Genomic DNA, 57671 nt, shown 5'->3' on the forward strand with positions numbered 1-57671 from the left:
CCCCCCCCCCCCCCCCCCCCCCCCCCCCCCCCCCCCCCCCCCCCCCCCCCCCCCCCCCCCCCCCCCCCCCCCCCCCCCCCCCCCCCCCCCCCCCCGGGCCCGGCTGACCCGGCTGGGCATCGAGTCCAACGGGGAGTTCTGCCGGAGCTTCCTCAGGACCCGCTACGCGGGCGCCGGCACGGGCTGAGTCGGTGCACCCGGCAGTTCCCCGGTGGTGCGGGCGACGAGCACCCGGAACAGGTTGCACAGCCGGTAGCCGCCGTCGGGGGTCCGGTACGGCTCCAGCCGTCGCAGCACGGCCGCGCGCACGGCGGCCGGCCCCGCCCGGCGTGCCGCCGCACGCCCCAGGGACGAGTGCAGCAGCGGCCCCAGCAGCTCGCCGTCGTCCCGGTAGTCGAACGGGCACACCACCTCGAGCACCCGCTCGACCGTCAGGCCCGCCTCCACCGCCACCGCCCGCAACCGGGCAGGGTCGGTGACCGGCGTGCCACCGGGAGCGAGCCGGTGGGGGCCCAGCCACGGGTGGAGCGCCTCGCCGAGGACCCGGACGTCGCACTCGTGCTCGCGGCCCCAGACGGTCGCGGCCACCACGTCGCCCACCCGCCGCGCCCCGCTGAGCACCGCGACCGGGTCGGCGACGTGGCCGAGCACCTGCACCGCGGTCACCACGTCGAACGGCCCGGCCGGCGGCTGCTCGGCGTCCCCCACGGCGAAGGCCGCGCCCGGCACCTCCGCCGCCGCCCGCGCGACCGCCGCCGGGTCGGTGTCGATCCCGGTCACGCGCGCGCCGCGTCCGGCGGCGGCGCGGGCGAAGAGTCCCGCGCCGCACCCGAGGTCGAGCAGGCGGGTACCGGGCCCGACCCCGGTCGCGTCGAGCACGGCGGTGTACAGGGGTGCCCCCCACCCGCGCGGGCCCGCGCCGCTCACCCCGCCGACCCTAGCCACGCCGGTCCCGGGGACGGGGTGAGACGACGGTGCTGGAGAAGGAGGCCGCGGTCCGGGCCACGCGCCGACGCCGGCTCGCGCTGTTCGGCCCGGCGTTCGTCGCCGCCATCGCCTACGTCGACCCCGGCAACTTCGCCACCAACGTCTCCGCCGGGGCGCAGTACGGCTACCTGCTGCTGTGGGTGATCGTCTCGGCCAACCTCATGGCGATGTTCGTGCAGAGCCTGTCGGCGAAGCTGGGGCTGGCGACCGGGGCGAGCCTGCCGCAGAACTGCCGCCGGCAGTACCGCCGTCCGGTCGTGCTCGGGCTGTGGGTGCAGGCGGAGCTGGTGGCCATGGCCACCGACCTCGCCGAGGTGGTCGGCGGGGCGATCGCGCTGCACCTGCTGTTCGGGGTGGACCTGTTCACCGGCGGCGTGATCACCAGCGCGGTGGCCTTCCTCCTGCTGGCGCTGCAGACCCGTGGCGACCGGCGGTTCATCGGGGCGATCACCGCCTTCTTCGGCGTGATCCTGGTGGCCTTCCTGCTGCTGCTCCTGCAGGTGGACGTCGAGCCGGCCGCCGCGGCCGGCGGGCTCGTACCGGGCTTCGACGGCGTCGGCAGCCTCGTCCTGGCCACCGGCATCCTCGGCGCGACGGTCATGCCGCACGCGATCTACCTGCACTCGGCCCTGGTCCCCGGGACGACGCAGGCGGTCACCGCGCGGCAGAAGCGGCGAGCGCTGCGCGCCCAGCGGATCGACGTCATGTCGGCGATGAGCCTCGCCGGCCTGGTCAACGCCGCCATGCTGGTCGTGGCCGCCGCCCTGTTCGCCGGCTCCTCGCTGGCCGGCACCGACACCCTCGAGGGCGCGCACGCGGGGTTCGCGACGGCGCTCGACGGGTCGGCGGCGCTGTTGTTCGCCCTGGCGCTGCTCGCCTCCGGCTTCGCGTCGGCCAGCGTGGGTACCTACGCCGGGCAGGTGATCATGGAGGGGTTCCTGCAGCGGCGGATCCCGCTGTTCGCCCGGCGTGCGCTCACGATGGCCCCGGCCCTCGCCGTCCTGGCCCTGGGCGTCGAGCCGACCAGTGCGCTGGTGGTCTCCCAGGTGGTCCTGTCGTTCGGGATCCCCTTCGCCCTGGTGCCGCTGGTGCTGCTCACCCGGCGCCGGGACGTGATGGGCGAGCTGGCGAACCGTCCGTCGACCACGGTGTGGGCCGCGCTGGTCGCCGCGGTCGTCATCACCCTCAACGCGGTGCTGCTGGTGCTCCTGGTGTGACCGGCGTCGCCGGAACCGGGCGCCCACGGGGCAGCCGCGTCGAGGAGCCTCACCGCGGCACGAACCCGGGGACCAGCGGGTCGTGCGGGTCGACGCAGAACACGTGCTCCCCGGTCCGGTGGGCCGTGCCGGTGACCGCGGGGCGACGGCGGGCGCCCGCCGGCGTCGACCCGGTCGAGCACCGCCAGCCGGGCGCACGTGCCCGAGCCGCACGGGGAGCGGTCGACCTCGCCGTCGGCGAAGACGGTGACGTCGCGCTGGCGGACCTCCCCCTCGGCGTCCCCCAGCTCGTCGGACCAGATGGTCCCGTAGACCCCGTCCTGCCGGGGGTCGTCCGGGTGCAGGGCGTGCTCGCTGTCGCTGAGAGCCCGCTCCACCTCGCGTCCCAGGGCGATGAGCGCACCGAGGTGCTCCGCGGTGACCGACAGGCCCAGCGCGGCGGCCGGCAGCGTCGCGGAGATCGCCCCGCCGTAGGCGACGGTCACGGCCACCTCGCCGCGGGAGGTGGTCACCGGCACGTCGGTGGCGACCACCCAGCTGGGCACGTCGACGACGTCGACCGCGGTCACCCGGCCGTCCCGCCGGTGCACCCGGGCGGTCACCCGGCCCGAGGGCACGGCGACGACGACGTCGGTGCTGCCGGTGTCCGGGGCGGCGACCCGTCCGGTGTCGACGGCCCACACGCCGAGCGCGATGGTGCCGTGGCCGCAGGCGGTCGAGAAGTTGTCCTCGTGCCAGAACGGGACGCCGAGGTGGGCGCCGTCGTCGTCCGGGGGCACGAGGAAGCCGCCGTACACGTCGGCGTGCCCGCGCGGCTCCGAGCAGAGCACCGCCCGCAGCAGCTGCACCTCGGGGTCGGTGATCGCCCGCGCCCGCCGCTCGGCGACCGCCGTCCCCGGGATGGGCACCGGTGGGTCGGCCACGATCCGGAACGGCTCGCCGCCCGTGTGGTAGTCCGTGGTCGCGATCGTCGCCGGCAGCACACCGGCACCCTGCCACGCCCCCGGCGCCCGACAGCGACCTCCGTCCCGGTCCGCCCGGGCCCTCCGCCCGTGCCGGCAGGACCACGGCCGTCCCTAGCGTCGGCGCCGTCGAGCACCCGACTCAGAGGGAGGAAGCGCACGTGACCCGTGCCCTGGTGGTCTACGAGTCCCTGTTCGGGGACGCCCGCACGATCGCGCAGGCGATCGCCGCCGGGCTGTCGGAGTCGGTGCCCGCCGACGCCGTGGCCGCGGCGGAGGCGCCGGCCGAGATCGGGCCCGACGTGGCCCTGCTCGTCGTCGGCGGTCCCAACCACGCCTTCGGCATGCCCCGCCCGTCGACCCGCGGCAGCGCGGTGTCCGACCACGGTGCCGTCGTCCCCGACACCGCGACCGGCCTGCGCGAGTGGCTCGAGGCGGTGCGGGCGCCGGCCGGCGGGGTGCGCGCCGCGGCGTTCGACACCCGTCTCGACGGCCACAAGGTGATCACGCGCATGGACCACGCGTCGCGCACCGAGGAGAAGCTGCTCGGCCGGCTGGGCGCCGAGGTGGTCGCCCCCGCCGAGCACTTCTCGGTCGCCGGCACCACCGGGCCCCTGGTCGAGGGCGAGGAGGAGCGCGCCCGCGGGTGGGGCCGCAGCCTGGCCGCGCTCCTGGCCGCCGGGACCCGCGGCCGGTAGCCGCTCACGACGACGCCCCCGCTGCGAGGTCGCGGCGGGGGCGTCGTGGCGTGCGGTCAGGTCCCCGACCGCCCGGTCACCGGCAGGTCGGGCTCGGTGCCGCGCGGGCTGGGCACCGGCGGCCGGCCGGTCACCGGGACCGGCCCGGACGGCGGCAGCGGCCGCGCCGCGTGCACGGCCAGACCGATCAGCAGCCCGCCGACCACCAGCAGCACCACGCCGATCCCGAGCAGCCCGACGGAGAACCAGGTGAGCCCGGGCAGCGTGGCACCGGCCCGGGCGACGGCCGCCACCCCGGCGTCGCCGTCGGCCCGCATGAGCACGACCGTCCAGTTCCCCTCGTCGGGACGCCAGTCGAGCACCTGGGTGCCGCTGCCGCTGGCCTCGGCGGTCCAGATGCCGGCCTCACCCGGCGGGACGGCGGGCGCCCCGCCCGGCACGTCGTCGATCACCCACGTCCGGTCGTCCCAGATCCCCCAGCCCGGGTCCAGCTCCTCCGCCGTCGCGTGCCCCACGTCGCGCAGGTACCGGTCGACGTCGGCGGTCGGGGCCACGCCGAGGAACAGCTCGACGTCCGGGTCGTCGGGGGTCACCGTCAGGCGCGCCGTCCCGAGCAGCTCGTCGACCACCCAGTCGAGGCCGTCGCCCTCGAACACCATCCCCTCGGTCGTCACCGCGTAGCGGCCGGTGTCCACCGACGCGGCGGGCATGAGCAGCACGCCGTCGGCGTCGCGCTCGGCCCGGTCGGCCCACAGCAGTGTGCTGCCGGCGACCAGCGGACCGGTCGCGGTGAGCACCAGCGCCGACCCGAGGACGACCGCCGTGACCCTCCCCGCGGTCCACCGGCCCTCTGCGGACGGCGCGGCGGGCACCGGCGTCGGCGGGGTGCCGGCCGGAGGCGGACCGGCGGGCAGCGGCGCGGCGGGCACCGACCCGGGGTCCGTGCCGCCCAGGTCCAGCCGGAACGGCGGGTAGGCGTCGGTCAGCAGCAGCGCGTAGGCGGTCACGCGCCAGGCCCAGCGGTCCATGCCGAGCACGAAGTCGTAGATCGGGACGGGGTAGCGCCCGCGGAACAGCAGGACCACCCCGGCGACGAAGACCAGCAGGGCGACCAGGCCACCGAAGGCCCAGCCGTCGTCCCCGACGCGGTCCCCGTCCCAGGACCCCGTGCCCAGCCAGACGCCGCCACCGACGAACACCGCCAGCACGACGTAGTGCGGCAGCGCCAGCAGCCACCACTTCACCAGCACCAGCCCACGGGAGAGCCGCTCGGGGTAGGGCACGTCGAGACGCGCCGGGTGGCCGGGGACGTCGGCGAGGGTGAACGGCGGGTAGCGGTCGGTGCCCAGCGCCATGTAGCCGTAGTGCTGCACCCGCCAGGTCCAGCGCAGCACGCCGACGGTGAAGTCGAACAGCGGCCGCGGATACCGCCCGGTGACCAGGACGGCGAAGAACGCCACGACGGTGACGACGACGACCGCCACCCACAGGAACGCCAGCACCACGTAGTGCGGCACCAGCAGCAGCCACTTGACCAGCCACAGCCAGCGCGACAGCCGCGCGTCCAGCAGCCCGTCGACGCGCACCGGGTAGGGCGGCCGGCTCCCCGCCGGGGCCGTCGGCGACACGTGCTCGCTCACGGCACACCTCCTCCTGCCGCCGCGGCGTCCCGGGGCGTCTTCCCGGCGCGAGCGGCCGACCCGAGCGTCGCCTCCCGGGCCGCCTCCGGACACGGCCGAAAGCGGCGGACACCGGGGACGTTGGTCGCTGCCACGGGTGACCGCAGGCCCCGGGACGCGGTTCCTCGGACGGACGACGCTCGGGGCACCACCGCCCGGAGGAGTCGCACCATGACCCGCCGCACCGCCGCCCCCAGGTCGCTGCCGCTGCTCGAGGCGGCCGCCGACGCCGCCGTCCTGGCGCCCTCGGTGCACAACACCCAGCCCTGGCGGATCCGGCTGCACCCCGACCGGCTCGAGCTCTTCGCCGACCGCTCCCGGCAGCTGACGACCCTCGACCCCGCCGGCCGCGCCCTGGCCCAGAGCGTCGGCGCCGCGCTGCTCAACGCCCGGGTGGCGCTGGCCGCCGCCGGCACCGCCGTCCGGGTCGACCGGCTGCCCGACCCCGCCGATCCCGAGTTGATGGCGGTGCTGCGCCCGGTCGCCGGCCCGCCCGACGCCGCCCTCGCCGCGCTCGCCCCGGCCGTGCGCCGGCGCCGCACCAACCGCCGCCGCTACGCCCCCGAGCGGCTCCCCGAGGACCTGCTCCGGGTGCTGGTCGCCGCGGCCGCCGCCGAGGAGACCGTCCTGGTCCCGGTCAGCCACGAGGACCACGTGCACCTGCTCGCCCGCCTGGTCCAGCAGGCCGACCGCATCCAGAACGCCGACCCCGCCTACCGCGCCGAGCTGCGCCGGTGGACCAACCGCGAGCCGGGCACCGGCGACGGCGTGCCCACCAGCGCCGTCCCGCACGTCGACGGACGCCAGCACGACCAGCTGCCCGTCCGCGACTTCGACACCACCGGCGCCGGCCTGCTCCCGCCGGACACCGGCTCCGGCACCGAGCAGACACTGGTCGTGCTCGCCACCCACCGCGACGACCCATTGGCCTGGCTGCGCTGCGGAGAGGCCCTCGAGCGGGTGCTGCTGGAGCTCACCGCCCGCGGCTGGGTCGCCGGCCCGCTCACCCAGGCCGTCGAGGTCCCCGTCTCCCGCACCCAGCTGCGCTCGGCGCTCACCTGGGACGCCCACCCGCAGTCGGTGCTGCGCATCGGCCGGGCACCGGCCACCTCACCGACCCCCCGCCGTCCCCGCGGCACGGTGGTCGCGAACAGCGCCTCCCCCGTCGAGCGCCCGGCCCGCGGCCGGCCCGGTCCGCCGACCCGCCCGGTCCCCGACGGCCGCGGGGGGACGACGTGGGTGTGACCGCCCGCCTGCCGGCGGTCGTGGCCGGGGTCGACGGCACCCGCGGCGATCGGCACGTGGCGCTCGCCGCGGCGGACGACGCACACCGCGAACTGCGCCCCCTGGTCCTCGTCACGGCGGTCGAGCAGGCCCCCGACGCGGGACGCGCCCACCACGGCCCCTGGTCCCGGGCGCTCGCCCACCTCGACGCGCTCCGCCGTGACCTCGCGACCCGGGTCCCGGCGCTCCCCGTGCGGACGGTCGTGCGCGACGGCCCTCCGGCCCGGGTGCTGCGGGACGAGGCCGCGGCCACGGCCACGATCGTCGTCGGCACGGGGGTCGGTCCCGACGGCCTGGGTCCGGTCACCCGGGCACTGGTGACGACGTCGGACTGCCCGGTGTCCGTGGTCGTGCCCCCGGGCGTCCCCGGAGGTCCGGTCGTGGTGGCCGGGGTGGACGGGACCGCCGGCACCACCGCCGTGCTCGCCGCGGCGGCCCTCCAGGCGGGCACGCGCGGCGCCTCGCTGCACGTCGTCCACGCCTGTCGCGCGGACGGTCTGCGACGGGACGTGGACGGTGTCCTCGCCGAGCCGTGGGCGCCGGTCACCGCGGCCGTCACCGCGGCCGGGCGGCGGCTCGTCGAGGCGCACGTGGCCCGCGCCCGCGACGGGTGGCCGGGGATCCCGGTGTCGGTCGACGTCCGGGCCGGAGACCCGGCCAGGGTGCTGGTGGACCGCTGCCTGGATGCGGGGCTGCTGGTGGTCGGCCGCCCGCGCTCCGCGGCCGGGACCGCGCTCGTCGAGGCCGTCACCACCCGGGCCCGGTGCCCCGTGCTGGTCGTCCCGCCGGCCCCACCCGACCGCCACCGCGCCGCCCGGCGGCCGGCCGGCATCGCCCTGCCCCGGTGAGCGCGACCCCGGGTCCGGTCGTGGCCCGGCTGCGGCGTGGCACGGGACGCGCCGCCCGCCCGGACGACCGGCTCGAACTGGTCTCCCTGCTGCTGTGCGCGCTGCTCGCCGTGCTCGCCGTGCCGGTGGGGCTCACCGTGGCCACCACGGTCGGCACCGACGTCGCCGCCGAGGTCCGGCAGCAGCAGGAGGAGCGCCACCGCGTGCCGGCCGTGCTGCTGGCCGACGCGCAGCCGGTGCCCGGCGTGGGCGCGGGCGCCCCGGCGGCCTGGACCGGGCCGGACGGCAGCGATCGCGAGGGCGAGGTGCCCGTCCCGGCGGGGACCCGTGCCGGGGAGACGGTGTCCATCTGGGTCGAGCCCGACGGGCGCCGCACCCGCCCGCCGCTGTCCCCGGCCGGCGCACGGGTGACGACGGCGGTGGCCGGCACCGTCACCGCCGTGCTCGTCGCCGCGGCCGCCGTCACGCTGCACGTCGCCGTCCGCGCCCTCCTCGACCGCTTCCGGCTGCGCCGCTGGGCGCGCGAGTGGACCGAGGTCGAGCCGGTCTGGGCGAGCCGGTTCCGGCTCCGCTGACCCCGGCCGCGCCGACCCCGGGCCGGTACGGCGGAGGGGCCGGGACGCGCCGCGTCCCGGCCCCTCCGCCGTCGGTCAGGACCGGCCGAGCAGCCGGCGCCACCAGGACCGCCGGGGCGGCGCGGACCCCGTCGGCGGGACCGGTCCGGCCGGCTCCCGCTGCGCCCGTGACGCTCCCTTGCCGGACCCCGCGGGACGCCCGCGCTCGGAGGCGCGGGCGTGGCTCAGGTAGTCCTGGACGGCCTGCGGGTCGGGGCGGTGACCGCGGGCGGCGACGTCGTGCCGGGCCTCCCACTGCGCGATCAGCTTCTCGTCCTCGGACATCTCGCGGCGCGGGTGCTCGCCGGCGGCGTCGGGCGCGGTCATGTCGGGGTCCTCCTGGAGGGGTGCGGTCGTTCCGGTCCTACGCTCTCCCGGCCGGGGCCGCCACCGCAGGGGGCGAGGGTCCCGCGGACCGGGACCTACGGCCCTCACGCGTGCAGGACGGCGGCGCCGGCGAAGCGGCCGTGCGCGAGGTCGGCGAGGGCCCGCGGCGCGTCCTCGAGGTCGTAGGCGGTGGTCGTCGCCCGCACGCCCAGCCGGCCGGCGAGGGTGAGGAACTCCTCGGCGTCGCGCCGGGTGTTCGCGGTGACGCTGCGCAGCCGTCGCTCCTGGAACAGCGCCTCGGCGTAGGACAGGGCCGGCACGTCGGACAGCCAGATCCCGGCGACGGCGAGGGTCCCGCCCCGGTCGAGGGCCCGCAGCGCCCCGGGCACCAGCTCGCCCGCGGGTGCGAACAGGACCGCGCCGTCGAGGGGCTCGGGCGGGGCGTCGATGGCGTCGCCGACCGAGTCCACCCCCAGCTCCCGCGCCAGCCGGCGGTTGGCCGCCCCGCGGGTGAGCACGTGCACCCGCAGCCCCTGGGCGAGCGCGACCTGCGCGGTGAGGTGCGCGCTGCCGCCGAAGCCGTAGATCCCGAGCCGGCCGCCCGGCGGCACCTCGGCGCAGCGCAGCGCGCGGTAGCCGATGATCCCGGCGCACAGCAGGGGCGCGGCCTGCTCGTCGTCGAGTCCCTCGGGCAGCCGGTGGGCGAAGCGCTCGTCGACCAGGCAGGCGTCGGCGTAGCCGCCGTCGAGGTCCCAGCCGGTGAACCGGGGGTCGGTGCACAGGTTCTCGTCCCCGCGGCGGCAGAACCGGCAGGAGCCGTCGGTGCGGCCCAGCCACGGGACGCCGACCCGGTCGTCGACGGCGAAGCGGGTCGCCCCGGGACCGAGCGCGTCGACCCGCCCGACCACCTCGTGCCCGGGGACGACACCGGGCCGCCGCGGCGGGAGGTCGCCCTCGGCCAGGTGCAGGTCGGTGCGGCACACCCCGCAGCAGGTGACCGCGACCCGCACCTGCCCCGGGCCGGGGTCGGGGAGCTCCCGATCGACCCGGTCGAGCGGGCCGTCGTCGGCCGGCGCCGGCGTGCCGACCACCCAGGCGCGCACGGTCCGGCTCAGGCCGGCGCGGGCGGAGGGTCGCCGCGGTGCTGCTGCCGGGCCGTGTCCATCGGCGGTCCTCACGTCGGGCCCGGACCGGTGCCGGGCGGCACCCCCCACCGTCCGCCGGACCGCGCCCCGCGGACCGGAGGCGAGGGGCCTCCCGTCCCGGGACCTCCGTCCCCCGCGACGACGTCGGCCGACCCTGGGCGGGCCCGTCCGGCCGACCTAGCGTCCGGGACACCGACCGGAGGAGGAGCCGTGCAGGTGCGAGACGTCATGACCCGCGACGTGGTGACGGTGGGCCCGCACACCGCGGTGCGGTACGCCGCGGAGGTGATGGCCGGGCGGGGCTTCGCCGCCCTGCCGGTGGTCGAGGACGACGACCGGCTCGTCGGCGTCGTCGCGGAGGCCGACGTGCTGCGGGACCGGCTGCCCGCCGACCCGCGCCTGCACCTGCGCCGGGACGGCGGCGGTGGCGGAGAGCCGCCGCCCGGCCTGGTGCGGGACGTGATGACCCGACGGGTGCGGTCGGTCGACGTCACCGCCGACGTCGCCGACGTCGCGCGGCTCTTCGTCGACCAGGGGCTGCGCAGCGTCCCGGTGACCGACGGCGGCCGGCTGGCCGGCATCGTCAGCCGCCGCGACCTGCTGCGGACGCTGGTGCGCCCGGACGACGACGTCCGGGACGAGCTGCTGCAGCTGGTGGAGGGCTACACCGGGGAGCTCGACGCCTGGCAGGTCGCCGTCACCGACGGGGTGGCGACCGTCCAGCGGCTGCGCGGCGAGCCGGAGGGACCGGAGGGCACCGAGGAGCGGGCGCTGACCGAGCTGGCCCGGACCGTCGGCGGCGTCGTGGCCGTCCGCGTGCTGCCGGCCGGCGCCGACCCGACCGGCACCGACCCGGCCCGCACGAGGGCGGCGACGTCCCCGGGGAGCCGGCCGTGACCCGGCCCCGGGCCGAGCGGGCCGTCGTCGTCGGGATCGACGGGTCCGACGCCGCGCGGGAGGCGGTCGCGGTCGCCGTCGAGGAGGCCGCCCGTCGCGGCTGCGCGCTGCGCCTGGTCCACGCGCTGCTCTGGTCGGCGGCCGCGCCCCCGTCGCCGGGCACGGACGACCCCGGGTTCCCGGACACCGGCGGCCTGCTGCGCGCGGCCGCCGAGTCGGCGCTGCGCACGGCGGCCGGGGACGCCGCGGAGGTGCTCGGAGCCGACCGCGTCAGCTGGGCGGTGGTGCCCGGGGACGCGGCCGACGTCCTGGCCCGCGCGGCCGGCGGCGCCGAGCTGCTCGTCCTGGGCAGCCGGGGGGTGGGCGGTGTCTCGGGCCTGCTGCTCGGGTCGACCGCCGCGGCGGTCCTCGCGGCACCGCCGTGCCCGGTGCTGCTGCTCCCGGAGCCGACGGCCGTGGCGGTCCGGCCGCGGACCACGGTCGTCGCGGCGGTGGCCGGCGGGCCCGCCGACGACGCCGTGCTCGCCTTCGCGTTCGCCGAGGCCGCGATGCGGGCGACGGACCTGCTCGCCGTGCACGCCTGGCAGGACGTCGCGCTGGAGACCGCGCTGCTGTCGACCCGCCCGCACGCCGACTGGGCCGGCGTCCTCGCCGACGAGCAGCGCGTGCTGGCCGAGGCGCTCGCCGGCTGGCGGGACAAGGAGCCCGACGTCCCCGTCCGCGAGGCCGTGGTCCGCGACCGCCCGGCCCGCGCCCTGCTCGCGGCGGCGCTGACGGCGGAACTGCTCGTCGTCGGCGCCCGGCCGCACCGGCTCCCGGCCCGGCTGCGGTCGACCACCCACGCGGTGGTGCACCGGCCGCCCTGCCCGGTCGCGGTGGTGCCGACGACCGACACCCCGGGCGGCCGGCGGTGACCGGCCGCCGCGTCCTGGTGGCCGTCGCCAGCCGCCACGGCTCGACGGCCGAGATCGCCGGGGTGCTCGCCGAGGAGATCGCGGGCTGCCCGGCCGGGCGCGGGGCCGGGCTGAGCGCGGCCGCCGTGCCGGTCGAGTCCCGCCCCGACCCGGCGCTCTGGGACGCAGTGGTGCTGGGCAGCGCCGTGTACGCGGGCCGCTGGCTCGGACCGGCCCACGACCTGGCCGTCCACTCCGTGGCGGAGCTGCGCCGACGGCCGGTGTGGCTGTTCTCCAGCGGGCCGATCGGCGCGCCGCCGTTCCCGCCGGACGAGCCCCACGACGTCGCCACGCTGACCGATCTCCTCCCGCTGCGCGGGAGCCGCGTCTTCCCGGGCCGGCTGGACCCGGGCCGACTGAGCTTCGGCGAGCGGGCGATGGCGACCGCGATGCGGGCGCCGGTCGGCGACTTCCGGGACTGGGAGGCCGTCCGCGGGTGGGCCCGCGAGATCGCCGGCGCCCTGGCTGTCGAGGAACCGGCTCCGCGGCCCCCGCGGCGGGAACCCGCGGGCCCCCGGAGCTGACGGGGCCGGGACGGTCGGTGGTCGTGGCTAGCCTCCGGCCATGCCCGAGCAGGTCACGCCCTTCCTGATGTTCACCGGCGACGCCGAGCGCGCCATCGAGCTCTACACGTCGCTGTTCGACGACGCGCGCGTCCTGAGCCTCACGCGGTGGGGGCCGGGCGGCCAGGGCGCGGAGGGGACGGTGGAGCAGGCCACCTTCTCCATCGCCGGTCAGGTGTTCCGCTGCTTCGACAGCCCCCCGGTGCACGACTTCGGCTTCACGCCGTCCTTCTCGATCTTCGTCGACGTCGCGTCGGCCGACGAGCTCGACCGGCTGTTCGCCGGCCTCTCCGACGGCGGCACGGTCCTGATGCCGGTGGACGGGTACGGCTTCAGCCGCCGCTTCGGCTGGGTGAACGACCGCTTCGGGGTGTCCTGGCAGCTGAACCTCGCCTAGGGCGGGTCAGACCAGCGGCTGTCCGGCGCCCTCCATGCGCGGGGTGGTGCCCGACCGCACCACGGTGACCGGGCAGGCGGCCTCGCGCAGCACGGCCTGCGCGAGCGACCCGAGCCGGCCGAGCGCGCCGCCCCAGCCGCGGACCCCGACCACCAGCATCTCCGCGCCGCGGGAAGCGGCCACCACCGCCTCCGCCGGCGCCGCGTGCACCGCGCGGCAGGTGACAGTGGTGCCCTCGGGCACGCGGGCCGCGGCGACGTCGTGGGCCAGCGCCTGCTCCACGGCCTTCTCGTAGTCGGACATCGGCGGCACGTAGCCGGGCTCCCAGGTGGCCGGCCGGGGCGCGGTCGGGATGCTCCACGCCCGCACCACCGTGAGCGGCAGGCCGGCCCGCGCGGCCAGCCGCCCGGCCCACGCCAGCGCCTCCCGGGCGCAGGCCGAGCCGTCGACCCCGACCACGATGCCGCTCTGCTGCGCCGTCGTCTCCACGCCATGCCCTCCTCACGACCGATCCCGTCCGCCCGACCCTCCCACGTCGGGCGGGTCTCAGGGGCAGGGTCCGAGGTCCCCAGAACCAGGGCCGCGACGGGCCGCCCGGCCCACCGATCCGGGACCGAGGTCCCTGACGGCGCCGGGCGCACCGCTGGGACCGTGAGCGCGCAGGCGTCCGGCCGAGCGGCGCGGGGAGGAACGAGCGTGACCAGCCACCGGCAGCACCTGAGCGACGACGAGTGCCGGCGGCTGGTCGCCGGAGCCCGCGTCGGGCACCTGGCCTTCACGAAGGACGCCCTCCCGGCCGTGGTGCCGGTCCGGTACGTCGTCGACGGGGACCGGCTCGCCGTCCCGGCGCGCCCCGGGGACGACCACCTGCTCCCCCACCGCGGTGGCGTGGTGGTGCTGTGCGTGGACCAGTTCGACGGCGAGCACGGGTGGGCGGTCTCCGTCGTCGGTCCCGCCCGCACCGTCACCGACCCGGCCGCCGTCGGCGCGTGGGACGCCGTGGGGTGGCCCGGCGACCCGGTGCCGGGGGACGGCCGCGGCTACGTGGTGCTGCAGGCGACGGTGGTGCGCGGCTGGCGGACCCTGCCGGTCGCCGCGCCCGCCACGCGCCGTCCCGCGTGACCGATCCGGACCTGCCTGTTCCGGCACACCGGAGGGCCTACACCCGCGGACGCCGACGTGCCAGGCTGGGTGGACGCCTCACCGCCGGCCAGCAGGGACCACGATGAGCTCCACCGGTACCGCGCGCGGCTCCGATCCGGCCGCCGAGTCCTCCCTCGCGGGCATGCGCCTGACCGAGCTCATCGGCGAGGTGCAGGACCGGCTGGCCGCCGTGGCGCGCAACCAGGCCCGGGTCCAGCAGCTGCTGGACGCCTTCCTCTCCGTGTCCACCGGGCTGGACCTGGAGACGACGCTGCGGCGGATCGTCGAGACCGCCTGCGACCTGGTCGACGCCCGCTACGGCGCGCTCGGGGTGCTGTCCCCGCACGGCGGTCTCGCCGCGTTCATCCACGTGGGCATCGACCCCGAGCAGGCGGCCGCCATGGGCTCGCTGCCCGAGGGCAAGGGCGTGCTCGGCCAGCTGATCACCGAGCCCTACCCCCTGCGGATCAGCGACCTGGGCGCGCACCCGGCGTCGGTCGGCTTCCCACCCGGGCACCCGCAGATGCGCAGCTTCCTGGGCGTCCCGGTCCTCGTCCGGGGGACGGTGTTCGGCAACCTCTACATGACCGAGAAGCGGCACGGGGAGTTCACCGCCGAGGACGAGGCCGTGCTCACCGCGCTGGCGGGCGCCGCGGGGGTCGCCGTCGACAACGCCCGGCTGTACGAGGAGGCCGAGCAGCGGCGCCGGTGGGCCACGGCCCTCTCCGACGTGCGGGCCGCCCTGCTCGACCCCGACGCCGCCGGGCAGGCGCCGCGGCTGATCGCCGAGCGGGTGGCCGCCCTGACCGGCGCCGAGGCCGCGTGGATCGTGGTCGGCCCGGACGCCGGTTCCTGCTACCAGGTGGACGTGCAGGTCGGCGACGGGCTGGAGGACCTCACCGGCCGCCGGCTGGACACGGCCACCAGTCCCGTCCTGGACGCCGTGTCCCGGTCCGAGGGGATCGTGACGCTCGACATGGCCGGTGTGGCCTATGACGGGCCCAACGCGCACGTCGACTGGGGACCGTGCCTCGCCGTCCCCCTGCGGTCGACCCACGCCGAGCCGGCGGTGGTGATCGCGGCCCGGCGGGCCGGCTCGCCGGCGTTCGACCCGTCGGTGGCGGCCCTGGTCGGGGCGTTCGCCGACCAGACGGCGATCGCCCTCGACCTCGCCGCCCAGCAGCGGCTGGCGCGGCAGCTCGACGTCTACGAGGACCGCGACCGCATCGCCCGCGACCTGCACGACCACGTCATCCAGCGGGTGTTCGCCGCGGGCCTCGGCCTGCAGTCGGTGCTGCCGCGGGTGGGCGACCCGCAGGCGCAGCGCCGGATCCGCGAGGTGGTCGCCCAGCTCGACGAGACCGTCCGCGACATCCGCACGAGCATCTTCGACCTGCACACCACCGACCCCTCCGAGGAGGCGGGCCTGCGCCGGCGCGTCCTGGACACGGTGGCGGGCACCGCCGGCGAGCTGGAGTCCACGGTCCGCACCTCGGGCGCGGTCGACTCCCTCGTCACCGGGGACCTGGCCACCGACGTCGTGGCCGTGGCCCGGGAGGCGGTGAGCAACGCCGCCCGCCACTCCGGCGCCCGGCACGTGACCGTCACCGTCGACGTCGGCGACGAGGTGGTGCTCGAGGTGGTCGACGACGGCCGGGGCATCGACGCCCGCGCCGCCCGCAGCGGGCTGCGCAACCTGGAGGAGCGGGCCACCCGCCGGGGTGGCGGCCTCGCCGTCGAGGCGCTCACCGACGGCGGTACCCGGCTGCGGTGGTGGGCCCCGCTGACCTGAGCGGGCCGACCGGGCCCGGTCAGTCGCGGCGGGGCGCGGCCGACCGCAGCTCGGTGGCCAGCACCGCGGCCTGGGTGCGCCGCTCGAGCCCCAGCTTGGCCAGCAGGTGGGACACGTAGTTCTTCACCGTCTTCTCGGCCAGGAACATGCGCTCACCGATCTGCCGGTTGGTCAGCCCCTCGCCGATCAGCTGCAGCACCGTGCGCTCCTGCTCGCTGAGCCTGGCCAGCGGCCCCGCGGGCTCCGCCGCCCGGCGCATCCGCTCGAGCACCGCGGTGGTGGCCGCGGGGTCGAGCAGCGAGCCACCCGCGGCCACGGTGCGGACCGCGCCCACCAGGTCGGCGCCCAGGATCTGCTTGAGCAGGTAGCCCGAGGCGCCGGCCATGATCGCCTCGAACAGCGCCTCGTCGTCGCTGTAGCTGGTCAGCATGATCACGCGCAGGTCGGGCATCCGGCTGCGGAGCTCGCGGCAGACGGCCACGCCGTCGCCGTCGGGCAGCCGGACGTCGAGGACGGCGACGTCGGGCTTGAGCGCCGGCACCCGGGCCATCGCCTCCGCGGCGTTCTTCGCCTCCCCGACGATGCTGATGCCCGGGTCGCTCCCGAGCACGTCGGCCACCCCGCGGCGCACCAGCTCGTGGTCGTCGAGCAGGAACACCCGGATGGGGGCCTGCTGCCCGTCGTCGGCCACCCGCCACCTCCCCGTCCGCCGTTCCCGGCACCCGGCCGCCGCCGTCCGGCGGGCCTGCCCAGAGGCTAGGTGGCCACCCGGCCCGGGCGCGCGGGGTCGAAGGTCCCGGGCCGGAGTGACCCGCGCGCCCTCAGGCCCGCCGCGGACGGGCCCTCCGGCCCTGCCCGCTCCCCGGGCACGGCGGCACGGTCTCCCCATGGACGACACCTCCCTCCGGGTCCTGCTCGCCTACGCGACCGCCGGCGGGTCCACCCGCGGCGTGGCCGAGCGGGTGGCCGCACGACTCACCGAGGCGGGACACACCGTGGACCTGCGACCCGCCGGCCCGGACGTCGACCCCACCGGGTACGACGCCGTCGTGGTGGGCAGCGCCGTCCACGACATGGCGTGGCTGCCCGACGCCCGGGACCTGCTGGCGCGCCTGGTCGCGGCGAGCGCTCCCCCGCCGGTCTGGTGCTTCAGCGTCGCGGGCATCGTCCCGCGCGGCGCGGTCACCCGGTGGCTCGCCCGGCAGGAGCTCGCCCGCATCGGGCAGGGCCTGCCCCGCGGCCTCCGGGCCCGGTCCCACCGGCTCTTCGCCGGGGTCGTGTACGTCGAGGGCGTGCCGCTCTGGGGCCGGCTGTTCTACCGCGCCGTCGGGCAGCACCCCGGCGACCACCGCGACTGGGCGGCGATCGACCGGTGGGCACGGGAGGTGGCCACCGAGCTCACCGCCGTCGGCGGGGGCCTGCCGGCGACCGGCGACGCCGGCCTGTGGCGCGACCCGAGGTGACCCGGGCTCCCCTGAGTGCGGCCGCCGCCTCCGGGCTGGTCGGCGCCGCCGTCGCCCGCCGGCTGGCCCCGGCGACGGCGGTCCTCGCGGTCGCGGTCGCGGGCCTCGCCGTCCTCGGGCCGCTGCCGGCCGGTGGCACCGAGCTGGTCTGCCTGGTCGCCGTCGCGCCGCTGACCCTGCTGGCCGCGGTGCTGGTCCGCCGGCGCTCCCCCGCCGGGCCGCTGTTGGCCCTCGGCACCTCGCTCGCGGCCGGGTACCTGACCGCCGGGTACCTGGTCGCCGGGCTCGTCCGGGGCCCCGACGGCGGTGGCACCCCCGGCCACGACGCGGCGCCCGTGCCGCTGTCGGGAGCCGTGCTGGCGCTCTGCGCCACCGTGGCCCTCCTCTCCTGGTGGGCGGTGCCGCCGGCGACCGCGGCCTTCGACCGGCGCAGCCGCCGGCTCATCGGCGTCCTGCTGCTGGCCGCCGTCGTCCCGGCCGTCGCCGGCCCGTACCTGCCGGCCTGGCCGGCGGCCGTCCCGGGCGCCCCGACCGCGGACCACCTCGACGGGCCCGCGCTCCGGTGGGCGGTGGCCCTCGCGGACCTCGTCCTGCTGCTGCCCGCCGCGGCGGCGACCGGAGCGGGCCTGCTGCGCGGGGCGCGGTGGGCGGGCCCGGCCGCGTTCGCCGTCTCCGGCTGCCTGGCGCTGGTCGGCGCGGCGGAGGCGGCGACGACCTGGTCGGCGGTGCTGTACGGGGACGCCGGCGCGACGGCGGGCACCGCGCTGACGACGACGGCGGTCGCCGCCGTCACCGCCACGCCGGCCCTGCTGTGCTGGACGGCCGTCGTGCGCACCCGCCGCCAGCACTGGGCGGTCCCCGGTCCGCGCCGCGAGGTCGGCGTCGTCCCGCCCGCCCGGCCGGCCACCCGGGGCGGCACGGCCGGCATCCCGGTGCCCCGCGCCGGGGACGGCCGGCGGGGCCTGCCGTGACCTGACCGGTCACGCCCGCTCGGCCCGGGCCCCCGGCATCCGGGCGACGACCTCCACCAGCACCGCGCCGGCGACGCCCAGCCCCGCCCCGGCCAGCACCACCGTCGGGGACATCGCCAGCAGCAGGACGTCCTCCCGCAGCACCGGCACGGCGAGGACGGCCACGACCACCCCGGCCATCGCCACCACCAGGGCCACCCGCCCCGGGGTCAGCGGCCGGGCCAGGACGAGCACCGTCCACAGCCCGGTGGTCAGCACCGCGAGCAGCGCCGCGGTGCGGGCCGCGGCCACCCCGCCGCCGGGCTCGAGCGCCCGGGCCAGCGCGTACGCGCCGTAGGAGACCCCGCCGGTGACCACGCCGACGGGCACGGAGAAGGCCAGCACCCGGCGCAGGAAGCCCGGTTGGTACCGGCGCCGGTTGGGTGCGACCGCGAGCACGAGACCCGGGACGCCGATGGTCACCGCCGACACCAGGGTCAGCTGCACCGGCTCGAGCGGGTAGGCGGCCAGCGTGACGACGGTGACGAGCGCGAGCACCAGGCTGTAGACGTTCTTGACCAGGAACAGGTTGGCCGCCCGCTCGATGTTCGCGATCACCCGGCGGCCCTCGGCCACGGCGTGCGGCAGCGCGGCGAACCGCCCGTCGAGGAGGACGAGCTGGGCGACCGCCCGGGTCGCCGGCGAGCCGTTGCCCATCGCCACCCCGATGTCGGCGTCCTTGAGGGCGAGGGCGTCGTTGACACCGTCGCCGGTCATCGCCACCACGTGCCCGCGGCGCTGCAGCGCCCGCACCACCGCCCGCTTCTGGTGCGGGGTGACCCGGCCGAGGACCGCCGTGGACTCCAGGACGTCGGCCAGCGCGTCGGGGTCCTCGGGCAGCGTCCGGGCGTCGACGGCGTCCGCCGCCCCCGTGACCCCGGGGAGCCCGACCGCGGCCGCGACCGCACCGACGGTCCGCGGGTTGTCGCCGGAGAGGACCTTGAGCGCGACGTCCTGCTCGGCGAAGAAGCGCAGCACCTCCGCGGCGTCGTCGCGGATCCGCTCGGCGAGCAGCACGAGCGCCACCGGGACCAGCCCGGCGGGCAGCTGCGGGGGGACGGAGCGCGCCGTCCACGGCGCGGGCGCGCGGGCCAGCAGCAGCACGCGGCGGCCCTCCGCGGCCAGCCGGTCGGCGCGGTCGCGGGCCGCGGCGTCGGCCGGCCCGGCCGGTGCGGGCAGCACCAGCTCCGGCGCGCCGAGCACCCAGGTCGCCCCGGCGCCGGTCCGCACGGCCGACCACTTGCGGGCCGAGTCGAAGGGCACCGCGTCGACCGCCTCCTGGTCCGCGGCGTCGGGGAAGGCGTCGGCCAGCGCGCGGGCGGTGGCGTTGCCGGCGTCGGCGGCGGCGAGCAGCGCCAGCGCCCCCTCCGCCGCGGGGTCCTCCCGCAGCCGTTCCAGCCGGTCGAAGCGGACGTCGCCGTGGGTGAGCGTGCCGGTCTTGTCCAGGCAGACGACGTCGACGCGGGCCAGCCCCTCGACGGCGGGCAGCTCCTGCACGAGGGTCCGCCGCCGGGCCAGGCCCGCGGCGCCGAGGAGGAAGGCCAGCGTGGTCAGCAGGACCAGACCCTCGGGGACCATGCCGACCAGCGCGCCGACGGTGCCGGTGACCGCGTCCCGCCAGCCCTCGTTGTCCGGGGACCGGAACTGGCTCCACAGCACCGCGGGGCCGACCACGAGCAGCCCGACGGCGATCCAGCGCAGCAGCCGGGTGGTCCCCTCGACCAGCTCGGAGCGGGTGCGGGTGAACACCCGCGCCTGGGCGGCCAGCCGGGCGGCGTAGGCGTCGTCGCCGACGGCGGTGGCCTGCACCCGCCCGCTGCCGGCCACCACGATGGAGCCGGAGAGCACCGGGTCGCCGGGCTCCTTGGCCACGGCGTCGGCCTCACCGGTGAGCAGCGACTCGTCGACGGCCAGGCCGCGGGTGGAGCGCACGACGCCGTCGACCGGCACCTGGTCGCCGGCCCGCAGCACCAGCAGGTCGTCGAGGACCACCTCCGCCACCGGGACCTCGCGCTCGGAGCCGTCCCGCACGGGCCGGGCACGCGGGGTCTGGAGGAGGGCCAGGCGGTCCAGCGTCCGCTTGGCGCGCAGCTCCTGCACGATGCCGATGACGGAGTTGACGACGACCACCCCGCCGAACAGGGCGTTCTGCCACCGGCCGGCGAGCACCATCGTCACCCACAGCACGGCCAGGAGGCCGTTGAAGAAGGTGAGGACGTTGGCCCGGACGATCTGCCCGACGGTGCGGCTGGTCCGCGTCGTCACCGCGTTGACCCGCCCGGCCGCGACCTGCTCGGCGACCTGGGCGGCGGTCAGGCCGGACGGCGGCGTCCGCTGCGCGGCACCGGGAACGGCGGTGACCGTGGCCTGGTCGGCGCTCACAGCAGGCCGCCCGCACGGAGGTTGAGCAGGACCAGCACGACGGTCAGGACCGCCCCGCCGCCGGTGGCCACGGTCAGCAGCACGCGCCGGGCGCTCCACCGCTGGACCCGGATCCGCGGGTGCGGTGGCAGCGCCTCCCGGAGACGGCCGGCCAGGTCCCGCCCGTCGTCGGCCAGCAACCGGCGCAGCTGGGTGGGGAGGGTGAGCGAGGAGACGGTGGCCACCGCCTCGGCCAGCTCCTCGTCGGAGAACTGCCGGCGGGCCCGCTCGAGCACCCGCTCGGGTCCCGCGACGAGCGCGCAGCTGAGCAGCACGGCGGCGAGGTCCGCGGCCTGGCGCCAGCGGCTGGGCCGGAGCTCGCCGAACGAGACGTCGACGAGCACCACGCGCTCCTCGTCCTGGACGAGGACGTTGGAGGGCTTGAGGTCGCGGTGGGCCGCGCCGGCCGACCAGAGCAGCCGGACCTGGTACAGCGCGTCGTCGAGGACCGCGTCGCCCAGCGCCGAGCGCCGGATCTCCACCGTGCGCGGCACCAGCTCGGTCACCAGCAGGTACTCCCGGCCGGGCACGACCTCGACCACGCCCATCGGCGCGGGTACCCGGACCCCGCCGTCGCGCAGCAGCCGCAGCAGGTAGTCCTCGTGCTCGGCCAGCCGGCGCACGGAGGCGAACGGCGCCTCGTCCTCCAGCCGGCCGTACCGGAGCACGCGCAGCAGCTTGTACCAGCGGTCCGAGCGCAGGTGGGTGGTCGAGTAGAGCTTGCCGAACAGGGCGCCGGGCGGACCGGAGGCGAGGACCAGCCGGCACGGTGTGGAGCCGGCCGACCCGTCGAGCCGGAAGGGCTCGACCGCGGCGACGTCGACGCCCAGCTGCCCCAGGACGGCGGCGCGGACCCGGGCGGTGCGCGCCTCGTCGAGGGCGAGGTGGGCGGCCACGCGGCGGCGCCAGGTGACGGGGAAGGCGTCCTCGGGCGCGAGCACCGTGCACGCCAGGGCCGCGGTACCCACCCCGAGCAGGACGGCGGCGACGGCGACGGAGGGGCTGTCGAGACCGAGGGAGACGCGGGGCACGACGGCGGTGGTCAGCAGCACCGCGACGGCGGCCCAGCCCCAGCGCCGCGCGCGGCCGGAGGGGGTGAGCACGTACAGGCTCGTCACCGCGACCGTGGCGAGGACGACGTCGGGCCAGGCGGAGAACTCCACCGCGGCCGGCGTCCCGGTGACCTCGGTGCGGACGGCCCGCACGAGGACGCCCCCGCCGGCCGCCAGCTGGGCGACCGCCGCCATCACCGACACCGTGCCCAGGTACACGAGCAGGTGCCGCCACCGCGCCGTCCACACGAGCACCAGGGCCGTGGGCAGCCACAGCGCGCGGTAGCCGAGCACCGTCCCGACCCGCGCGAGGTCGACGGCCGCGGGGTGCGGTCCGGATCGGCCGGTGACGGCTCCGTCGAGGCCGAGCAGGCCCCCGGGGCGGTCGGCCAGCACCAGCAGCACGACGGCGGCGGCGACCACGGCCGACCACGCCCACACCGCCGTGGGGACGCGCCGGGGCAGCATGCGGTCGCGGCCCGAGGGACGCCGCCGGTTCGTCCCCCCGGGCCAGGACGGGCGGCGTGGCCGGACCACGGCGACCGGCGGGGAGGAGGTCCCGGGGTGCTCCCCGTCCACGGCGGACGGTCCTCCGGGGGTCACCCCCCGAGACTGGCCCTCCGGCCGGTCCGCGTCCCGGGCCGGGCGGCACCGGGCGCAGGGTCGGAGGACCCTGCCCGCCGTCCCGGCAGAGCGCTGGACTGGCCCGGTGACCAGCCGCACCGCGCCCGAGGAGCAGGCCTCGCACGCCGCCGGCCCGCCGGCCGCCGCCAGGCGCCGGTCCCCGGAGCGGATGCCGACCGACCTGGTCCGGGTGGTCCTCGGCCTCGTCGTCCTGGGCACCGGCGTGCTCATCGCCCAGCGGGGCCGGCTCCCGACCCTCGAACGGGACCTGTTCCGGCTGTTCAACGACCTGCCGGCCGTGGTGCTGCCGGTGGTCTGGGTGGTCATGCAGCTGGGCAACGTCCTCGCCGTCCCGGCGCTGGCGCTGCTCGCCGCCCTGCGACGCCGGTTCCGGGCGGCCCGCGACCTGCTGGTGTCCGGTCTGCTCGCCTACGTGTGCGCCGACCTGGTGAAGGCCCTGGTCGGCCGGGAGCGGCCGGGCGGCCTGCCGGTCGGCGCGGTGCTGCACGAGGCCCCCATCGGCGGGGCGGGTTTCGTCTCCGGCCACTCGGCGGTGGCCGCGGCCCTGGCCACCGCGGCGGCTCCGTACCTCAGCCGGCGGGGACGGCGGGTGGCCTGGGCGCTGGCCTGGACGGTCGCGCTCGCCCGCGTGTACGTGGGCGCCCACCTGCCCCTCGACGTGGTGGGCGGCGTGGCCCTGGGCTGGGCGATCGGGTCGCTGGTGCACTGGGTGTTCGGGGTGCCCTCGCGGGAGGTGCCGCCCGGCCGGGTCGAGGCGCTGCTGCGACGGTTCGGACTGCCGGTGACCGGGGTGGTCGCCGCCCCGGTGCGGGCCCGCAGCTCGCAGCCGTTCCAGGCCGTCGACGGCGAGGGTCACCGGCTGTACGTGAAGTACCTGGAGCCCGACCGGCACGAGCGGGACCGGCTGCACCGGATGTGGCGCGAGTTCGTCGCCGGTGACGTGAAGGACGCCGACGCGCTCGCGCCGCTCGGGTACCAGGCCGAGCACGAGGCCGTCGCCGCCCTGACGGCCGAGCGCCGCGGGGTGCGGGTGCCGTCGGTGATGCTGGCCCGCGGCGGGGACGGGGACGCGGTGGTCGTCCAGCAGTACGTCGAGGGCCGGCCGCTCGACGAACTCGCACCGGCGGAGCGGACCCCCGGACTGCTCCGGGAGGTGTGGGGCGAGGTCGCCCGGATGCACGCCGCGCGGGTGGCGCACCGCGACCTGGTGGCCTCCAGCGTGCTGGTCGACCCGGAGGGCAGGCCGTGGCTGGTCGACTTCGGCAACGCCCGGACCGGCGCCACCGACGACGAGACCGCGGTCGACGTCGCCGAGCTGCTGGCCTCGCTGGCCGCCGCGCCCGGTCCCCCCGCCGACCCGGTCGAGCTGGTGGCCGCGGCGGTCGACGTCCTCGGCGAGGAGGCCGTCGCGGCGGCGCTGCCCTCGCTGACACCGCTGGCGCTCTCGTCCGAGACGCGGCAGCGGCTGCGCGACGACCCGTCCCGCCGCATCGCGCTGCGCGCCGCCGTCCGCGCCCGGCTGGACCTGCCCGATCCGGACCGCCCGGTGTTCCCCCCGGCGGGACCCGTGGCCCGGGTGCTGGTGGCCCTCGGCTGCGCCCTCGCCCTCACCGGACCGGTGCTCGTCGCGGGCATCGCCGCCACCGTCACCAGCGGCGGACCGCAGGGGTGGCGCTGGGTGGGCGGCGCGGGCCTCCTGGCCACCGCGGCGGCCCTCGCCCGCGCGACCGCCGTCCGGTACGCCGCCGACCGGCAGGTGTCGGTCGGCCGGGCGCTCGTCGTCACGCTGGTCGCCCGGAACGTGGGACTGGTGCACGGGCGGGACGGGGAGCGCCGCGCCCGCGCGCGACTGCTCGAGCGGGCCGGGCTGCTGCCGGCGACCGCGGACGCGGCGACGGTCCGGATCGGGCGCGCCGGTCCGGTGGGGGCGGCCGCGGCGGCGGTCCTGCTGATCGCCCTCGCCGTCCTCGACGGGTCGATCCCGGCGTGGCGGACCCCGACCGCGGTCCTGGCGGCCGCCTCCACCGGCGCGGCGGCGTGGCTGCTCGCCGTGGCCGGTCAGCTGACCGCCCGCCGTGGCAACGACGACACCGACGCCCCACCGTCACGGCAGCCGCCGCCGTCCCCCCGGGACCGGATGGCGGTGCTGGGCTGGATCGCGCTGGCCGTGGCGCTCGAGGCGACCGTCCTGTCGGCCGCGGTGCAGGCGGCCGGCGGCGGGGTCCCCGTGCTCGCCGCCGCCGGCGGCTACGCCGCCCTCCGCCTGGTGTGGATCGCCCTGCCCGTCACCGGCCTGCCCGGCGCCCCCGAGGCGTCGCTCCTGCTGCTGCTCGGCGCCCTCGGGGTCCCGGTGGCGGCCGCCTGCGCCGCCGTCCTGGTCACCCGGTCGCTCACCACGTGGGCGCCGTGCCTGATCGGCCTGCTGCTCGACCGGCCGGCGCGTCGCCCGGAGGGCCCGGCCGGTGGCTAGCGGGCCGGTGCAGCGCCCGCGGGCGTACGCGGTCCTGCTGGTGGGAGCCGTGGCGGTGACGGTGCTGTGCTCGGTGGCCGTGTCCTCGGGCGACGTGGGCGACACGGAGGCCGCGGTCTTCCGCTGGGTCAACCGGTGGCCGTCGTCCTGGGAGCCGGTGCTGTGGGTGGTCCAGCTCGTCGGCGTCCTCGGGATGCCGCTGCTGGTCGCCGTCCCGGCCCTCCTGCTGCGGCAGTGGCGGCTGGCGGTGGCGCTGTGCGCCCTGGTGCCGCTCAAGCTGCTCGGGCACGGGGAGGTGGTGAAGGGGCTCGTGCAGCGCAGCCGGCCCGGCAGCACCATCCCCGACGTGCTGCTGCGCGACGTGCCGTCGGCCGGGATCGCCTACCCCTCCGGCCACGCGGTCATCGCCTTCGGCGTCGTGGTCGTGCTGTGGCCCTACCTGCGGCCGCGCTGGCGGGCGGTCGTGCTGGTCCTGGCGGTGCTCAACAGCGCGGCCCGGGTCTACCTGGGCGCGCACGCCCCTCTCGACGTCGTGGGCGGCGCGGCGCTGGGGGCCGCGCTGGGCGCCGCCCTCACGCTCGTCGTCGGGATCCCGGCGCGTCCGGCCGGCGCCCGCGGGTCAGGGGCGGCCACCGGACGACGGGGGCCCGTCCGCGGGAGCCGCCCCTGACCGGAGACGCTCAGCCGGCGGGAGCCCTCACCGCGGCGGCAGTCGCCTCAGCCGTCTCCGCTTCCGCGGCGACGGGGTGCACGACCATGACCGGACCGGGTGCGTGCACCGCGCAGTGCAGCGCCACCGAGCCCAGGGCCATCCCCATGACCCGGCTGCGGCTGCGGCTGCCGACCACGAGCAGCGCGGCGCCGTCGGCCCGCTGGACGAGGGCCTCCCCGGGCGCTCCCTGCACGACGGTGACGTCGGCCGCCGCCCCCGTCCCCAGCACCTCCGCGACGATCGCGCCGACCCGGGCGCGGGCGTGCTCCTCGGTCTCCGAGGCCGGCGGCGCGGTGACGGCGTAGAGGTCGCTCCAGTAGGCCTCCGGCCGGTAGGCGGCGACGACCTCGAGCGTCGCGCCCAGGCGGCGGGCCTCCTCCGCCGCGCGGCGCAGCGCGACGCGCGACACCGCGGAGTCGTCGACCCCGACCACCACGCGCGGCGGCGGCTGGACGGCGCCGGGGTGCACCACGACGACCGGGCAGGGCGCGTGCGCCACGCAGTGCAGGGCGACCGAGCCGAGCAGGGTGCTGCGCACGCCGCCGCGGCCGCGGCTCCCGACGACCAGCAGGTCCGCGCCCTCGGCCCGGGCCACCAGGTGGTCGAGCGGGGCCCCGCCGGCGACCACGACGTCCGCGCGGACCCCCGCGGTGCCGGGGACGGCCGCCACGGCCGGGTCCTGGCGCACGTCGGCGAGGAGGTGGCGCACGCGGTCCTCGGTGTCCGCCCGGATGGCGTCGAGCCGCTCGGTGTCGAGCAGGTAGGGGTCCGCCCAGTAGAAGTCCACGGGGTAGGCGCTGACCACCTCCAGCGGCGCGCCGTCGCGGGCGGCCACCGCGAGGGCCCAGGCGAGCGCCACCCGCGCCCCCGGCGAGCCGTCCACGCCGACGACCACCCGTCCGGGCCGCGCCGCGTGGTCCGTCGTCTGCTCCGTCGTCACCGTCGCGCCTCCGCTCCTGCCCGGACACCCGCCGGACGCTGACCCGAGACTGCGCCGTCCGCGGGCGGCCGGACGCGGGCCGACGTCCCCGCCGCCGGGGACCTTCGTCCTGGTCCGGGTGGGATCAGGAGGCGGTCGCCCCGCGCAGCTCCACGGTGACCGAGGGGTCGCGCCGCAGCGGCCGGTCGGCGACGGCGCGCAGCAGCCACTGCAGCGTGTACTCCGGGGTGCTCGCCGACGGCGCAGGGAGGGGGTCGGGCGCCTGCACCCGGAAGGCCCAGCGCAGCTGCTCGCCGGGCCGCGCCCTGACCGCGCCGGCCACCGGCACGGTGGCGACGGCGGTGGTCGCGGTGCGGTCCTCCTCCACCTGCTCCCCCGGCCGGGCCGGCACGCGCTCGGCCAGGACCAGCTCGACGCGGACCCCGCGGAGGGCGAGGGTCGTCCGGGCGGTCGCGACCACGGTGCCGGTCAGCACGGTCCCGGGGTGCAGGTCGTGGCCGGAGAGCTCCGTGGACACGAGGTCGACGGCGTCCGCGCCGGTGACCTCCGGTCGCGCCCCGCCGGCGCGGTCCGGAGCCCCGCAGGAGGTCACGCGCACCGCGGCGGACCCCTCGCCGTCGTCGCCCGAGGCGGTGCGGGCCAGCGCCCGCACGGTGTGGTCGCGCTGTACGAGGTACGCGGCCACGGTGGCCTCGCCGTCCGGGACGGCCAGCAGGGTCCGGCCGGCGGCGTCGAGGTCGGCACGGGCGACGACGGCGGTCGCCCGCTCCGCCACGGCGGTGGCGGCGCCGCCCCGTTGACGCCGGGTGCGGGTGAGGGCGGTGTCCCGCACCAGCTCGACGGTCCCGCCGGGCACGGGACGACCGTCGGCGGCGCGGACGGTCACCGCGAGGGGCTCCCCCGCGCGGACGGCCGCGGGGACGTCCACCGCCAGCCTCGCCGGACGGCGCAGCAGCGGGGTCACGCGGGGCCGCCCGCGGGCAGGGCCGCGGTCCGGCCGGCGCGGCGCTCCGCCCGCTCGCGGATGCCGTGCAGCATCCGCCGGGTCATCACCAGGGTCACCGGCTCCAGCACCCGGCCGGCGACCCGGGCGCCGAGCCTGGGGTCGACCTCCGTCCGGGACCGCGCCAGCAACCGGCAGCCCCCCGCGTCGCCCGGGAGGACGTGGAAGGACCACACGCCGTTCCACGGGTGCTCGGGCGGCGCCTGGCGCAGGACGAGCGCCCGGGGTGGCTCCACCCGCGCGACGCGGAAGGCGTAGCCGTCCGGCAGCGGCCCCCACCCCGCCGGGACGACGACCACCCGGTCGCCGACGGCGAGGTGCTGCCACTCCTCCCGGACCTCGTCGGTGGTGTGGATGTCGAGGCCGAGGGCGTTCTCCAGCCAGTCGTAGCTGTACATGCCGCCGCGGCCCTGGCCCAGCTGCACCAGCCACGCCCACACCTCCTCGGCGGGCGCGGCCACGGTCACCGCCAGGGTCGTCTGGCCGGCCGGCCCGGGGACGAGCTCGTCGCCGGGCAGCACCGCGCCGGCCTCCGCGCGGGTGGCGCCCCAGTCCCGGTGGCGGTGCAGGAGTTCCAGGCCGGCGGCCCCGGCGGTGGCGAGCAGGAGTCCTCGGAGCACGGCCCTCACCTCCCCGGCGGGACGTCGAGGTCGAGGCCGTGCAGAGTCATCTCGCCGTAGCAGAGGTCGCCCTCGGGCAGGTGCCAGACGGCCGAGCCCCGGGTCATGCGGAGCCGGCCGTCGACGACGGTCCACCCGTCCACCGGGGTGCTCCACGGCGTGCGCACCGGCCCGCGGGGCAGGTCGGCCCAGCGGTCCGCCGTCCACACGTCCGCGGGCCGGCCGTCGCCGTCGAGGGCGACCACCGCGCCGACGGTGCGCCCGGCGTCGGTCACCGACACCCCGAAGCGGTCCTCGCCCAGGTCCTCCCACCGGGTGCGGGGGTGCAGCAGCATCGCCGGTGCCAGGAGCACCGCGTCGTCGAGCCAGGTCACCAGCTCGCCGGTGTCGAACTCCGGCCCCGACCCGTCGGCCACGGTGACCAGGCCGAGGGCCTTGCCGAGCATCCGCCCGGTGCCGTCCCGGTAGGTGTCCCACCCCCACATCGGCAGGACGCGGCCGACCAGCAGCCGCATCCGGTACAGCCGCGCCACCGGCTCGGCGGTGTTGAGCTGCCACGCGTCGCACGGCAGCCACGGCCCGTCGGCACGGCGGCGGAAGCGGCCGCTCCAGTGGGCGCGCAGCGAGCGGGTGCGCGGCTCGCCGACCACGCCCATCGCCTGCATGTAGCGGACGGCGGCGGAGGGCAGCCCGGCCAGGTCGGCCTCGGTCACCGGCTCCGCCGACGCCGGCCCGGGCGGCAGGCCGGCGGCGGCCAGCCGGCGGGTGAAGGCGCCCGGTGGCCGCGACGGCGTGCGCGGCCGGTCAGACGTGGACGGGCGCACCGGGGACCTCGCTCTGCTCGGTGTCGACGGGGGGACCGGACGGCACGGCACGCAGCAGCCGGGTGAGCAGCCGGAGACCGACGGCACCGAGGACCCCGAAGCCGGCGATCGGGCCGACCACCTCGGCGGCGGTGAAGGTGATCCCCGCCGCGGCCTGCAGGGCCGTGCTCAGGGCGATGGTGGGCAGCAGCAGCACGATCAGGACCAGGAGCGGGGTGGCGACCAGGTAGCCCAGCGGGTCGCGGCGGCGGACCAGCAGGCCGGCCAGCGCCGCGGACGGCGCGATGACCGACAGGTCGAGGGCGGAGGTCACCATCGTCGTGTAGACGTCGAGGAGGGCGGGGGTGCCGCCGCTCGCCAGCGCGGCCAGCAGGGGCTGCAGCCACACGACGGCGGTGACGGCGGCCGCGGTCAGCAGGTACCACGACAGGGCGCGGTGCGGCACGCCGGGGTCCGCGGCCAGGCGGCGCAGGACGGCCCGGTCGGTGGTCGCGACGGCGGAGGCGAGACCGGCCAGCGCCGTCGCCACCAGCGTCACGTACGCCAGGAACAGCGGGTTGTAGGCGACTCCCAGCGCGTAGTTCGCGTAGACGTAGAGCAGGTACCCGAGCGCGCCGGTGAGCAGGAGGGACCCACGCGGTGACCGCTTCCGGTGCTGCAGCCACGTGGTGATCACCAGGGGCACACCGAAGGCCAGGACGACGGCGTCGACGGCGGTGTTGCCGGCTGCGGTGAAGACGGTGTCGTGGGCGTACAGCCCGCTGCCCGCCAGCTCCGCCGTCTGCCCCCGCGGGGTCACCACCGGGACCGGTTGCCCCGTGGGGCGCCAGACCAGCCCGACCGTGGCGACCGCGGCCGCGACGGCGGCGACCAGCCCGGGCAACCGGCGGAGTCTCGTCCTCACGTGCCGCTCCTCGTCCTCGCCGTGGAGGCGAGGCCTCCCGGAGCCGTTCCCCGCGACCACCGGGGTGCGGTGGCAGGCCGACGCTAGGCAGCCCGGGGCCCCGTCGGTCACCGCCGAAGGACCCTGAGCCGCTGGGCCCAACGCACCGGCCCGACCTGCGGCGCCGGCTCCCGTATCGGCAACTCGTGTGCGATGACACGGCTCTGACCAGCGGGAACTGTCATACCTGCTCCGTAGGTTCGGAGTGTGGAGGTCGCGGAGCACCGGTCGCCGGTCGAGCAGGCGCTGCTCGCCGCGGTGATCGCGACGCCTGCACCGTTCCGCCGGCTGCCGGTGGCGCTGCTGTCGCGGGAGCAGAAGGCCGCCGAGCTGCAGCGGGTCGCGGCGCTGAAGGCGAGGACGGCGGCCTATGAGGCGGAGCTGGTGCTCGGGCTGGCCGACGACTCGCCCGATGACGACGACCCCGCCCCCGGGCACGCCGGGTGCGCGGTCGTGGAAGCCCGACACCGAGCTGCCGGGGGTGTCGGAGTTCTTCACCGCCGAGCTGGCGCTGGTGCTCAACTGCGGCCGCGGCACCGCCAACCACCTCGCGCACCGGGCGTGGGTGTACCGGGAGCGCCTGCCCGCCACCTGGGCCGCGCTGGCCGCCGGTGAGTTGGACGAGGCCCGCGCCCGGGCGCTGGTGGACGTGCTGGAGCACGCCCCGGCGGGGATCGCCCGGCGGATCGAGGCGGCGCTGCTGCCCGCGGCCGGGCAGTGGACGGTGGGCCGGCTCAAGCAGCGGGCCCTCGCCCTGCTGCTCGACCTGGATGCCGACGCCGTCGGCCGGCGGAAGGAGCAGGCGAAGCGGCGCGCCGACGTGCGGGTCGACCCCTCGCCGCTGGAGGGGATGGCCACGCTGGCCGCGGACCTGCCGGTGGAGGTGGCCGCGGCCTGCCACGCGCTGGTCGACTCACTCGCCCGGATGCTCAGGGCCGACGGCGACCCCCGGCCGATCGGCGAGCTGCGCTGCGCGGTGGTCGCCGACCTGATCCAGCGGCCCTGGCAGACCGGCCCGGCGGTGACCGCGCAGCTGACCATCATCGCCGGCCTCGCCGCGCTGGCCGGCCACCGCGAGGAGGCCGGGGAGGTCAACGGGCTGCCCATCACCGCCGCCCACCTGCGCGAGCTGCTGCGCGAGCTGGACGCGCTCGGGGTGCGGGCGCCCGAGGGCGGGTCGGTGACGGTGGCGCTGACCGACGCCGACGGCACGCTGCGGGCCACCGGCACGCTGGACCGGCTGCGCCGGCTGGCACGCACAGGCTGCGACCGGCACCCCGACGGCGCCGACGAGCCGGACTGCGGATGCCCGGTGCTCGACCGGCCCGACCCGGTCGACCGCTACGCGCCGTCGGCGGTGCAGCAGGCGTTCGTGCGCACCCGCGACCGCACCTGCCGGTTCCCCACCTGCGGCCAGCGGGTCGGCTGGGCCGACGCCGACCACGTCCTCCCGCACGCCGACGGCGGGGCCACCGACTACGCCAACCTGTGCTGCCTGTGCCGCTCCCACCACCGGCTCAAGACCTTCGCCCGCGGCTGGCGCTTCCACCTGCGCCCCGACGGCAGCCTGACGGTCACCACACCCTCGGGCATCACCCGCACCACCCGCCCACCGGGCGTGCGACCACCCCCGGCCGCACGCCAGCCACCACCAGACGACCCCGGATCACCACCGCCATCCGCCGACCCCGCCGAGGACCCGCCGCCCTTCTGAGCGACGGGCACGGGAGCGGTGCTGTCGGGGGGCGGTCAGCCGAAGGTCAGGACGTCGGCGACCGGGCGGCGGTTGGTGGACGGCGTCCGGTCGCTCCCCGGGTAGCCCAGCCGCAGCAGCATCTGCGGGTACCCCGTGAGCGACAGGCGGGAGCGCAGCTGCGTCCGCGTGGCCGGCCAGTCCAGGGCCTGGGTGAGCGGCGAGGCGGCCAGCCCCTCCGCGGTCGCCTCCAGCAGCACCCGGCCGAGCGCCCGGCCGGCGGTCAGCCACGCCCCGCGGTCGTCGCCGTCGGTGCCCATGAGGACGACGGTCGGACGCTCCACCTCGGGCGGCGGCGCGTCGGGGTCGCGGTCGTGGGACACCGGGCCGCCCGGCCGCGACCCGACGACGAAGTCACGGATGAGCCAGTTCGACGCCCGCGTGGACGGGTCGTCCGCTGGGACCGCGCCGACCGGGATGCCGTCGACGGCCGCCGGGTCGGTGCGCATCCACCGCTGCAGCTCCTCGAGGTACTCCGGCTCGCCCTGCTCGATCTCCTCCGCTCGGGAGATGAGGAAGACGGTGGCCACCTCCTCCTCCGACTCGGTGATCGCCTTGGACCAGACCCGGAACCCGCCGGCGGTCGCCTGCAGCCGGTCGACGACCTCCGCGGGCACCGCCCGGGGCAGGAACGGAGCCCGCTCGGTGTGCCGCGCGGCGATCGCGCTCCCGAGCGCCCGCTCGTGCTCCGTCGGCTCGCGCTCGCCGGTCACCGTGACGACGGCCAGCAGGTCCGGGTCGGCGGGGTCGGGCAGCGTCTCGGCGTCGGCGGCGCGGCCGGCCGCGGCCAGCGCGACGACGGCGAACTCGACCGCCACACCGCAGCTGACGATCCGCTGTCGGCCGCTGGGGTCGAGGGCGCGCAGCGCCCGGTCCGGGTCGGTGCGCACCGCCAGCCGGTCGCCGTCCGCGCGGAACGACCACGGCTGCGTGTTGTGGATCGACGGCGCGCGGGTCGCCGCCTCCACGACCGCTGTCCACTGCTGCTGGTCCACTCCGTGCTCCTCCACGTGGTCGTCGGCGTTCCGGCTCGGCATCACTCCCCTCTCCCTACCCGGTGGCGCCCGGCACCGCGAGAGCGCCCCCGGACCACCGGCCACCTCGTCACCCCCCGCCGGCGCCGGCCAGCAGCCGGACGGCGCCGTGGCCGGTCACGGCGGCCATCGTCAGCGCCATCGCCAGGCCGCCGACGACACCGATGGCCGCGACCAGCACGGGCGCCTGTCCCGGCTGCCACAGCGGCGTCGTGATCCCGGCGAAGACGGCCAGGCCGGCCAGCCAGGCCGCCGCGGTCCAGCCGATCCAACGCCCGGCGTGGGGCACGTGCCGGCGCAGCACCGTCCACTGGGCCACGCCGATCGAGCCGAGCAGCACGGTGGCGGCCAGCACCGCCAGCGGGGCCTGCACCCAGGCCGGCCGGTCGAGGACGGAGGCGGCCCAGCCGCTCGGTCCGGTCCCGACCACCCACGCCAGCACCGCGGCCACGGACGTGCGCACGATCCAGTCCCGCCGGGACAGCCCGGGGAGCTCCCGCGCCAGCACGGACGCCTGCGCGGCGCCCAGCAGCGCGCCCTCGGCCGCGCCGGCGGCGAGCAGCACCGCCAGGCCCGCGGCACCCGCGGTGTCCGCCGCCCCGGTGAGGACCGCCAGCACCGGGACGAGGAACCCGGCGGCCTCCCCCGCGGTGACGACCAGCAGCCACCGGCCCCAGAAGTGTCGGAGACCGGGCGTCCGGGACCCCGCGGGCGCCGCGGGGATCGGGGTGCTCACGCCGGGGAGCGTCCGTGCCCCGGCCGCCGCGCCCCCAGGGCCGGAGGTCCCGCGACCGGCGCCGCACGTCCCCCGGCCGCGTCGGCTCAGCGGGAGCGGCCCGCCTCCAGCACCACCAGCGGGTCGTCCGGCGCGACGGTCACCCGCGGGAAGGCCGACCGGTAGACGGCGACCGCGTCGTCCCTGCCGGGACTGCCGGGGAGCAGCAACCGGGCACGGCGGGCCTCGTCCCGCCCGTCCCGCCGGACGGTGACGTCGACGGGACCCTCCGCCAGGTTCCACCACCACGTCTTGCCGGCCGCGCCGCCGACGAGGACGACGAGGTCCGCACCGTCGGGCGCGGCCATCACCGGCAGCTCGAACCGCCGGCCGGTCCGCCGCCCGCTGTAGCCGAGCACGACCAGGTGCCGGCCGAGCAGCCGGTGGGCCGGGCCGCGGGAGAGCGCGCGCACCACCGGGTTCACGAAGCGGTTGCGGACCCGGACCACCGGCGTCCTCAGCCGACCAGCCGCTCGAGGGCGGTGGCGGCGAGCAGCCGGGCCCACCACGGCCGCCGGACGTGCGCCGGGGGCCGGGACCGCCGCCACAGACGCCGGGCCGGGCGCACCGCCACGGCCCCGCCCTTCATGCTCACCCAGCCGCCGGGGCCCATGGTCACCCGGGCGACCGCCGGGGACGGCCGGCCCGCGAGGCGGGACGCGACCGCCACCGCCCCGAGGACGACCTCGGCGGTGGTGACGACCCGGGTGACGTCGACGACGGGGTGCCAGCGCACCCGGCCGTCCCGGACCTCGAAGGCGCCCAGCGGCCGGACCCCGGCCATCTCCGCGGCCGGGCGGCGCCCGCCGTGCCCGTCCCCGGCGCGCGCGGTGTGGCTGGTCGACGCCGTCACGGCGATCACCGTGGCCCCGTCCCGTTCCACGGGTGGTCCGAAGGCGGGTCCTCCCCTCCCGGTCGCAGCGGTCCCGGTCACGGGTGCTCCTCCGTCATGCCCCCATGCTCGGGACCGTGGCGCCGTTCCGGACAGGGGCGGAGGTCGCCCCCGGCCGGGACCTCCGGACGACACGGGCGGGGACGCGCGGCGACGCGCCCGGGGCTCTGGACCGGGCACGGACCGCGCCACCAGACTGGCGGGGCACCCGGCGGTCAGGAGGTACCGCGTGGAACTCGGCATCGATCTCGGCACCGCCACCACCGTGGTCAGCGACGTGCGCCGCGGCATCCTCTACGACGAGCCGACCGTGATGCTGGTGCGCCGGGGCAGCGGCCGCCGGGAACGCGTGCTCGCCGTCGGCCGGGAGGCCGCCGACCTGCTCGGCCGCGCACCGTCCCGCTACGCCGCGGTGCGCCCCCTCGACGACGGCGTGGTCACCGACCTCGAGACCGCCCGCACCTACCTGCGCGCGGTCCTGCACGCGGCCGGACAGCGGCTGTGGCGGCTGCCCGTCCGGGCCGTGGTCACCGTGCCCGTCGGCTCCAGCGCCCTGGAGCACCGCGCGCTGCTCGAGGCCGCCGAGGAGGCGGGCATCCGGCCGGTGACCGCGATCGACGAGGCGGTCGCGGGCGCCGTCGGCTGCGGCATCGACCCGCTGGAGCGGCGGGTGCACATGGTCGTCGACGTCGGCGGCGGCCGGTCCGAGGCGGTCGCCTTCTGCTACGGCGGCGTGCTCGCCTCCCGGACCAGCAAGACCGGCGGCGAGGACATGACGCTGGCCGTCGTCCGGTTCCTGCGCGAGCAGCACCAGCTCCTCGTCGGCGACCTCGAGGCGGAGGCGCTCAAGACCCGGCTCAGCTCGGCCGGGGACGAGCCGCTCGTCGTGCAGGGCCGCGACGGCGTCTCCGGCCGGCCGCGGCTGGCCACGATCCCGGCCGCCGAGGTCGCCGAGGCCCTGCGCCCGGTGGTCGACGACATCCTCCGGACCCTGACCCCCTGCCTGGACGACCTCCCGCCGCAGGCGATCGCCGACGTGATGGGCGAGGGCGTGCTCGTCTTCGGCGGCTCCTCGCTGGTCCCCGGCCTGCCGCAGGAGCTCGAGCGGGCGCTCGGCCTGCCGGTCAAGCAGGCCGAGGAGCCGCTGACCTGCGTGGCCGACGGCGCCGCGCGGGCGCTGCGCAACCGGGCGCTGCTGACCGCCTACGGCCGCCGCTGACGGTCAGGGGACCTGCACCGGGCCGGTGGCGAGGACGGCGTCCCGGTTGTCGAGGTAGTGGCGCAGCGCCGCGGACACCAGGTCCTTGGTGTTGTTCGCCCCCGTCCCCGGCCCCTGCACCACCGCCGTCACGACGATCTCCGGGGCGTCCATCGGGGCGGCGGCGGTGATCCAGTTGTCGTACTCGTCCGCGGGCAGGCCGCCGTCCTGCGCGGTGCCGGTCTTGGCGCCGACGAGTCCGGGCAAGCTGGAGAGCCGGATCGCGGTGCCGCTGGTGACGGCCTCCCGCATCCCCTCGCGGACCGGTCCCAGCTCGGCGGCGAACGGCACCGGCGTGGGCGCCGGCGCGGGCACGGCCGTGAAGGACCCCTGCGTCCCGACGGCCATGCCCAGGCGCGGGGTGACCAGGTTCCCGGTGGCGACGGCGGCGGTCCACCGGGCGTTCTGCAGGGGCGTCACCGTGATCTCGCCCTGGCCGATGCCCAGGATCACCGTGGACCCGCCGTACCAGGTGCCGCCCGCGGCCTCCACGGACTCCGGGGTGCCCAGGTACCCGGCCGACTCACCGGGCAGGTCGATGCCGGTGCGCTGGCCCACGCCGAGCGCCCGGGCGGTGTCGATCATCGCCTCGGGACCGAGCCCGACCGCGAGCTTGTAGAAGTAGACGTCGTTGGAGATGGCGATCGACTCGGACAGGTCCATCGGTCCCATCGGCCGCCAGTTCCCGAACTCGTGCCCGCCGTAGCTGAAGCTCGCCCCGGTCGGGATCACCTGGTCGGGGGCGTAGACCGGCCGGGCCTGGTTGGCCGCGGCGACGACGATCTTGAACGTCGACCCGGGCGGCAGGACCGCCTGCGTGACGTGCTCGAGCGTCGGGGACCCCGGCGCGGACGCCAGCGCCTCGAGCGCGGCGGCGTCGGCGGGCGGGCCGTAGAGGTTGTTGTCGAACGACGGCGTGCTGGCGATGGCGAGGACCTGCCCCGAGCGGGGGTCCATCGCGACGGCGGCGCCGATGCGCCCCGGGCGCTGGCCGCGCAGCGCGGCGGCCAGGCCGCTGTCGAGCTGCCGCTGCAGGCCCAGGTCGAGGGAGAGCCGCAGGTCCGCGCCGGGCACGGGCTCCACCCGCTCGCCGAGCGCCACCGGCACGCCCGTCGGGTGGACGTAGAGGCACTGGCGCCCGTTGGTGCCGCGCAGCACCGCGTCGTACTGCAGCTCCAGTCCCGCCCGGCCGACGAACTCGCCGTTGGGCAGGCCGGGCCAGCGCTCCTCGGCCTCGGGCGTGGCCACGCCGACGAAGCCGAGGACCGGGCCCAGCAGCGCCCCCTCGGGGTACCAGCGGCGGGGCTGCGGGACGACGAGCACGCCGGGGAGGCCGGCGGCGACGACCGCGTCGCCGACGGCGCGCGGCACCTCGGCCACCGGCAGGGACAGCGTGGTCGGGTCGGCCGCGTCGAGCTCCGCCCGCAGGTCGGCGGGCGGGCGGCCGGTCAGCCCGGCGAGCTGCTCGACCGCCGCCTGGTCGTCGCGCAGCAGCGCGGGCACCGCGAGCACCCGGTCCACGCCGGTGCCGGCGGCCGCGGCGTCCACGGCCAGCGGCACGTCGTGCCGGTCGGTGATGGCGCCGCGGGGCGCGGGCAGCCGGATGCAGCGGGTCATCTGCTCCTCGGCGGCGAGCGAGAGCTCCTCGCCCCGCGTGACCTGCAGCCGCCAGCCGTAGAGCCCGAAGGCGACGAGCAGGAGCGAGACGGCGGCCGCGGCCAGCCGGACCAGGCGCGGGCGCGGGTTGCGCCGGACCGGCTCGGCCCACAGCCGCCGGCGCACGCTGTCCCGGCGGACGCCCAGGACGACGCCGATCGCGGCGAGGTGCACGACCAGCGCCGTCCCCCCGTAGCTGAGCAGCGGGAACGGCACGCCGGCCAGGGGCAGCAGCCCGAGGTTGGCCCCCACCGAGACGACGGTCTCGACGCCCATGAGGATGGCCAGCCCCCCGCCGACGAGCGCGGCGTGCGGCGTGCGGGACCGGCGGCTGGCCAGCGCGAGCCGCCACACGAGGACGACGACGGCGAGCACGACCCCTGCGCCGGCGACCAGCCCCCACTGCCCGACCAGGCTGGCCGGCGCGAGGTCGGTGTGCCCCTCGGGCAGGTACTCGGCGCGCAGCTCGCGCAGCGGGTCGTCGGCCCGGCCGGTGAGCCCGCCGGACGCCACCGCGATGTGCGCCTGGCGCAGCGCCCACCCCGACCCGGTCGGCGACTCGTGCGCGCCGACCAGGAAGGTGCCCAGGCGCTGCAGCTGGTAGGGCTGCAGCAGGCTGATCATCAGCGGCGCCGCGATGACGGCCGCGGCGCCGAGCGGCAGCAGGAAGCGCGCGGGCACCCGGCCGAGGACGAGCATCGACGCGGTGAGCACGGTGAGCAGGGCGGTCGTGCTGAGGTCGGGCTGCAGCAGGGTCAGCCCGATGGGCACGGCCGCGAGCAACAGGGCGAGGGAGAACCGCCGCCAGGCCGGCCGGGCGGAGCCGAGGACGGCGGCGAGGACCAGCAGCAGCCCCAGCTTGGCCAGCTCGGAGGGCTGGAAGGTGACCGAGCCGAGGACGAACCACCGGGTCGCGCCCTTGACCGTCACCCCGACGGTGAGGACGCCGACCAGGAAGACGACGGCCGCGACGTAGGCGGCCCACCCCAGCACGCCGAGGTAGCGGACGCGCACCCGCCAGAACACGGCGAGGGCCAGCACGCCCCCGGCGGCGATCGCGCCCTGCCGCAGCGCCAGCTCGGTGTCGCCGATGAGGTAGAGGTTGACCAGCCCCAGCCCGACCAGGGCGAGCGCGGCGACGACGGCGAGCAGGTCGAACAGGGCGCTGCGGCGGTCCCGGCGCTCCTGTCGGGTGCGCCGCCGCCTGCCGCCCTCCTCGGCGGGCAGCCCGTCGGGTTCCGTGCCGGGATCCCCGGCGCCTGCCCAGAGCACCCGGCGCTGGCGCCGGCTCCACCGCCGGCTGCGTGGCTCGTCGGCCGGCCCCTCGGCGGGCACCCAGTACGGCATGCGGCGCTCCCGTCAGGGTCAGCGGGTCCGGAGTTCGGGTGGGCAGGAGCCCACGGGCAGTGGCGCGGAGGCGGCCGCCGCGGGCAGGTCGGTGACGGCCAGCACCGCGACCGCCGGCAGGGCCGGCAGGCCGACGACGCCGACGGCCTCGGCCCGCGTCCCCCCGGCCGGGACGGTGACCGTCCCGCCCGGCGCGGTGGAGGTGGCGCCGGTGCAGCGGTCGGCGAGCAGGTAGGACCAGGTCACCTGCTGGTCGGCGGCTCCTGGGACGAGCCGCACCTGCACCCGCACGGTGCAGGGCGCGCCCGGCTCGCACCCGGTGAGGCGGCGCAGGTCGACCCCGGCCACGCTGCCGGCCGCCGCCGGGGCGGGCGGTGGGATCTCGACGCCGTCGGGTTCGGGTTCCGCGGCGGTCGGCTCCTCACCGCTGCGGCCGGCGTCCAGGAGCACCTCGACGTCGGCGGCGATGTCGTCGCGCAGCACGACGACCTCCACCGTGACGACCGCGGCCAGGACCACCGCCGACAGCAGCCACGCGCCGATCCGCCGCGCGGTCCGGGACCCCTCCCGCCTGACCGGGCGGGCTCGGGTGTCGGGCGCGCCGGCCGGCCCGGTCCCGCCCCTCGACGGCGCCGCCCCCGTCGGCCCGCCCGCGCCGATGGCCCGCGCGAGCGCACCGAGCTCGGCGCGGGCGGCGTCGCGGTCGACGGCGGCGACGGTCTCGGTCAGCCGCCCCGTCACGGCGGGGACGCCGGCGTCGGGGAGGTCGGCCACCGCGGCGTCGAGCGCGGTCAGGAGCGGGTCTGCGGCCGGGTCGTCCGAGCCGGCGCGGGACCGGGCGGCGGCCGCGACGTCGGCGAGGACCGCCGCGACTGCGGGTGCGGTCGGCGTCGTGGCGGGGTGGAGGACCACGCGCCCGTCGGCCTCGACCACGGCCCGGTCGAGCCCGCCGCGGCTCCCTCCGGCGGTCCCGCCCGCGGGCACCGGCAGCTGCGCCGCCTCCTCGAGCACGGCCGCCGCCAGCTCGAGGGCCTGGGGGGTGGTGAGCCGGGCCAGGGCGAGCAGCCGGGCGAGCGCGACGCCGCCGGAGGGTGGCCACGGCGGAGCGGACGGCGGCTGCGGAGCCGCGAGGTGGGGGGCGGGGTCGTCGTCGCGGCGCCCGGCCGCCCGTTCGATCGTCAGGTCCGCCACGGCCACTCACCCGCCCCATCCGCGCTCTCAGATGTCCCCGGGTCCGGATCGGCCCAGGTTGGAGCACGGTGGCCCCGGCTGTCACCGGGTCGCTGCGTGAATTCCCCTCCGAGACCGGCGCGTCGCGGTCGAGGGCCCGGTGTGTCGCGCCGCAGGACCCGGCGTGTCGCGCCGCAGGGCCCGGCGTGTCGCGACGGAGGACGGGCGCTCCCGGTGGACGCGGGACCCAGGACCCGCCCCGGTGGTGCTCTCCGACCCTCCGCCGACGCGGACCGCGGGCCGAGGCTCGACGGCAGGGAGCCCGCACCAGCGCGGGTCCGCGCCACGGGAGGCCCGTCATGACGTCCACGACCCGCAACACGATCGCCACCGTCCTCGTCGCCGCGATCGTCGTCCCCTACGTCGGCTACCTGATCCGCGGCGAGATGCCGTTCCTGCAGGACCCCCGGGGCATGGGCACCGTCGGCCTGGTCCTGGGACTGGCGGCGGTCGCCGTCACCGGCCGCGCCGCGTTCGCTCCCGGCAGCCCGGTGCACCGCGCCGCCCTCACCACCGGCGTCGTCGCCCTGGCGCTCGGGATCGCCACCGTGTGGTCGGGGACCAGCGAGGCCCTGCTGGCCGTCTTCATCGCCGCCGTCGTCGTCACCTGGGCCCTCGGCGAGGTCGCGGCCACTCGCACCACCGAGCACACCGCCCGACCACTCGCCCGGCGATGACCCCGACCCCGGTCCCGCCGTCCCCGTCCCAGGAGGAGCCGTGAGCCCCCAGCCGCTCGACCGCACCACGGCCCGCGCAGCCATCGCGCTGGCCAACCGTGCACCGTCGGTGCACAACTCCCAGCCCTGGCGCTGGCGCGTCGGCCGGACGTCGGTGCACCTGTTCGCCGACCCGTCCCGGCACCTGCCGGCCACCGACCCGGAGGGCCGTGACCTGCTCGTGAGCTGCGGTGCCGCGCTGCACCACCTCCGCGTCGCGCTGCGCGCGGCCGGCCTGGCCGCGACCGTCCACCGGCTGCCCGACCGGGCGCACCCGGCGCACCTCGCCGCGGTCGAGGTCTCCGCCGCCGAGCCGCGGCCGGACGAGCTGGTGCTCGCCCGGGCGATCGAGACCCGCCGCAGTGACCGGCGGGTCTTCTCGACCTGGCCGGTCCCGCCGGAGCTGCTCGCCGACCTGGCCGCGGCCGCCGCGGCGGAGGGTGCCCGGCTGACCGCGCTGGACTCCGGCACGCAGTGGCGGGTGGTCCGGCTGGTCGAGACGGCGGCGCTGGAGCAGGCGCTCACCCCGGGCCTGGCCCAGGAGGTCGCGGCCTGGACCGGGCGGACCCGCGGCGCCGCCGAGGGCGTCCCGGCCGCCAACGTCCCCGCCTCCGCCGGGGCGGCCGGGCCGGAGGCGGCCGTACCGGTCCGGCGCTTCGCCGACGGGAGCCTCGAGGAGAGCCGGCTGGGCACCGGCGAGGCCGACGGCACGGTCCTGGCCGTGCTCACCACCCCCGGCGACGGGCCGGCCGACCAGCTGCGCGCCGGCGAGGCGCTCAGCGCGGTGCTGCTGACCGCCACCGCGATCGGCCTGGCCACCGACCCGGTCAGCCAGCCCCTCGAGGTGCCGGGCACGCGGGCCCGGCTGGCCGAGCTCTGCGCGCCGGCCGTGCCCGGACCGGCGGGGATCCCGCAGCTGCTGGTCCGGCTCGGCTGGGCGCCGGTCAGCGCCGAGCCCGTGCCCCCGACCGGCCGCCGTCCCGTCGACGACACCATCGACCGGCTCGACGCGCCCTGGGCCTGACGGTGCCCGGCGAGGTCGATCCCCGTCCCGTCGTCGCCGGCGTCGACGGGTCCCGCGACGCGCTCGCCGCCGCCTCCCTGGCGGCGCGCGAGGCCGCCGGCCGCGGGGTCCCGCTCCGGCTGCTGCTCGTCGTCCCCTGGGTCCCGGGCCGGCGGCCGGCACCCACCCGGGTCCTCGACGCCGTCGAGGTGCTCCGCACCGCCGGGGGCCTGGCGCTGGACGCGGTGACGGCGGACCTGCGCCGCGCCCACCCCGGGCTCCCGGTCGAACCCCGGCTCGTCGACGGCGACCCGGTCGAGGTCCTGGCCGCCGCGGGCGCCGGCGCCGCGCTGCTGTACCTCGGCTCCTCCGGCTCGGGCGGCGCCCGCGACCTGCTGCTGGGGTCGACCGTGGCGGCCGTGCTGCGCGCGGCGCCCTGCCCGGTCGCCGTCGTGCCGCTGCGCAGCCGCTGGTCCGGCGGCAGCCGCAGCGGCGTGGTCGCCGGCCTCGACGGCGGGCCGGGGTCCGAGGCAGTGCTCGCCGAGGCGCTGCGCGCGGCGGCTCTCCGCGGCACCGGGGTGCTCGCGGTGCACAGCTGGTCACGCGGGTCCCTGCTGCCCCGGCCGGCCGCCGACCACCCGGCCGACGACGCCGCGGCGCAGCGCCGGGGGGAGCTCCTGCTCGAGGACCTGCTGACCGGCGCGCAGCCGGTCCGCGACCGCTGGCCGGGCGTCCCGGTCCGCCCGGTCGTCCGCCACGGGCGCGCGGCCGACACCCTCCTGGCCGCCGGGCTCACCGCCGAGCTCCTGGTGGTCGGGCACCGGCGGCACGGGGTGCTCGGCCGGCCGCTGCGCTCGGTCACCTCCGCACTCGTGCACCACGCCGGCTGTCCGGTGCTGGTCGTGCCGCTGGCCGTCCCGGCGGTGAGCGCCGGGACGGCCAGCTGACCGGCGGCCGGTCCGGGAGCGCCGAAGGTCCCTGGTCGCGCGGGCCGGTCGACCGGGGCCGGTGAGCCCGCCGCTCCCTAGCGTCGAGCCACCTGCTCCCGATCCGCCGGAGGCCCGTCGTGCCCTTGACCGTCGTCCTCCAGCTGGTGGCGCTGCTGGGCGTCGCCGTCGCCCTCGTCGACGCGCTGCGCGGCGCCGACACCGACCTCGTGCTGCTCCTGGGCGCCGTGCTGCTCGTCCAGCTCGCCGCCCTCGGGGCGCGGACCCGAGGACGCTCGGCGGTGGCGCTGCGGCCGGACCTCGCGACCTGGCTGCACCGGCAGTCGGCGTCCACCGGGGAGCCCGTGGAGCGGCTCGCCGACCGCTGCGTCGCCGCCTACCGGGCGGAGCTGACCGGGACGCCGGTCGGGCGCCCGTGACCACCGCGACTGGCCGGGCACCGGCCACCACCGCCGTCCTCCGGCTCACCGCGGGCTCGCCGGCGCCGCCGGCGCAGCTCGGTGGCAAGGGCGCGTCGCTGGACCGCCTCGTGCAGCGCGGCACCCCCGTCCCGCCGACCGCGGTGGTGACCGCCGACGCCTACCGCGCCGTGGCCGCCTCCCCCGACCTGGCGCCGCTGCTCGACCGGCTCCGCAGCGGGACGCCGGTACCGGCCGACGAGGTCGACGCCGCCTTCGCCGCCGTGCCGGTGCCACGGGACCTCGCCGGCACCGTCGTCGCGGCGGCCCGCGAGGTCGCGGCCGGCCGGCCCCTGGCGGTGCGCTCGTCGGCGACCGTCGAGGACATGGCCGCCGCGTCGTTCGCCGGCCAGTACCGCTCCTCGCTCGACGTCGACCCGGAGGCGGTCCTCGACGCGGTCCGGCTGACCTGGGCCTCGCTGTGGCACCCGGCCCCCGTGGCCTACCGCCGCGCGTGGGGCATCCCCGACGACGACGTCGCGATGCCCGCGGTGCTCATGCGGATGGTGCCCGCCCGGTCGGCGGGGGTCGTGTTCACCGTCGACCCCGGCGGCTTGGGCGACCGCGTGCGGGTGGAGGCGGTGCAGGGGCTGGGCGAGTCGCTGGTCTCCGGGGCGCGCACCCCCGAGGTCTTCCTGCTGCCGCGCACCGGGGACCCCGACCCCGGTCTGCCCGTGGCCGTGCGCGAGGCGGCCGCGCTGGCGCTGCGGGTGGAGGAGGCCGAGGGCCGCTCCCAGGACGTCGAGTGGGCGTGGGACGGCACCCGCACCTGGGTGGTGCAGGCCCGTCCGATCACCACCGGGCCCGCGCGGGCCGACGACGGCTGCGACACCGAGCCCGACGACGCGGAGCTCACCACCGAGGGCATCGGGGAGACGCTGCCGGGCCTGCTGCCGCCGCTGGTGTGGGACGTCGCCTCCTTCCTCGTCGAGGAGGCGCTGCGGGAGGTCCTCGGCCGGCTCTGGGGGCTGCCGGCCGACCGGACCGGCCCGCACGAGCTGGTGCGCCGGGTCCACGGCCGGGCCGCGCTCGACCTGGACCTCATGCGGGCCGCGGCGCGGGCGGTGCCCGGCGGCTCGGAGGCCGAACTGGAGCGGCAGTACCTCGGCGCGCCGGTCTCCGGTGCCTCCGCCCCGGGGGGCCGGGAGGGACGGCGGGCCCCGTGGTGGCGCACCGCCCGGCTGCAGCTGCGCGCCGGCACCGCGCGCCGCCGCGCGGCGGTCGAGGCGGGCGTCGTCGTGGGCGCGGTCGACGCGGTGCTCGCCGACCCGCCCGCGCTCGGGGACCTCGACGACGGCGGCCTGCTGGCCTACCGTCGCCGCCTGGTCGACCTCGGCGCCCGGGCGATGACCGTCGAGCTCGCCGTCGCCTCCGCCGCCGTCGCCGCGTACTCGGAGCTGCAGGCCCGGCTCGCCGGGCACCTGGGCGAGCAGCCGGCGGCCGCCGCGGCCCAACGCGTCACCACCGGAGCCGGGACGCGCCGGGACCGGTCACCGGCGGCGTCGCGGTCGGTGTTCGCCGGGCCCACCTGGGCCGAGACCGGGCAGGCGGCCTTCCCCGCCCCGCCGTCGCGCCGGGACGAGCGGGACACCGCCCGCGCCGCGCTCGAGGAGGACCTGCGCGGCCGCGCGCGGTGGCGGCGGGTGCGCGTGCTCACCGGCCAGGTCGTCGACGTCCGCATGCACGTGCTGCGCCGGGAGATCGCCGACGCGACGGCGGGCCTGGCCCGGCGCGAGGACGTCAAGGCCGCCGTCCTCGCCCTCGGCGGCGAGGTCCGCCGGGTGCACCTGGAGATCGGCCGCCGGCTGACCGTCGCCGGGGTGCTGGCCCGGCCGGCCGACGTCGACCTGCTGCGCGACGCCGAGCTGCGCCCGGCCCTGGGCAGCGCTCCCCCGCCGCCGGCCGAGCTGGCCCGCCGCCGCCGGTGGCTCGACCAGCGCGCCACCGACCCGCCCCCGCCGCTGCGCTGGACCGGCGTGCCCGCGCCCTCCCCGGCCGCGGCGCCGCAGGGCGACCGCCTGTCCGGCTGGGCGGCGAGCCCGGGGCGGCACACCGGCCGGGCCCGCGTGCTCGCCGAGCCGCGCCCGGAGCTGCTGGCCGAGGGCGAGGTGCTCGTGGCCGCGGCCACCGACGCCGGGTGGTCCCCGGTCTTCCTGCGGGCCGGGGCGATCGTCGTCGAGCGCGGTGGGCCGCTGTCGCACGCGGCGATCGTCGCCCGCGAGCTCGGCCTGCCGGCCGTGCTCAACCTGCCCGGCGCCACCGCGGTGCTCGACGGGCGCACCGTCACCGTGGACGGCGACACCGGCACCGTGGTGCTGCACCCGGACGGGGAGCCGTCGTGAACCCCCGGCGGGTCCGCGAGGACTGGTGGGACGACGCCGACGTCGACCGCGCGCAGATCTTCGTCCCGGCGATCATGGGCGCCGGCCTGCTCGTCTCCGGCGTCGTCCTGCTCCGCGACGCCCTGCACGGGCGCCGCCGGCGCGGCCGCGACCGCGAGACCGAGCTGCACGCCCGCGCCGTCGCCGCCTTCGTGCGGACCGGCGCGCCGCCGGACACCGCGCTCGCCGCCGGGCTGCGGCCGCGGGTGCACTACCTGCTGCTCGCCCTCACCGCCGGCGGCCTGACCGTCTACGGCGCCCGCGGCGCGACCAAGAACTACGCCCCGGACGTGGGCATGTTCGCCGGGACGGCCTGGCTCTACGCGCTGCTGCTGCTCCTCGTCGCCGGGCTGGGCGCCGTGGCCACCTGCGCCGCCGTCGCGCTCGTCACCTGGCCCGAACCGCCGGTCCGGCTGCGCCCGCTGCTGGCCGGCACGCCCCTGGGGCAGCGGCCCGGGGACGGCTCGCGCCGCGGGGTGCTGCTGCTCGGCTGGACGGCGGTGCTGACCGCGGCCGCCGCCGTGCAGCTCGTCTTCACCACGGCCGGGGCGCCGCAGCTGCTCGCCGAGATCGACGACGAGGTCGCCCGCCGCAGCGACCCGCTGCTGCCGTGGGACCTGCTGGGCAGCGTGCCCGTCGCGGTCGCCCTGGCCGTGCTGGTCGGTCTCGTCGGCCGGCGTTGCGCGGCCTTCGTACTCGGCCTGCTCGGTGTCACGGCCGCCGTCCTGGTCGCGCAGGCCGTCGTGGCCGACCGGCTGGAGCGGGCCTACCCGCCGGACGGCCCGCTGGCCGGGCTGACCGGGTCGCTGCCCAGCGCGCCGGTGGTGCAGGCGACCCTGCTCGCCGGGTTCCTGCCGTTGGCCGTGTACGCCCGCACCCGCCGCCGCGGCCCGGCCCTGGCGACCCTCGTCGTCACCGCCGCGGCACTCGGGGTCGTCGTCGTCGACGTGGTCCGCAGCCGCTCGGCGTGGCCCTCGGACGCCGCCGCGGGGGTGCTGGTGGGCGCCGCGGTCGTCCTGGCGACCTGGTGGACGCTGGACCGGACCCGGTGGCACCGCGGGTGCGCCGGCTGCCCGTGGGAGGCACCGTCCGACGTCGCCGCCGGGCCGGGCCTGCTGCGGCTGCAGCCGGACGAGGAGGCCGCCGTCCGCCGGTTCGCGCGCGGCTGGCTGACCGCGATGCTCACGCTGTTCACCACGCTGGCGCTGGTCGAGGGCCTGCCGACCAGTCCCGAGGGCACGGCGATCGGGCCCTCCCTCAGCCGGTGGCTGCAGCTGGGGCTCCTCGGCCTGGCCGCGGTGGCGCTGCTGGTCGCGCTGCGGTGGCAGGCGGTCGGCGCGGCGCTGGCCGCCGTCGCCGGCACCGGGCTGGCCGTCCTCGCCGCCACCACCTACCAGCCGTGGGTGAGCGTGCTGATCGGGGTGGCCTTCCTGGTGCCGGCGGTCGGTTTCTGGCTGGCCTGGCAGCACCGCCGCACGATGCGCTCGGTGGTCACGCTGGCGATGGTCACCGGCCTGCTGCTCGCCGGCACCACCGGCGCGGCCGCGGAGGTGCACGACTACTTCTTCGGCCCGCTGCACCCGCGCTCGGCGCAGCTCGCGCTGCCGGTCGAGTCCGTCGTCTGGGCCTGGTCCGGCGGGGTCACCACCAGCAGCGCCCGGGTCGTGGCGCAGCTGGACCGGGCGGACGCCCGGCAGGCCCGGCTGGTGGTCGAGCCCGACGACGGCGGGCCCGCGGTCCGCTCCGCCGCGGTCCCCCCGTCGGCCGACGGGGTCGTGCGGCTGGCCGTCGACGGGCTGGCCCCGGACACCGCGTACCGGTGGACCGTCGAGGTGGACGGCGACCCGGACGGCACCCGCGGTACCGGGCGGTTCACGACCATGCCGGAGGGCCCGGCGTCGTTCACGCTCGCGCTGGCCTCCTGCGCCCGCACCGGCTCCAGCGGCGCGGTGTTCGACGCGATCCGCGCGGTCGACCCGCTGCTGTTCGTGCACATGGGCGACCTGCACTACTCCGACGTCCGGACCGGTGACGCCGCGGCGTTCGCCGACCGCTACACCCGGGTGCTGACCTCCCCCGCGCAGGCGGCGCTGTACCGCTCGGTGCCGGTGGACTACGTCTGGGACGACCACGACTACGGCTCGGAGAACGCCGACTCCACCTCGCCCACCCGGGACGTCGCCCGGGCCGCCTACCGCGCCCTCGTCCCGCACCACGACCTCGTCGAGGGCGGCGGCGGGGCGATCCACCACGCCTTCACCGTCGGCCGGGTCCGGGTGGTGGTGACCGACACCCGCTCGGCGCGGACCGACGACTCGATGCTCGGCGCGCGGCAACTGGCCTGGCTGGAGCAGGAGCTCGTGGCCGCCAGCCGGTCGCACGCCGCGGTGGTCTGGGTGAACCCGGAGCCGTGGGTGGCCCCGGACGAGCCCGGCCGCGACGACTGGGGTGGCTACGCCGGCGAGCGCCGGCGGATCGCCGACACCCTCGCCGCCGCCGGCGTCGACGACCTGGTCATGGTCAGCGGCGACGCGCACATGCTCGCGATCGACGACGGCACGAACACCGACCACAGCACCGCCGGTGGCGCCGGCTTCCCGCTCCTGCACGCCGCCGCGCTGGACTCGCCGGGCGACGTGAAGGGCGGCCCCTACAGCGAGGGCACGTTCCCCGGCGCCGGGCAGTTCGGCACCCTGACCGTCACCGACGACGGCGGGGACACCGTCGACGTCGAGCTCGCCGGCCGGGACTGGCGCGGGGACGTGCTGGTGTCCCTCAGCGTCACCCTGCCGACGGGGGACCGACCAGCGCGGTGAGCTGGGCCCGCAGCGCCGCGGTCAGGACCGGCAGGTCGGGCACCCGGTCGGGGTCGACGACGGCGGTGACGGTCAGGGTGCCGGCGTAGGACAGCGCGTCGAAGGAGACTGTGACGTCCCCGGCCTCGCCGGAGGCCACCGGCAGCACCTGCTCGACCCGCCGCCCGGCGAGGGTCAGCGGCGTCGGCGGCCCCGGCACGTTGCTGACCAGCGTGTGGAAGCGGTGCTGGCGGCGGAGCCACCAGCGATAGGCGCCGCTCGCCGCGAGCAGGCCGAACACCGACCCCATCAGCGCGGTCAGCGGCGGGCCGGTGGCGGCGTCCCGGGCCCGGCGGACCGTGCCGGCGAACCGGCGCAGCCGCTCCTGCGGATCCCCCGCGACCGGCACGGCAACCACCAGCGGGGTGGTGGCGTTGCCCAGCTCGGTGACCCCCGCCGCCCGCCGCCCGGTGACGACGACGGTGACCGCCACGGGGTCCACCGACTCGCCGCGGCTCTCCAGCAGCCCGCCGAGCGCCCCGGCGACCGCGACCAGCAGCGCGTCGTTCACCGTGCCCCCGGCCCGGTGCGCCGCCGCCCGCAGCGGCTCGAGCGGCACCTGCACCGCCGCCGTCCGCCGCCGGGGCCCGGTGGGGGCCAGCAGGCTGCACGGCGCGGCGCGGGCCGGGCGCAGGCCGCCGGCCGACCGGCCCGCGTCCCGCAGCAGCCCGACCACGCGCCACAGGCGGGGCAGCGCCCGGCCGCGGCGGCGCCAGGCGTCGGCCACGAGGGACCGGTAGGGCGGCCGCGGCCCGGGCGGTGTGCGGTCGGGCGGCGGCCCGCCGTCGGCGAGGGAGGCCAGCAGGGCCAGCCCGCCGATCCCGTCGGCGAGCACGTGCGACAGCACGACGACCACCGCGCTGTGCCCCCCGGGCAGGTCCGGGACGACGACGGCGGCCCAGCCGGGCCGGTCCTCCGGCAGGGGGCCGGCCACCAGGTCCGTGGCGAGGTCGAGGAGGGCCTGCTGGTCCGCGGGCGCCGGGCACGCGGCGGTGCGGACGTGCGCCGCCGGGTCCGGGGCCGGCTCGTCCACCCAGATCGGGCGGCCGGCGCCCGGAGGCACCCGGACCAGCCGCTGCCGCAGCCGCCGCACCCCGCCGAGCCGGTCGGCGACGACGCGGGCGAGCTCGGCGTCCTCGGCGCCCGGCGCGAGGACGAGCACCGCGCCGAACTGCATCGGCACGCCGCCGCGGCCGAGGGCGCGCATCCCCAGGTCCTCCGCGCTGGCGCGGAGGACGGCGCCGGTCACGGCCCGTCCGGGGCGACGCGCACCCGCACGTCGAGCGCCTGCGCCCCGCGAGGACCCACCACCAGCGGGTTGACGTCCAGCTCGGCCAGCTCCGGGACGGCGTCGGCCAGCCAGGCCACCCGGTGCAGCCGGTCCGCGACGGCGGCACGGTCGAGCGTGCGGCCGTGCGCCGTGGCGAACAGGCCGGTCGCGTCGACCGCCTGCTCGGCACCCCGGGCGTCCAGCGGCGCCAGCCGGTGCACGCGGCCCCCCAGCGCATCGGCGGCCCGGCCGCCCGGGCCGACGACGACCACCGGACCGGCGGCCGCGTCGCGGACCGCGCCGACCAGCAGCTCGTCGCCGGGCGGGACGAACGGCTGCACCACGGCGCCGAGCCAGTCCGCGCCCGCGGCCGCCGCCCAGCCGCCGACGACGCGCCGTACCTCGTCGGGGTCGTCCACCGGCAGGCGCACGAGCCCGGCGTCGGCCTTGTGCACCACCCCGCGGACCCGGCCCTTCACCGCCACCGGGCACGCCAGCTCGCGGGCCGCGGCGGCCGCCGCCCCCGGGGTCCCGGCCGCGCGCGTGGGGACGAGGGGCACGCCGGCCGCGGCGAGGAGCGCGGCGACGGCGTCCGGGTCCAGCCAGTCCCCTGCCGGGCTGCGGTCCAGGACCGCGGCGGCGACCGCCCGGGCCGCCCGCACGTCGGCCCCCTCGGGCACGGACCCGACCGGCGGCGCGGCCAGCCAGGCCGCCCGCCCGGCGGCGGCCGCCAGCACCGCGGCCGCCACGGCCGGCTCGTTCACCGACACCAGCGCCGGGCCCCCTCCGGTTCCCGCCGGGTCGAGCCGCTCCAGCGAGGTCGGCCGCCCGGGCCGCACGTCGACCACCGCGACCGCGTCGTCGCCGGCCGCCGCGACCGCCGCGGCCACGCCCGGGCCGGGGTCCCCGACCCCGGTCGGTGCGGTGACGGTGACGACCGCCGCGACGGCGGGGTCGTCGAGCAGGCAGCCCAGCGCGGCGCCGAACTGCCCGGGTGACACGGCGGCGCCGGTGTCGACCGGGTTGGCCGGGACGGCCAGGGGCGGCAGCGCCTCCCGCAGCCGCTGCTGCAGCGCGGGCGGCAGCGGGTCGACCGGCAGTCCGGCCGCGACGCACGCGTCCGCGGTCAGCACCCCGGCGCCGCCGAGGTTGGTCAGCACCGCGACGGTGCCCGGGCGCAGCGGCGGACGCCCGCGCAGGTGCGCCGTGGCCGCCGCCAGCGTGGTCAGGTCCGGCACGACCTGCACCCCGGCCGCGGCCCACGCGGCCTCCCGCACCCGGGCGGGGGTGGCCGAGCGCGCGGTGTGCGAGGCCGCCGCGCGGGCTCCGGCCGGCGACGTGGCGGTCCGGAGCCCGAGCACCGGCACCCGGCGGGCCAGGTGCGCCGCGGTCCGCACCAGGCCGCGCAGGTCGGGCTCGGACTCGGCGTACAGCACGACCGCCGCCGTGCCCGGGTCCTCGTCGCACCAGGCCAGGACGTCGCGGGCACCGACGTCCCAGGCGTCGCCGATCGACACGGCAGCCGAGACGCCCAGGCCCAGCCGGCCCAGCACCTGACCGCCGGCGATCACCACGCCGCCGGACTGGGCGACCAGCCCGACGTCGCCGGCGGGCGGGACCGACCCGCCGAAGCAGGCGGCCAGCCGGGACGGGTCGCCCGGGGCGACGACGCCGACGCTGTTGGGACCGACGATGCGCATGCCGTACCGGTCGGCGGTGTCGAGGACCTCGCCCGCCAGGCCGGGGACCGCGCTGAGCCCGCCGCTGAGCACGAGCAGGGCCCGCACCCCGTGCACCCCGCACGCCGCAGCGACCGCCGGCACCGCCCCGGCGGGGACGCAGACCACGGCCAGGTCGACAGGCCCCGGCAGCTCGGCGACCGAGGACACGCACGGGAACCCCTCCAGCTCGCCGCACGCGGGGTTGACCACCGTCACCGGTCCCGGGAACCCGGCCGCCCGCAGCTCCCGCAGGACCGCCCGCCCGATCGACCCGGCGCCGCGACCGGCACCGACCACCGTGATCGCGCGCGGCCGGAGGACCGCCTGCAGGCCGGCGGCGGCCGCCTGCCGGTGCCGCTCCTCGGCCGCCTCCAGGTAGCGGGCGCCGGCGTCCAGCGTCACCTCGACGAGGACGTCGGTGCCCTGGGCGCGCCGGCGTACCGCCAGGCCGAGGTCGGCGAGCACCCGGAGCATCGGTCCGTTCTCGGCGAGCACCTGGGCGACCAGCCGGCCGATCCCGAGCCGGGTCGCCTCGGCCGCCACCTGCTCCAGCAGGGCGGTCGCCACCCCGGCCAGGCGCTCGTGACCGTCCACGACGACGGCGATCTCCGCGGCGCCGTCGCCGAGGGGGAACAGCTGGACCGCGCCGGCCAGTCGCCCGCGCACCCGTGCACCCAGCGTCAGGTTCCCGCCGGCCGGATCGAGGCTGCGCCGCACGTACCCCGGCAGGTCGGCCGGGTGCAGGGTGGCGAAGCGCAGCCACCGGTCCCGCTCGGCCAGCCCCTCGTGCAGGGCGAGCAGCTCCGGGCCGTCCGCGGGGGTCAACGGGCCCAGCACGACCGGGGTGCCGTCCCGCAGCAGCGCCCTGGCCGGCCGGAGCCCGACGGGGGTGCCGGCCTGCCCTGGGGCCCGGGCCGGGACGGTGGCGGTCACCGCTGGGGGACGGCGACCCCGCGGCCGCCGGGGACGGCGGCGACGACGCCGCGGGCCAGCCGGTCCATGACCGCCTCCTCGTCGACGGGGACGGCGAGCACCCGCACACCCGTGCCGACGAGCCGCTCGCTCGGCACACCGCCCGCGTCCCCGACGTGCCGCAACGGCAGCAGCCGCTCGCACACCCGCTCACGCAGCTCGGCGGAGTGCTGACCGATGCCGCCGCTGAACACCACGGCGTCCCAGGTGTCGAGCGTCGTCACCGCGCCGGCCACGGCCATCGCCACCGACCGGACGAACACCCGGAGGGCCAGGGCACCGGCCCGGTCGTCCGCGGTCACCAGCTCCCGCAGGTCGGCGCGGCCGCCGGCGATCCCGGCCACCCCGGACCGCCGGGCGAGCAGCTCCCGGACGGCGGGCACCGATCCTCCGGCGAGTTCGACCAGCCGCAGCACGACCTCGGGGTCCAGGTCCCCGCTGCGGGTGGGCGACGGGATGCCGCCGACCGGGCTCAGCGCCGTGGTCGTCGACCGCGGCCGCCCGTCCTGCACCGCGGCGACGCTGCAGCCGCCGCCCAGGTGGACGACGACCGCGCCGCCCAGACCCGGGAGCAGGTCCACCACGCTCTGCACCGCCAGGCCGTGGTACCCCCAGCGGCGCAACCCGGCGGCCCGGGCCTCGGCCGGCAGCGCCAGGACGACGGCCTCGTCGGGCAGTGCGGCGAAGAAGCCGTCGTCCGGCACCAGCACCACCTCTGCCGCGGGCCAGTGGGTGCGGGCCTCCTCGAGCACGGCCAGTTGCCGCGGCAGGTGCAGTGGGTCGAGGCCGGCCTCGGCGTGCAGGCCGGCGAGCACCGTGGGCGCGGCGCGGCGCGGTCCGGTCAGCAGCCGGGTGCCCTGGACCACGCGGTGCGCGACCACCTGCGGGCGCAGTGCGCGGCGGGCCATCGCGTCGGCCACCTCGGTCAGCGCGCCGGCCCAGCCGCCGGGCAGCCGGGCGTGCTCCACGACGGAGTCGGTGCCGCTGATGGTGACGTGGGCGGCCGCGCCGGGACCGGTCCGGTCCAGGCCGGTGATCTCGACGCGCAGGCGCAGGTCGGGGTCGCGGACGGCGGCCTCGAGCGAGGAGGAGCCGGCGTCCAGGGAGAGCACGACCGGCGGGCGGGCCGGGGCGGGGTGGTCCAGCACGGGTCGAGGCTCGGGGAGTCCGGTTCCGCGCAGGCAGAGCCGAACGGCCCCGGCGGGCGCGCGAGAGGTCACCACCGGCTCCGGGCACCCCGGGTCGCCGGGAGGGAGGACCTCGGGCCCGGGCCGGCCGCCTACCGCTGCACCGCCCGCCGGCGGGACAGCGCGACGAACGCGGCCAGCAGTCCGACGACGCCGCCGGCGACACCGAGCCACAGCACGACGCGCACGACGACCTCCCAGCCGGGACCCAGGTCGAACGGGAAGACCTGCAGCACCCGCACCGTGGCCGCCAGGCCGAACGCCGTCGTCACGAACGACCCCGCCGGGACCGCCGCGCCTCCGGGACGCACCAGCTGCAGGAGGGCGACCGCGATGCCGGCGACGAGCGCGGCGTCGACGTAGGGCAGGACCTGGGTCGTCTCGCCGGTCAGGAAGGGCACGACCTCCCATCCCGGCCAGACGTGGAGGAGCAGCAGCAGGACCCCGTTGGCCAGGACGGCGGCGACGGCGGCGCTGCGGCGCCCGGCGGTGGAGGGCGGGCGGGTCCGCGTCCCGGTCATGCCCGCCATGGTGGGGACCCCGCCGCCGCTCCCGGAGGGCCGAAGGTCGCCGTCGATCAGGGACGTACGGACGACGCCGGTGCGGGACCGGCCCCGCGACGCTGGGTGCTCCCGCCACCGGAAGCCCAGGAGACCGCGATGACGACGACGGCACCGGCCGGCACCGGGCTGTCGGAGGCCGAGGCCGGCCGGCGGCGCCCCCCGGGCGGCAACCGGCTCCCGGTGGAGCGGCCGCCCTCCCCCGTCCGGCTGCTCGTCGGGCAGATGGTGCACTTCTTCGCGCTGCTGCTGTGGGGCGCCGCGGTCCTCGCGCTCGTCGGCGGCATGCCGCAGTTGGCGGTCGCGATCGTGGTGGTGGTCGTCCTCAACGGCGTCTTCGCGTTCGTGCAGGAGTACCGCGCCGACAAGGCGGCCGAGGCGCTGCGCGACCTGGTGCCGCACCGCGTCACCGTCGTGCGGGACGGCCGGCGGCAGGAGGTCGACGCGGTCGACCTGGTGGTCGGCGACCTGGTGCTGCAGGAGGCCGGGGACCGGATCGCCGCGGACCTGCGGCTGGTCGACGTCCACGGCCTGCGGGTGGACGAGGCCACGCTGACCGGGGAGAGCGTGCCGGTCGACAAGGACGCCGGGGACCCGGTGTACGCCGGCTGCTTCGTCGTCGAGGGGGAGGCGTCGGCCGAGGTCGCCGCCATCGCCGGGGACACCCGGCTGGCCTCGATCGCCACGATAACGCGGACGGTGGAGCGGGCGAAGACCCCGCTCACGAAGGAGCTCAACCGGGTCGTCCGGTTCGTCACCGTGGCCGCGCTGGGCCTGGGCGCGGCCTGTTTCGGCGCGGGGTTCCTGATCGGGCTGCCGCTCGGCGAGGGCTTCCTCTTCGCCGTCGGCGTCACCGTGGCGCTGGTACCCGAGGGCCTGCTGCCCACCGTGACCCTGTCGCTGGCCCGCAGCGCGCAGGTGCTCGCCCGGCAGGACGCCCTGGTCCGCCGACTGGAGTCGGTGGAGACGCTCGGTTCGACCACGTTCATCTGCACGGACAAGACCGGCACGCTCACCCAGAACCGGATGGCCGTCGTCGAGGTGTGGACGCCGCAGGGGCCGGTCGCCGTCCGCGGGGTCGGCTACGAGCCGACGGCCGAGGTCGACGGCGCACCGGCCGCGCTGGACACCGCCCGCACCCTCGCCACGACGGCGGTGCGCTGCTCCACCGGGCACGTCCGGGAGGACGGCGGTTCGTGGACGGCGGTCGGCGACCCGATGGAGGCGGCGCTGGACGCGCTGGCCCGGCGGCTCGGGGCGGCCGGCGCGGTGACCGGGGCGCCGGAGGGCGGTCGCCGGTTCCCGTTCGACCCGCGGCGCCGGCGGATGTCGGTCTGGGCCGCGGGCCGGCTGTCGGTCAAGGGCGCGCCCGAGAGCGTCCTCCCCCGCTGCCCCGCCGTGGCCGCGGACGCCTCCGCGGCGGCGCACGCCCTCGCCGCCCGCGGGCTGCGGGTGCTCGCGGTCGCGCGCCGCACCGTCGACCTGCCGGCCGGCGCCGACGCCGACGCGGCCGAGCGCGACCTCGAGCTGCTCGGGCTCGTCGGCATCGAGGACCCGCCCCGTCCCGACGTGGACCGCGCGCTGGCCGAGTGCCGCCGGGCCGGGATCGCCGTCGCCATGGTCACCGGCGACTCGGGTGCCACCGCCGCGGCGATCGCGGCGGAGATCGGGCTGTCCCGCCCGGGCAGCGTCGTCGTCGAGGGGAAGGACCTGCCGGCCGACCCCGCCGCGCTGGGTGAGCTGCTCGACTCCGACGGCACGGTCGTCTGCCGGGTCGCGCCCGAGGACAAGCTCCGCATCGCGCAGGCGCTGCGCGCCCGCGGCCACGTGGTGGCGATGACCGGCGACGGCGTGAACGACGGGCCGGCGCTGCGGGCGGCCGACATCGGGGTGGCCATGGGCGCGAGCGGCACCGACGTCGCCCGCCAGGCCGCCGACCTGGTCCTGCTCGACGACCACTTCGCCACCATCGTGGCCGCGGTGCGCCAGGGCCGGGCCACCTTCGCCAACATCCGGCGGTTCCTCACCTACCACCTGTCCGACAACGTCGCCGAGCTGACGCCGTTCGTCGTCTTCACCGTCAGCGCCGGCGGGATCCCCCTCGCGCTGAGCGTGCTGCAGATCCTCTGCCTCGACATCGTCACCGACCAGGGGCCGGCCCTGGCGCTGGGTGCCGAACCGGCCTCGGCGCGGGTGCTCGACGGTCCGCCCCCGCGCCGGCGGTTGGTGGACACGGCGGTGGTGCGCCGCGCCTTCGGCGTGCTCGGCCCGGTGGAGGCCGCGGTCTCGATGCTCGCGTTCCTGGTCGTCCTGACCGGTGCCGGCTGGTCCTTCGGCGAGGACGTCCCGGCGGGCGTGCTCGCCTCGGCCAGCGGCGCGGCGTTCGCCGCCGTCGTCCTGGGCCAGGCGGCCAACGCCTGGGCCTGCCGCAGCGCCACCCGGCCGTTCTGGCGGCTCGACCCGCGCGGCAACCCGCTGCTGGTGTGGGCCGTCGGCGTGGAGCTGCTGCTGCTCGCGGCGGTGCTCGCCGTCCCGCCGGTGGCCGACCTGCTCGGGCAGAGCCTGCCACCGGTGCTGGGTCTCGGCGTCGCCCTGCTCGCCGTGCCCGGGGTGCTGCTGGCCGACGCGGCGCACAAGGGCCTGCGGGCCAGGACACGGAGCTGAGGGTCGCCGCCGTGCCGCTCGTGCCCCCCCGGCACCCGCCTCAGCGGCTGAGCGCGTCGGTGTCGGCCAGGGTGGCCAGCCGGCGCCGGTACTCCTCCTCCTCGATGTCACCACGGGCGTACCGCTCCGCCAGCAGCTGCCCCGGTGACCGCGGCGCGGGCCGCTCCTGTTGCCGGACCAGGCGGACCAGCAGGAGCCCCCCGAGCACGAGCAGGCCGACGAACACGACCGTGCTGAGCGTCATGCCGACCCACCCCCAGCCACTCATGTGCTCACCGACGTACCAGCCCATCATCGTGACGGCTCCTCTCCGGATGACCGGTCCGGGTCACCCCCGGGCCGGTGACACCCCGAGCCTGCACCGGGCGTCCGGCTCCGGGCAGCCACCGGAGGTCCCCGCCGCGCGGGGCCGTCCGGCACCTGTGACCGCACCCCGGGCACGGCCGACGGCCGTCCGCGGCCGGCGACCCCGGGCCGGAGGTCCCGCGCGGTACGGCCTTCCGGCCGCGTCGCCCGGCGCGCCGCGCCCGCACCGTCGGTGGCACCACGGACGACGACGAGGAGGCCGACGTGGACGCGACGAAGACCTGGACGGTGCGCATCGACATCGGCGAGCACGACGGCCGGACGCAGGCCGTGGCGCACCTGCAGACCCGCGACACCGAACGGCTGGTCGGGGTCGGCTCCGCCCGGCTGGCCCCCGCCGACCGGGACGTCCCCGAGATCGGCGACGAGATCGCGGCCGCCCGTGCGCTGGCCGAGCTGGCCCACCGTCTGCTGCAGACCGCCACCGAGGACGTCGAGCAGGTCACCGGCGAGTCCGCGCACCTGGCGCCGTGAGGAGCCGACGGGACCGGGCGGACCGATGGAGCGCATGAGCCCGCTCGACGCGGCCTTCCTGCAGGGTGAGGACGAGGAGCCGGGCGTCTCGCTGGCGATCGCGTCGATCGCCGTCTTCGAGGGACCGGCGCCGGGACCGGGCGAGTTCGAGTCCGCGCTGGCCGGGCGGTTGCCGCTCATCCCCCGGTACCGGCAGAAGGCCCGCCAGGTCCCCTTCGACCTCGGACCGCCGGTGTGGGTCGACGACCCGGCCTTCGACCTCTCCTACCACGTGCGGCGGACCGCGCTGCCCGCTCCCGGCGGGGACGCCGAGCTGGCCGCGCTCATGGGCCGGGTCGTGTCCAGCCGCCTGGACCGCGCCCACCCGCTCTGGGAGTACTGGCTGGTCGAGGGGTTGTCCGGGGACCGGTGGGCACTGGTGTCCAAGGTCCACCACTGCATGGTGGACGGGATCTCGGGCACCGACCTCTACCGCGTCGTCCTGGACCCCACGCCGGAGCCCGGGCCGGCGGTGCCCGACGACTGGCGCCCGCGGCCGGAGCC

General features: G+C 78.4%; 50 protein-coding genes and 1 pseudogene (1 of these 51 running past the window's edge). 26 read left to right on the forward strand and 25 right to left on the reverse strand.

What is annotated here, in order from left to right; translation table 11 throughout:
* Positions 1-162 precede the first annotated feature (162 nt).
* Positions 163-927, reverse strand: a complete 765-nt coding sequence (locus ACI78U_RS04050) for a class I SAM-dependent methyltransferase (RefSeq protein ID WP_456874006.1) — start codon at positions 925-927, stop codon at positions 163-165.
* Between the two features lie 47 nt (positions 928-974).
* On the opposite strand from ACI78U_RS04050, the gene ACI78U_RS04055 reads away from it, so the two are divergent.
* On the forward strand, positions 975-2204 hold the full coding sequence (locus ACI78U_RS04055) for an Nramp family divalent metal transporter (RefSeq protein ID WP_456874007.1): 1230 nt from the start codon (positions 975-977) through the stop codon (positions 2202-2204).
* Between the two features lie 233 nt (positions 2205-2437).
* On the opposite strand, the pseudogene ACI78U_RS04060 reads toward ACI78U_RS04055, so the two are convergent.
* Positions 2438-3187 (reverse strand): annotated as a pseudogene (locus tag ACI78U_RS04060) (proline racemase family protein); the annotation flags it as partial.
* Between the two features lie 140 nt (positions 3188-3327).
* Between ACI78U_RS04060 and ACI78U_RS04065 the strand changes: the two are divergent.
* Positions 3328-3864, forward strand: a complete 537-nt coding sequence (locus ACI78U_RS04065; protein WP_456874008.1) for a flavodoxin family protein — start codon at positions 3328-3330, stop codon at positions 3862-3864.
* A 56-nt stretch (positions 3865-3920) separates the two neighbouring features.
* Here the strand turns inward: ACI78U_RS04065 and ACI78U_RS04070 are convergent, their stop codons facing one another.
* Positions 3921-5504 carry a DUF4389 domain-containing protein gene (locus tag ACI78U_RS04070; protein ID WP_456874009.1) on the reverse strand — a complete coding sequence of 528 codons (1584 nt, stop codon included), beginning with the start codon at positions 5502-5504 and terminating at the stop codon, positions 3921-3923.
* 210 nt (positions 5505-5714) lie between these two features.
* Between ACI78U_RS04070 and ACI78U_RS04075 the strand changes: the two genes are divergently transcribed.
* Genes ACI78U_RS04075 through ACI78U_RS04085 form a run of 3 tightly spaced genes read left to right on the forward strand, consistent with a single transcriptional unit; the run spans position 5715 to position 8250 of the window.
* Complete coding sequence (locus ACI78U_RS04075; protein ID WP_456874010.1) at positions 5715-6788, forward strand: Acg family FMN-binding oxidoreductase; 1074 nt, start codon at positions 5715-5717, stop codon at positions 6786-6788.
* Entirely contained in the window at positions 6785-7675 is an 891-nt protein-coding gene (locus tag ACI78U_RS04080; protein ID WP_456874011.1) for a universal stress protein, read from the forward strand. The genes ACI78U_RS04075 and ACI78U_RS04080 overlap by 4 nt, the downstream gene beginning before the upstream one ends.
* Entirely contained in the window at positions 7672-8250 is a 579-nt protein-coding gene (locus ACI78U_RS04085; protein ID WP_456874012.1) for an Rv1733c family protein, read from the forward strand. The genes ACI78U_RS04080 and ACI78U_RS04085 overlap by 4 nt, the downstream gene beginning before the upstream one ends.
* Before the next feature lie 75 nt (positions 8251-8325).
* On the opposite strand, the gene ACI78U_RS04090 is transcribed toward ACI78U_RS04085, so the two are convergent.
* Together ACI78U_RS04090 and ACI78U_RS04095 are read right to left on the reverse strand one after the other, a co-directional pair.
* Positions 8326-8616: a hypothetical protein gene (locus tag ACI78U_RS04090; RefSeq protein WP_456874013.1), complete on the reverse strand. Its 291-nt coding sequence runs from the start codon at positions 8614-8616 to the stop codon at positions 8326-8328.
* A 104-nt stretch (positions 8617-8720) separates the two neighbouring features.
* The gene (locus tag ACI78U_RS04095; RefSeq protein WP_456874014.1) at positions 8721-9719 is read right to left on the reverse strand and encodes a zinc-dependent alcohol dehydrogenase family protein; all 999 of its coding nucleotides are present in this window, start codon (positions 9717-9719) and stop codon (positions 8721-8723) included.
* 252 nt (positions 9720-9971) lie between these two features.
* On the opposite strand from ACI78U_RS04095, the gene ACI78U_RS04100 reads away from it, so the two are divergent.
* Genes ACI78U_RS04100 through ACI78U_RS04115 form a run of 4 tightly spaced genes read left to right on the forward strand, consistent with a single transcriptional unit; the run spans position 9972 to position 12571 of the window.
* Complete coding sequence (locus tag ACI78U_RS04100; protein ID WP_456874015.1) at positions 9972-10658, forward strand: CBS domain-containing protein; 687 nt, start codon at positions 9972-9974, stop codon at positions 10656-10658.
* Positions 10655-11572, forward strand: coding sequence for a universal stress protein (locus ACI78U_RS04105; protein ID WP_456874016.1), 918 nt, complete (start codon positions 10655-10657; stop codon positions 11570-11572). The genes ACI78U_RS04100 and ACI78U_RS04105 overlap by 4 nt, the downstream gene beginning before the upstream one ends.
* A complete protein-coding gene (locus tag ACI78U_RS04110; RefSeq protein WP_456874017.1) occupies positions 11569-12135 on the forward strand; it encodes a flavodoxin domain-containing protein in 567 nt (188 codons plus the stop codon). Before ACI78U_RS04105 ends, ACI78U_RS04110 begins: the two co-directional genes overlap by 4 nt.
* A gap of 40 nt (positions 12136-12175) precedes the next feature.
* The gene (locus tag ACI78U_RS04115) at positions 12176-12571 is read left to right on the forward strand and encodes a VOC family protein (protein WP_456874018.1); all 396 of its coding nucleotides are present in this window, start codon (positions 12176-12178) and stop codon (positions 12569-12571) included.
* A 6-nt stretch (positions 12572-12577) separates the two neighbouring features.
* On the opposite strand, the gene ACI78U_RS04120 is transcribed toward ACI78U_RS04115, so the two are convergent.
* Positions 12578-13060, reverse strand: a complete 483-nt coding sequence (locus ACI78U_RS04120; RefSeq protein ID WP_456874019.1) for a universal stress protein — start codon at positions 13058-13060, stop codon at positions 12578-12580.
* A gap of 207 nt (positions 13061-13267) precedes the next feature.
* Between ACI78U_RS04120 and ACI78U_RS04125 the strand changes: the two genes are divergently transcribed.
* Together ACI78U_RS04125 and ACI78U_RS04130 are read left to right on the forward strand one after the other, a co-directional pair.
* Positions 13268-13693 (forward strand): pyridoxamine 5'-phosphate oxidase family protein, encoded by a 426-nt coding sequence (locus tag ACI78U_RS04125; protein WP_456874020.1) that lies wholly within the window; start codon positions 13268-13270, stop codon positions 13691-13693.
* A 103-nt stretch (positions 13694-13796) separates the two neighbouring features.
* Positions 13797-15506 carry a GAF domain-containing protein gene (locus tag ACI78U_RS04130; RefSeq protein WP_456874021.1) on the forward strand — a complete coding sequence of 570 codons (1710 nt, stop codon included), beginning with the start codon at positions 13797-13799 and terminating at the stop codon, positions 15504-15506.
* Positions 15507-15525: 19 nt separating this feature from the next.
* Here the strand turns inward: ACI78U_RS04130 and ACI78U_RS04135 are convergent, their stop codons facing one another.
* A complete protein-coding gene (locus tag ACI78U_RS04135; RefSeq protein WP_456874022.1) occupies positions 15526-16197 on the reverse strand; it encodes a response regulator in 672 nt (223 codons plus the stop codon).
* A gap of 196 nt (positions 16198-16393) precedes the next feature.
* Between ACI78U_RS04135 and ACI78U_RS04140 the strand changes: the two genes are divergently transcribed.
* Together ACI78U_RS04140 and ACI78U_RS04145 are read left to right on the forward strand one after the other, a co-directional pair.
* Positions 16394-16969 (forward strand): flavodoxin domain-containing protein, encoded by a 576-nt coding sequence (locus ACI78U_RS04140; RefSeq protein WP_456874023.1) that lies wholly within the window; start codon positions 16394-16396, stop codon positions 16967-16969.
* Positions 16966-17940: a hypothetical protein gene (locus ACI78U_RS04145; RefSeq protein WP_456874024.1), complete on the forward strand. Its 975-nt coding sequence runs from the start codon at positions 16966-16968 to the stop codon at positions 17938-17940. The genes ACI78U_RS04140 and ACI78U_RS04145 overlap by 4 nt, the downstream gene beginning before the upstream one ends.
* 9 nt (positions 17941-17949) lie before the next feature.
* On the opposite strand, the gene ACI78U_RS04150 is transcribed toward ACI78U_RS04145, so the two are convergent.
* Together ACI78U_RS04150 and ACI78U_RS04155 are read right to left on the reverse strand one after the other, a co-directional pair.
* Entirely contained in the window at positions 17950-20361 is a 2412-nt protein-coding gene (locus ACI78U_RS04150; protein WP_456874025.1) for an HAD-IC family P-type ATPase, read from the reverse strand.
* Positions 20358-22031: an RIO1 family regulatory kinase/ATPase domain-containing protein gene (locus tag ACI78U_RS04155; protein WP_456874026.1), complete on the reverse strand. Its 1674-nt coding sequence runs from the start codon at positions 22029-22031 to the stop codon at positions 20358-20360. Before ACI78U_RS04155 ends, ACI78U_RS04150 begins: the two co-directional genes overlap by 4 nt.
* Positions 22032-22161: 130 nt before the next feature.
* Here ACI78U_RS04155 and ACI78U_RS04160 point away from each other — a divergent pair, with 130 nt between their 5' ends.
* Together ACI78U_RS04160 and ACI78U_RS04165 are read left to right on the forward strand one after the other, a co-directional pair.
* The gene (locus ACI78U_RS04160) at positions 22162-24567 is read left to right on the forward strand and encodes a phosphatase PAP2 family protein (RefSeq protein ID WP_456874027.1); all 2406 of its coding nucleotides are present in this window, start codon (positions 22162-22164) and stop codon (positions 24565-24567) included.
* A complete protein-coding gene (locus ACI78U_RS04165) occupies positions 24560-25237 on the forward strand; it encodes a phosphatase PAP2 family protein (protein WP_456874028.1) in 678 nt (225 codons plus the stop codon). The genes ACI78U_RS04160 and ACI78U_RS04165 overlap by 8 nt, the downstream gene beginning before the upstream one ends.
* Before the next feature lie 10 nt (positions 25238-25247).
* Here the strand turns inward: ACI78U_RS04165 and ACI78U_RS04170 are convergent, their stop codons facing one another.
* The 5 genes from ACI78U_RS04170 to ACI78U_RS04190 form a co-directional block, all read right to left on the reverse strand.
* Positions 25248-26219 carry a universal stress protein gene (locus tag ACI78U_RS04170; RefSeq protein ID WP_456874029.1) on the reverse strand — a complete coding sequence of 324 codons (972 nt, stop codon included), beginning with the start codon at positions 26217-26219 and terminating at the stop codon, positions 25248-25250.
* Between the two features lie 124 nt (positions 26220-26343).
* Positions 26344-27183 (reverse strand): hypothetical protein, encoded by an 840-nt coding sequence (locus tag ACI78U_RS04175; protein ID WP_456874030.1) that lies wholly within the window; start codon positions 27181-27183, stop codon positions 26344-26346.
* The gene (locus tag ACI78U_RS04180) at positions 27180-27842 is read right to left on the reverse strand and encodes a hypothetical protein (protein WP_456874031.1); all 663 of its coding nucleotides are present in this window, start codon (positions 27840-27842) and stop codon (positions 27180-27182) included. Before ACI78U_RS04180 ends, ACI78U_RS04175 begins: the two co-directional genes overlap by 4 nt.
* 5 nt (positions 27843-27847) lie before the next feature.
* Entirely contained in the window at positions 27848-28666 is an 819-nt protein-coding gene (locus tag ACI78U_RS04185; protein ID WP_456874032.1) for a DUF6544 family protein, read from the reverse strand.
* On the reverse strand, positions 28647-29570 hold the full coding sequence (locus ACI78U_RS04190; RefSeq protein ID WP_456874033.1) for a hypothetical protein: 924 nt from the start codon (positions 29568-29570) through the stop codon (positions 28647-28649). Before ACI78U_RS04190 ends, ACI78U_RS04185 begins: the two co-directional genes overlap by 20 nt.
* 451 nt (positions 29571-30021) lie before the next feature.
* Between ACI78U_RS04190 and ACI78U_RS04195 the strand changes: the two genes are divergently transcribed.
* A complete protein-coding gene (locus ACI78U_RS04195) occupies positions 30022-31323 on the forward strand; it encodes a DUF222 domain-containing protein (protein ID WP_456874034.1) in 1302 nt (433 codons plus the stop codon).
* A gap of 35 nt (positions 31324-31358) precedes the next feature.
* On the opposite strand, the gene ACI78U_RS04200 is transcribed toward ACI78U_RS04195, so the two are convergent.
* From ACI78U_RS04200 to ACI78U_RS04215, 4 genes are all read right to left on the reverse strand, one after another.
* On the reverse strand, positions 31359-32399 hold the full coding sequence (locus ACI78U_RS04200; RefSeq protein WP_456874139.1) for an Acg family FMN-binding oxidoreductase: 1041 nt from the start codon (positions 32397-32399) through the stop codon (positions 31359-31361).
* Positions 32400-32466: 67 nt separating this feature from the next.
* Positions 32467-33132: a hypothetical protein gene (locus ACI78U_RS04205; RefSeq protein ID WP_456874035.1), complete on the reverse strand. Its 666-nt coding sequence runs from the start codon at positions 33130-33132 to the stop codon at positions 32467-32469.
* 86 nt (positions 33133-33218) lie between these two features.
* The gene (locus tag ACI78U_RS04210; RefSeq protein ID WP_456874036.1) at positions 33219-33620 is read right to left on the reverse strand and encodes a hypothetical protein; all 402 of its coding nucleotides are present in this window, start codon (positions 33618-33620) and stop codon (positions 33219-33221) included.
* An 8-nt stretch (positions 33621-33628) separates the two neighbouring features.
* A complete protein-coding gene (locus tag ACI78U_RS04215) occupies positions 33629-34054 on the reverse strand; it encodes a hypothetical protein (protein WP_456874037.1) in 426 nt (141 codons plus the stop codon).
* Between the two features lie 238 nt (positions 34055-34292).
* Between ACI78U_RS04215 and ACI78U_RS04220 the strand changes: the two genes are divergently transcribed.
* On the forward strand, positions 34293-35282 hold the full coding sequence (locus ACI78U_RS04220; protein ID WP_456874038.1) for a rod shape-determining protein: 990 nt from the start codon (positions 34293-34295) through the stop codon (positions 35280-35282).
* A gap of 3 nt (positions 35283-35285) precedes the next feature.
* On the opposite strand, the gene ACI78U_RS04225 is transcribed toward ACI78U_RS04220, so the two are convergent.
* Together ACI78U_RS04225 and ACI78U_RS04230 are read right to left on the reverse strand one after the other, a co-directional pair.
* A complete protein-coding gene (locus ACI78U_RS04225; RefSeq protein ID WP_456874039.1) occupies positions 35286-38324 on the reverse strand; it encodes an FtsW/RodA/SpoVE family cell cycle protein in 3039 nt (1012 codons plus the stop codon).
* An 18-nt stretch (positions 38325-38342) separates the two neighbouring features.
* On the reverse strand, positions 38343-39515 hold the full coding sequence (locus ACI78U_RS04230; RefSeq protein ID WP_456874040.1) for a hypothetical protein: 1173 nt from the start codon (positions 39513-39515) through the stop codon (positions 38343-38345).
* Between the two features lie 338 nt (positions 39516-39853).
* Here ACI78U_RS04230 and ACI78U_RS04235 point away from each other — a divergent pair, with 338 nt between their 5' ends.
* The 6 genes from ACI78U_RS04235 to ACI78U_RS04260 all read left to right on the forward strand — a co-directional run bounded on the left by ACI78U_RS04235 (position 39854) and on the right by ACI78U_RS04260 (position 47875).
* Positions 39854-40231, forward strand: a complete 378-nt coding sequence (locus tag ACI78U_RS04235; RefSeq protein WP_456874041.1) for a hypothetical protein — start codon at positions 39854-39856, stop codon at positions 40229-40231.
* 40 nt (positions 40232-40271) lie between these two features.
* Positions 40272-41294 carry an Acg family FMN-binding oxidoreductase gene (locus ACI78U_RS04240; protein ID WP_456874042.1) on the forward strand — a complete coding sequence of 341 codons (1023 nt, stop codon included), beginning with the start codon at positions 40272-40274 and terminating at the stop codon, positions 41292-41294.
* A gap of 2 nt (positions 41295-41296) precedes the next feature.
* Positions 41297-42220, forward strand: a complete 924-nt coding sequence (locus tag ACI78U_RS04245; RefSeq protein ID WP_456874043.1) for a universal stress protein — start codon at positions 41297-41299, stop codon at positions 42218-42220.
* Positions 42221-42339: 119 nt separating this feature from the next.
* Complete coding sequence (locus ACI78U_RS04250) at positions 42340-42639, forward strand: hypothetical protein (protein WP_456874044.1); 300 nt, start codon at positions 42340-42342, stop codon at positions 42637-42639.
* The gene (locus tag ACI78U_RS04255) at positions 42636-45020 is read left to right on the forward strand and encodes a PEP/pyruvate-binding domain-containing protein (protein ID WP_456874045.1); all 2385 of its coding nucleotides are present in this window, start codon (positions 42636-42638) and stop codon (positions 45018-45020) included. The genes ACI78U_RS04250 and ACI78U_RS04255 overlap by 4 nt, the downstream gene beginning before the upstream one ends.
* A complete protein-coding gene (locus tag ACI78U_RS04260; protein WP_456874046.1) occupies positions 45017-47875 on the forward strand; it encodes an alkaline phosphatase D family protein in 2859 nt (952 codons plus the stop codon). Before ACI78U_RS04255 ends, ACI78U_RS04260 begins: the two co-directional genes overlap by 4 nt.
* Here the strand turns inward: ACI78U_RS04260 and ACI78U_RS04265 are convergent.
* The 4 genes from ACI78U_RS04265 to ACI78U_RS04280 all read right to left on the reverse strand — a co-directional run bounded on the left by ACI78U_RS04265 (position 47841) and on the right by ACI78U_RS04280 (position 53585).
* Positions 47841-49163 carry a wax ester/triacylglycerol synthase domain-containing protein gene (locus ACI78U_RS04265; RefSeq protein WP_456874047.1) on the reverse strand — a complete coding sequence of 441 codons (1323 nt, stop codon included), beginning with the start codon at positions 49161-49163 and terminating at the stop codon, positions 47841-47843. The two genes, ACI78U_RS04260 and ACI78U_RS04265, sit on opposite strands and share 35 nt — an antisense overlap.
* Positions 49160-51838 carry a GNAT family N-acetyltransferase gene (locus ACI78U_RS04270; protein WP_456874048.1) on the reverse strand — a complete coding sequence of 893 codons (2679 nt, stop codon included), beginning with the start codon at positions 51836-51838 and terminating at the stop codon, positions 49160-49162. Before ACI78U_RS04270 ends, ACI78U_RS04265 begins: the two co-directional genes overlap by 4 nt.
* The gene (locus tag ACI78U_RS04275) at positions 51835-53025 is read right to left on the reverse strand and encodes a hypothetical protein (RefSeq protein WP_456874049.1); all 1191 of its coding nucleotides are present in this window, start codon (positions 53023-53025) and stop codon (positions 51835-51837) included. The genes ACI78U_RS04270 and ACI78U_RS04275 overlap by 4 nt, the downstream gene beginning before the upstream one ends.
* A 131-nt stretch (positions 53026-53156) precedes the next feature.
* Positions 53157-53585, reverse strand: coding sequence for a hypothetical protein (locus tag ACI78U_RS04280; protein WP_456874050.1), 429 nt, complete (start codon positions 53583-53585; stop codon positions 53157-53159).
* Positions 53586-53723: 138 nt separating this feature from the next.
* On the opposite strand from ACI78U_RS04280, the gene ACI78U_RS04285 reads away from it, so the two are divergent.
* Positions 53724-56288 (forward strand): cation-translocating P-type ATPase, encoded by a 2565-nt coding sequence (locus ACI78U_RS04285; protein ID WP_456874051.1) that lies wholly within the window; start codon positions 53724-53726, stop codon positions 56286-56288.
* Between the two features lie 40 nt (positions 56289-56328).
* On the opposite strand, the gene ACI78U_RS04290 is transcribed toward ACI78U_RS04285, so the two are convergent.
* Positions 56329-56532 carry a hypothetical protein gene (locus tag ACI78U_RS04290; protein ID WP_456874052.1) on the reverse strand — a complete coding sequence of 68 codons (204 nt, stop codon included), beginning with the start codon at positions 56530-56532 and terminating at the stop codon, positions 56329-56331.
* 326 nt (positions 56533-56858) lie between these two features.
* Between ACI78U_RS04290 and ACI78U_RS04295 the strand changes: the two genes are divergently transcribed.
* Both ACI78U_RS04295 and ACI78U_RS04300 read left to right on the forward strand, forming a co-directional pair.
* Positions 56859-57128, forward strand: coding sequence for a dsRBD fold-containing protein (locus ACI78U_RS04295; protein WP_456874053.1), 270 nt, complete (start codon positions 56859-56861; stop codon positions 57126-57128).
* A gap of 34 nt (positions 57129-57162) precedes the next feature.
* A protein-coding gene (locus ACI78U_RS04300) for a WS/DGAT/MGAT family O-acyltransferase (RefSeq protein ID WP_456874054.1) crosses the window boundary here: on the forward strand, positions 57163-57671 show its beginning. 934 nt of this gene lie beyond the right edge of the window; 509 of the gene's 1443 nt are visible here — the first part of the coding sequence; the start codon lies at positions 57163-57165; the stop codon falls past the right edge of the window.

The sequence above is a fragment of the Geodermatophilus sp. SYSU D00710 genome (assembly GCF_054050195.1).

What these genes read in the sequence shown, in the direction of transcription:
- ACI78U_RS04115 (WP_456874018.1), top strand. Translation starts at nt 12,176, where the DNA reads ATGCCCGAGCAGGTCACGCCCTTCCTGATGTTCACCGGCGACGCCGAG.
- ACI78U_RS04290 (WP_456874052.1), bottom strand. Translation starts at nt 56,532, where the DNA reads ATGACGCTCAGCACGGTCGTGTTCGTCGGCCTGCTCGTGCTCGGGGGG.
- ACI78U_RS04130 (WP_456874021.1), top strand. Translation starts at nt 13,797, where the DNA reads ATGAGCTCCACCGGTACCGCGCGCGGCTCCGATCCGGCCGCCGAGTCC.
- ACI78U_RS04225 (WP_456874039.1), bottom strand. Translation starts at nt 38,324, where the DNA reads ATGCCGTACTGGGTGCCCGCCGAGGGGCCGGCCGACGAGCCACGCAGC.
- ACI78U_RS04235 (WP_456874041.1), top strand. Translation starts at nt 39,854, where the DNA reads ATGACGTCCACGACCCGCAACACGATCGCCACCGTCCTCGTCGCCGCG.
- ACI78U_RS04090 (WP_456874013.1), bottom strand. Translation starts at nt 8,616, where the DNA reads ATGACCGCGCCCGACGCCGCCGGCGAGCACCCGCGCCGCGAGATGTCC.
- ACI78U_RS04285 (WP_456874051.1), top strand. Translation starts at nt 53,724, where the DNA reads ATGACGACGACGGCACCGGCCGGCACCGGGCTGTCGGAGGCCGAGGCC.
- ACI78U_RS04140 (WP_456874023.1), top strand. Translation starts at nt 16,394, where the DNA reads ATGGACGACACCTCCCTCCGGGTCCTGCTCGCCTACGCGACCGCCGGC.
- ACI78U_RS04075 (WP_456874010.1), top strand. Translation starts at nt 5,715, where the DNA reads ATGACCCGCCGCACCGCCGCCCCCAGGTCGCTGCCGCTGCTCGAGGCG.
- ACI78U_RS04195 (WP_456874034.1), top strand. Translation starts at nt 30,022, where the DNA reads ATGACGACGACCCCGCCCCCGGGCACGCCGGGTGCGCGGTCGTGGAAG.
- ACI78U_RS04200 (WP_456874139.1), bottom strand. Translation starts at nt 32,399, where the DNA reads ATGCCGAGCCGGAACGCCGACGACCACGTGGAGGAGCACGGAGTGGAC.
- ACI78U_RS04280 (WP_456874050.1), bottom strand. Translation starts at nt 53,585, where the DNA reads ATGACCGGGACGCGGACCCGCCCGCCCTCCACCGCCGGGCGCCGCAGC.